This is a genomic window from Virgibacillus dokdonensis, assembly GCF_900166595.1.
GTDB classification, from domain to species: Bacteria; Bacillota; Bacilli; order Bacillales; family Amphibacillaceae; genus Virgibacillus; species Virgibacillus dokdonensis.
Window position 1 is genome coordinate 692,060 of sequence record NZ_LT745763.1, and the last position, 57,671, is coordinate 749,730.

Here is a 57,671-nt window from a genome sequence, read left to right on the forward strand (position 1 = left end):
TATTTCACAAGCATTAAAAAATAAGCATGATTCACGATTAATGAATCAGCTTCGTGATGAGGTCCAAAAAATAACTTCGAGGTTTACCTTATATGAGCGAAAAATTCGTTGAGAGGGGCAAATAAATGAATACAAAAAGAGTAGTTTCGTACTCGGAAGCATTATTCCAACAAGCAAAAAATGTAATTCCTGGGGGAGTGAATAGCCCAGTACGTGCGTTTTCGCTGGTTGGATCTTCTCCTGTTTTCATGAAAAAAGGTCAAGGATCTCACGTAGTTGATGTTGATGGGAAGAAATATATTGATTATATATGTTCATGGGGGCCTTTAATACTTGGCCATGCGCATCCAGCAGTGGAAAAAGAGATACAGAAAGCAGTATGCAATGGATCAAGCTTTGGGTTGTCTACTGAGATAGAAGTAAAAATGGCTAAATTAATATGTGAAATTGTTCCCTCTATTGAAATGGTACGTATGGTGAACTCTGGAACAGAAGCCGTAATGAGCGCATTACGTTTAGCGAGGGGATATACGAAGCGGCAAAAAATCATTAAATTTCAAGGGGGTTATCATGGACATGCTGATGCTTTGTTAATCAAAGCAGGTTCAGGTGTCGCCACATTAGGATTACCTGATAGCCCGGGCATCTCCAAAACAATCGCTGCTGACACTATTACATTACCTTATAATTGTATGGAAAGTATTCGTCATACTTTTGAACAATTTGGTGAACAAATTGCAGCCGTTATTGTTGAGCCAGTTGCAGGAAATATGGGAGTCGTGCCGCCAAATACTGGCTTTCTTCAAGGGTTACGTGCAATTACCGAACAGTACGGTAGCTTGCTTATCTTTGATGAAGTAATGACGGGTTTTCGCGTAAACTATCATGGGGCACAGAGTATGTACGGAGTCCATCCTGATATTACTTGTTTGGGAAAGATCATTGGAGGAGGATTGCCAGTAGGAGCTTATGGAGGCAAACATGAAATCATGGAACAGATCGCCCCTGCCGGACCAATTTATCAAGCGGGAACATTATCGGGGAATCCACTTGCCATGTCAGCCGGATATAAAACGCTTCAGTTATTGGAGAAAATCGAGATCTATGATGAATTGGAAAGAAAAGCTGCAAGGTTAGAAGAAGGTTTCAAACAAAACGCTGAAATGACAAATGTAGCATTAAAAATAAATAGGGTAGGTTCCATGCTTTCTGCTTTTTTTACAGAACAAGAGGTTGTTGATTATGAAACAGCGAAGAGTTCAGATATGCAAGTTTTTAAAAAGTATTATATGAGTATGCTGGATTTGGGGATTTTGACAGCCCCTACGCCTTATGAAGTGATGTTCCTATCTGCAGCACACTCCGATGAAGATATTGAAGAGACAATTGAGGCCCATTATCAGGCGCTTAGTAATGTCAAAAATGTAGAAGGAGTTTGTAATAAAATCAATTAAAATAGGGAAACAATTTTCGGTATTGAATGAAGAAAGTTGTGGGAAAATACCGGTTTGCTTGGATGGAGCAACATCAACATAGAAACAGCTTCAAGTCATTGAATTATTGCAATACTATAAACCACAAAGTAAAATATTAAGGAAATATAGATTTATAAAGAAGGGAGGACTTGAGCATATGTGGGTACCTAGAGCTTTATCAATTGCGGGCTCTGCTGCAAGGGGAGGTGCTGGGATTCAAGCTGATTTAAAAACTTTCCAGGAGTTAGGTGTGTTTGGTCTAAGTTCTGTTACTGGTATTGTTGCGTACCATCCAGATACGAATCAGAATGTATTCCCTTTAGACTTAAGTGCTATTAAAGCACAGGTATATACAGCGCTTCGTGACGTCGGGGTAGATGCAATAAAAACAGGCATGCTCTATACAAAGGAGAATATTTGCCATGTAGCCAAGTGGATGGAAGAGGCTGACACGCCCCATCTTGTTGTGGACCCGGTCATGGTCGGTAAAATGGATACACCTCTGTTAAAAGTCGATGCTATTAATACGCTTAAAACAAAACTAATACCTTTAGCAACAATTATTACACCAAATATGCCAGAAGCCGCATTATTACTAAAAGCGAATCAACCACTTACAACGGTTGATGACTTAAAACTAGCAGCAATAGAATTAAAAAAATTAGGTGCAAAATATGTCCTTGTCAAAGGAGGTCGCCTCAAAGGTCCAGCTGTTGATGTGCTATATGATGGTGATAAATTACATATGTTTGAAGTGCAGCGGATTGATACAATTCATACAAACGGAGCAGGATGTAGCTACTCTGCAGCAATTACAGCCCAGCTAGCAAAAGGTAAACCTGTCCAAGAAGCTGTAAAAGAAGCGAAAAAGTTTATTACTGCAGCTATTCGACATTCCATTGCATTTAAGCAAGGCGTAGGCCCTCCAGACTTTGCTGCATATCATAGGTTTGGTGGAGAAGCAGTCAAAGAAAAGATTGTAGAATATAAGAATGAAGAATACTAGATAAAAGAAATTTATATATAGTGGTTTAAAATTTTTCCAACCAAATGGCGGGATGAAGAGAACAAGTAAATTATTTATTGCGAGCAAGCGAAATAAGTTCTTGGCGTAATGCTTTAAATACAAGATGAACTTCTGGATTGTACGTTTTTAAAGGAAACGTATAGACGATAGATCAAGACAAAGTAAAGGAAGGTTTTCTTCCTTTACCTGCTTAAATACGCACATTAAAATGAGCATTAATCGATGGAACTGTAGCAATTATGATGGTATTAGTCCAAGGTGAGAATAAAATTTATCCAGCAGAGCAAGAATTGTACATGAACTATCTATCTCATTACTGATAATAAGCTCTAGTTAAATCGTCCATCTTTAACTGTTGTAATTAACTGATCCATAAAAACGCGACTAGCAGCACATAAATGTTTGTTCTTTCGATAGGCAATGCCAATCTGTGTGGTAATTACCGGATCTTGAATAGGGATCGTTTTAATATGTACATTATCAATATATTGTAAGTAAGCTTTTGGCAGTATCGTAACACCGACCCCCTTACTGACCATTTGAATGATAGATTCCATCGTCGTCATTTCAAGTACTGGCTTTGGGGAGAAATTCATTAAGCGGCACTGTTCGTTAACAACTTGTCGTAGAAAATAGGTTTCAGGTAATAAAATAGTTGGGGTCTTTTTTAAAACTTGAAGTGATACAGACGCTTCTTTGGCTATGATGTGATCTCTAGGTGCAGCAAAAGCAAGGTCTTCTTTATAGAGCGGAATAGCTTCTAGGTCTTCATGTTCCAATGGTAAAAAAACAATCCCCAAATCCAATTCATTTTTTAATAGCTTTTCGTAAATATCTCCAGTTCGTAAGCCTTGTACAGAAAGTTCTATATTAGGGTAAGCGTTGTGAAAGTCGATAACTGTTGGTGAAAGTAAGTAATTAACAACTGTGAGTAGGGCGCCTATGTTGAGCGTCCCTCTCCCTAATCCTTGAAGTTCACTAATTGCAGCACGTGCCTGAGAAATTTCATGAAATATATTGTAACTGTGATCTAGTAATGTTTTCCCTGCATCAGTAAGTATATTTTTTTTTTCAATACGATCAAACAAAGGCATCCCTACCTCATGCTCTAACAAGCGAATTTGTTGACTGAGAGAAGGTTGAGCAATACCTAATTTCTCAGCAGCTCGTGTAAAGTGAAGCTCTTGACATAATACAATAAAGTATTCCAATTGCTTTAGTTCCATCGCATTTCCCCCAAGCATGATATATTTAAAACAATGGTTTATAGCTATCATTTTATACTAAATCATTATAAATATCTTTTATTGGATAAACTTAACAGAGGGGAATGGTTTAAGTATTATACGATATTGTTTTAAAATGACAAAAAGGTGAAGTGTAAAATAAAATTAATTTATAAAAGCAAAATGAGGGTCTATGTAGAAGTAGCTCGAAAATGGAACTACGTCTGCCTTTTGTCGACCTTTTTAATCGAGAAATCATTGTATAGCGCAGGAGCAAACAAAGAACATCGATTGTCGATAAAAGTTTTAGTTAGTATTTCACAACCCTACAAGAGGTCGCTGTTTTTCACACCGATCGTGGTAAGAGTTCAATAATCAAGTCGTTGATGAATCATTAGTTGCATTTCAAATCGAACGTTCTCTTAGCTCAAAAAGGTTGCCCTTACGATAACGCTGTCACTGGATCTACGTTTAAATCATTTTAAACAGAGCTTGTGAATGGTAGAGCCTTTAAGCCGTATGCAGCAATTACAACTGGAGTTAGCTGATTATGTGCATTGGTTTAACCTAAACTATATAACACCTATTCAATTTAAAGAAAACACCTTAAAAAATGTCTAATTAAGTGTTGACGTACCAAAAGAATATGATAAAGTGTACTTAAATTAACGGGGCAGTTTCATGGTGCGAAATGTTCCTAGTTACCAACATCATTCTCTGGAATTGAAGGATTATATTGAAGAATCGAATAAAGACGTAACGCTTGAAGGGTTCTCTCTTAGTCTTAGTTAGTAAGAAAGACAGTGCTAAAAACTCGTGAAGAGGCGTAAGAATTTACCGTAACAGTGAAATTTACCTCTGACGAAAACCTACCCCACGGGGTGGTGTAGATTATGATCCTTGGGTTGAATGAATATGGTACGTTTGCAAACAAATCTAAAAGGAAAAGACTATGCTTTCGAACACAATGTCATAAACAAGCAATTTAATTTTAGAAGTAAGCAAAGTCAAATGTAACAATACATAGAATGGAATAAATTGGATTTTTTGGAACGCCATAGGAATGAAAGCTTCACGTACGATGTGAACAGGGGAAAAAGGAGAGATAACTTCAAACCCTTACCTATCTGTAAGAAATAGGGTTTACATTTTTTGTGTGGTTTGGCTATTTATAATCCTGAAGGAGGTAGTGATTATTGTGAAAGTAGCACTTATTCATATGGGTTATTTCATTGTCCTTATTACCCTCTCTTTCTTATCTTTTTTCACAATATTTGGTGCGGGATTTGTAGGAGGGATTGACTTACTTGCTTTATTTATTCCTTTTGTTTTTAGTGTGTTGTGGCTTTGTGACTACATATGGCGTATTTTTAGTATGAGTCCAAATAAGATACAATTAATTTATCCGACTAAAAATTGGACATTTATCAGTTTATTGCTTTCAGGAATATTTACAGTGTATAGTTTATTTCTAACAACGTGGATGCTCCCAGTAGCATCCGTCATCTCCGTCATATTGCTTCTTAGTTGGTACTTCCTACTTTATGGATACACAAATAAAAAAAGTAAGGATGCTCTAAGGGCTTTAGGTTCGATTCTGTTTCTTATTTCTTTAGTGTATGTTTATCTAATTTGCGCATATTATATTACAATGTAAGATTAATTACAAATAGCGAATTTACACCTGTACAGTGATGCTGTACCAATAATAAATAAAATGGTTCTAAGTGTGTTGGAAAAACAAAGCAAAGAATAAGAGCTAAAACAAAAACAATAGATAGTAGTCTGAAATTTCGTAATGATGTAAAATGTCAAATGCGTAATAAAAATACGAGGAGGTAATGAAATGGAACAGAGAATTAATTATTATAACGTTGCACCAGAAGCGCTTAATATTATGATGGAAATGGAGAAGTATACGAAAACTACAGGTATAGATCGTAAGCTTCGCGAACTGATTAAAATTCGAGCTTCTCAAATCAATGGCTGTGCCTATTGTATGAACATGCATACAGCAGATGCACGGAAAATGGGGGAAACAGAACAGCGTTTATATTGTATTAGTGCTTGGAAAGAGTGCACATTTTACACAGATGCGGAAAAAGTAGCTCTTGAGTTGACAGAGTACGTGACTTTAATTTCATCAAAACGGGTGCCAGATGAGCTTTATCACCGAGTACGTGAATATTTTGATGAAAGACAATATGTTAACCTTGTTCTAATAATAAATCAAATCAACAGTTGGAATAGGATTGCTATTGCAATGGGAAATACAGCAACTGAAAAATAATAACTGTAAGTGAACATCATCTAATAATTTTCGTTTGAATACATTGAATACTGTATAACGCAACTAGAAATTTAAATTTTATAGTATGATTCTGCAGTCAAAAATATAGACAGAGAAAAAATATAACCCCACTTTTAAAAAGTGAGGTTATATTTATATATTTTTCATGTACTAATTAACGAAGTAATTGAAGTACGCCTTGTGGTTGTTGGTTAGCTTGTGCAAGCATAGATTGAGCAGCTTGTGTAAGAATGTTGTCCTTCGTAAAGTTCATCATTTCTTTCGCCATATCCACATCACGGATTCGTGATTCAGCGGCTGTTAAGTTTTCAGCAGACGTACCTAGATTGTTAATGGTATGTTGCAAACGATTTTGTACTGCACCAATTTTCGAACGCTCAGCAGATACTGTATCAATCGCACTTTGGAGAGTAGTAATTGCTTTATCCGCAGCCGCTTGAGAAGAAATATCAATACCTCCATCAGGGGTAACGGTTTTATCAGTAGCATCTACTTCATCGGTCGCTACGTAAATTTCTGCTCCATCTTTTACTTGAATCTCAAAGGTTCCAGAATTATCTACAGCTTCCACATCACTTAACTTGTAAAATCCTTCAGCATCACCTGTACCAGCTTGTACTGCAACCACGTCATCAGCCTCATTTTTTAGAACTGTCTCGCCAGTGAAAGATTCACTACCTATCTCAACATCTGCGGTTTCTTCTGTAAGTGTTCCAGCGTTTACACCGAGACTTTCGGCATCCATTTTACTAATTTCAAGAGAAAGGTTTTGGCCTTCATTTGCTCCAACATGGAAAGTAGCTTTGAATGAACCATCAAGTAATTTTTTCGTGTTGAATTCGGTGTCTTCAGAAATATCATTTAGCGCATTCGCTAATTGATTGACCTCTTTTTGTAGCTCAGCACGGTCATTATCTGTATTCGTGTCGTTAGAAGATTGTACGGCTAATTCACGCATACGTTGAAGGATAGCATGCGTTTCATTCATTGCACCTTCAGCAGTTTGCGCTAAAGAGATACCATCTTGTGCGTTTTTTTGTGCCATTTCCAAACCGCGGATTTGACCACGCATTTTTTCAGAGATTGCTAGACCTGCAGCGTCATCTCCTGCTTTGTTAATTTTAAGACCTGAAGAAAGCTTCTCCAATGAGTTTTGTACAGCGCCGTTGTTGTTAGAAAGTTGACGATGAGTGTTCAACGCTGCAATGTTGTGATTAATAATCATAATTTTTCTACCTCCGTGTGTTTGATTTTTATACTAGCGGTCCTTATCCTTTTGAGTTGCTAGTATGTAATATATAATAATCTCCTAATAGTAGGAGTTATTATCCAAGTACCCTAATAGTTCGTGCCAATTTATATCATCTTTCTTGATGATCTATTATTTATATCGACCATTGTTTTTTAATGTGAAGAGAAAAAATGATTTTTAATAAAAAAATATTAGTTTGAATTAATCTTTTGGAAGTAATTTCATGAAGCAACTGCTCCTAAGTTACAATTCATGTGGGTTTATATCTTTTATAAATCTTAAGCCATAGGGGGATAATCAAGAGACTGTAATAAATGAACGAAATGTTTTTATTGATGCGCTTTCCATTTTGCACGAGTAATTTTGGAGTGAAGGTACTACACGGTTTCCTGATTTATTGTATAAAGGATAATTGTGTATTTAATGACATATAAATGCTGACTATGTTTAAAAACAAAAACTGTAAGCAATTGCACAAGGATCACGATACTACGCCTCGCAAATGGAATGTAAGAATCTAATTTGCGGGACCTTTTTCAACTCATAAATTTATCAACTATAGGAAACTATAAGATTTTTTGATCTAGTCATTTGCAACCTATCCACCATTCTAAGGAATGGTTCAAGAATGACACATGTTTCATTTTAAAATAAACGTCTTACACTTTCCATTTATCCCGATAAAAGTGTATAATAGTCGAGGTTTATTATCATTTGATACAACCAATAGAGCATGGTATAAGTGTAACAGAAGCAAGAGTGATTTCCCTGCTGCATACGGATGTTTTACAACGCTTGTAGCAACAAAATGCAGATTTAATCTCGGAATAAGATGCTGTAAGACTGCACTTCAATAATTAAAAAACTGCCAGCGCTGGGAAAGTCTAAGTGAGAGAAACAGTCAGTGGTCTTTAAGTCAACCCTTAGTTTTCCAACAATCAGTGAATAATGCAGAAAATGCACTTTTTCTACCAAAGCTAGCAGAACCGCTCGCTCAAAAAATACAGTATTTAAATTTTATTTTCTTAAAATAGTAAACGAGGGTTTGCCTCCGTTTCCCATAGTGAAAGGATTTGTTTAAATATGACAGATAATTTTTGGCGTGATTTACCAAAGCCGTTTTTCGTATTAGCACCAATGGAAGATGTAACGGATGTCGTATTTCGTCATGTCGTTAGTGAAGCTGGAAGACCCGATGTGTTTTTTACAGAATTTACAAACTCGGAGAGCTATTGCCATCCCGAGGGGAAATTTAGTGTGCGTGGACGCCTAACTTTCACAGAAGATGAACAGCCTATTGTAGCCCATATATGGGGAGATAAACCTGAAAACTTTCGCCAAATGAGTATTGGGATGGCGGAAGAAGGATTTAAAGGCGTTGATATTAATATGGGCTGCCCTGCACCTAATGTTGCAGCGAACGGAAAGGGATGTGGGCTTATTCGACGTCCAGAAGTTGCTGCAGAGCTGATTCAAGCAGCAAAAGCAGGCGGACTGCCCGTAAGTGTGAAGACAAGGCTTGGCTACACCCAAGTGGAAGAGTGGCGGGATTGGTTACGTCACATCCTACAACAAGACATTGCAAATCTTTCTATTCACTTACGTACAAAAAAAGAAATGAGTAAAGTAGCTGCCCATTGGGAGCTCATTCCAGAAATAAAGAAACTTCGTGATGAGGTAGCACCAAATACTTTATTAACCATTAATGGAGATATTCCTGATCGTCAGACTGGTTTGGAACTTGCCCATCAATATGGTGTAGATGGGATTATGATTGGTCGAGGTATATTTAAGAATCCATTTGCGTTTGAAAAAGAGCCGAAAGAACATAGCAGTGAGGAATTGCTTGACCTCCTAAGATTGCATCTGGATCTTTTCGATAAGTATGCTATGTTGGAGCCTCGTCCGTTTAAGCCGCTTCGTCGCTTTTTTAAGATATACGTCCGTGACTTTCACGGGGCGAGCGAGTTAAGGAATCAATTAATGAGTACAGAAACGACAGATGAAGTACGTACATTGCTGGATAACTTTGAGCATTGCTAACAACCAGATGCCCCCATTTAGGGGGGCTGGTTGTTTGTTACCTATTTCGTTTATGCGGCAAATTTATATGACTTTAACGAGCGTTATTTCTCGGGAAAAAGCTTAGACACTTCTGCAACAAGGCTTTGTCTATAATAGAATTCTCTGGGCACTCGCAGAACAACTTAAAAAAGCAATACCAAGCCATCCTATAGGAGTTGAATGAAAATGAAATATATAAAATCTGCGAAATACGATAAAGCGCTTATTAATGAAAACATGATGGCCCTAATAGTATGAAAATACTCGAGGAACTAATGCAAGATGTTCCATTAAAAGTGGTATGCGAGTATTAGACTTAGGTTGTGGGAATGGATTAACGTCTATATAGTAAGATTTGATGATAAGCCAAGCGTTTCTAAGATGTGCTACTACTTATATTTCTAAAAGCTTACATATATTACGTATACTTATTTTTTCTTTCATAAAGTAATGAATTCCTATGTTATTTAATAATTATTTATTGATATTCAATAAATGAGGGATTATAATAGAGATAACGATAAAAAGTGAGGTGTTCATATGAGACGTGTAGCAGTACAAATCTTGAAGATTGCTATTTTTGTAATTGGCATCGTTGTATTCGGCTTATGTATTTTCGCCTTGCCTCCGTTAGCAAGCAGTTCAGCAGAAATGTTTCCGGACTTTTCTTATTTACAATACACTATTTTATTAGGCTTGTATGTGACGACAATCCCTTTTTTCTATGCGTTATATCAAGCGTTTAAGTTGTTGACTTATATGGAGAAGCAGCTTGCTTTTTCAGCGTTTGCGGTACGGTCATTAGCGCGTATTAAGTACAGCGCGATTGTCATTAGTCTGCTTTATATGATCGGAATGATTTATCTTCTAACGCAAAGTGCGCTTCATCCTAGTATTGCAATTGTAGGATTAGCGATTCTTTTTTCTGCCATCGTTACCATGTTGTTTGCCGCTGTTCTGCAAGGACTGTTGAAAAATGCAATGAAGATCCAATCAGAAAATGAGTTGACCATTTGAGGTGAGTACATGGCAATTATAGTTCATATTGATGTAATGTTAGCAAAAAGGAAAATGAGTGTAACGGAGCTTTCGGAAAAAGTAGGTATCACGATGGCGAACTTATCTATTTTAAAAAATGGCAAGGCGAAAGCAGTTCGTTTTTCTACGTTAGAAGCCATCTGTAAAGCGTTAGATTGTCAGCCAGGGGATATTTTAGAATATCAAGCTGACTTGGAGACAGAAAATAAAGAAGAGAATCATCGGCAAGTGCAATAGAAATGACGTTGTACGGAGGTCGTGTTAAAGGCCGCTGCCTCCGCATATTTTATCAACTTATCCATCTCAGTTTTGTAGATGAATTGGTTGCGATGGAAGCATGGTCTTAGCAAAGTTAATGAACCGACATATTTGAAACCAAGACCACCTCATTCGTGATTTTAGTCATGATAGGCTCCATTGAATTGAAATAGTCCAAGCACTTCCTTTTCTAATTCCTCTTTAGAAATATTGGCATCCTCTGCTATGTGGAAAATGAAAGGGGATTCTTTGTTTTTTAAATTAACTTCTGCATTTACACGGTCATACTCGTTCTTGTCAAATATATATAAATTTATCAGCTCCATCGCATGCTGTAATCTTAGTTCTTGCTCATTGCTCCGTTTAATGCTAATGGAAAATGTATCGGAAAGGTCGTACGCTTCTAGTTTGTTTTCCATTGTTGTTACAAATTCATGTTGATTAATCTGCTCATCAATATCAAAGAAAACATCTGCACTATCGATATAAGTAGTGAAAATATTATAATTATCTCGAGCATAGTCCATCACTTTCCCTATTCGCTCCTCTTTACTGATTTCAGGCTCTTTTTCTTTTAGGATGTTTACACTGAACAGCAATCCAATAGATAAAACAATAACCAAAAATAGGACGATTTTTTTCATCTTCCCCCTCTTTTCTCTTTTCCTGCTTTTGTTTACCAGCGTACGCCAATTAACTTTACTATACTATGTCATAAATATTCGTTGCAATTTTTTCAAAATGGTCATAAAGTCACTCCGAATCAGAATGGTGGACAGAGGTAAAAATTCTATTTACGATAGAAATAGAAGAAACAATAAGGATGAAAGGATGGTTATTTTGAAAATTCTTGTTGTAGGAGCAAACGGACAAATTGGTAAACATCTGGTGAAACAAATTCAAGATAGTGGGAAACACACGGCAAGAGCAATGATTCGTAAACAAGAGCAAGCGAGCTATTTTAACGAATTAGGTGCAGAGACAGTCATTGTGGATCTTGAAGATGAGGTAGCAGCGATTACAAAAGCGGCTGATGATGTTGACGCTGTCGTGTTTACAGCTGGTTCAGGACCTAAAACTGGAAAAGACAAAACATTAATGGTGGATTTAGATGGTGCAGTCAAAACGATGGAAGCAACGAAAGCAGCTGGGGTAAATCGTTTTGTGATGGTAAGCTCATTTGACACAAGCCGGGAAGCCATCCAAAGAGCGTCATCTTCTTTTGCCCCATATGTTGTTGCTAAGCATTATGCAGATGAGTGGCTCAGAAGCACAAATTTAGATTATACGATTGTCCACCCTGGCTTATTAACAAATGATCCGGGAACGGGGAAAGTGCATGCAGCAACGAAAGTGGAGCGAGGAGAAATACCTCGAGAAGATGTGGCAAGCGTTATTTTCGGTTGTTTAGAAGACGACACAACCATTGGTAAAGATTTTCAAACCGTAACAGGTGAAACGGAAATGAAACAGGCATTACAGAAGTTATAAATAACTCTCCAATCAGTAAGGGAATCTGGGTACCCTTCGCTGATTGGAGTTTTTTTACATTATAGGAAAGTATAGAGTTTTAAAGATTATAGGATTAGAAAAACGACAGCGTTTTTCCGCTAGAAAGATTTGGCGGTAAGCCAAGTCTTTCTAACACTAGATGGTTTATAGTACAAGCAAACTGCGGCGACAGCCAACTTTTCCTACAAAAAATACAAATTTTCTCCCTTAAACTTGGCGATAAGCCAAGTTTTTAATCTACTAATATTCCATTTAGACGAGAAAAAAGCCCCCAATGAAGGAGACTACACCATATGTTTTTTAGCAAGAACAATTTAACGCTTTTATCGATAAAAGCATTCATCGATTTATTAATAAACTAAACAATGCGTCACCTCGTTAAATAACAAGATTTTATAAATGTTAAATAAACCCTTTTAAATCAACGTTAAATTATGTATTGACAAAACAAAAAAACAGGCGTAAACTTATGATTGCAAGTTAACTTGTGAGTGCTTTCACTAAACAGCAATAGATGAGATATCTTTTTTACGTACGATAAAAAATACGTATTGGAGAGGTATGATGGATAAACTTTAATTCACGTTTTGAATTATATGTGAAACATCAAACATTTGCTGTTTCCATGTGTAGTTGTTAGTCAGAGATCACGGGGAATGATTTTGTTCATCCGTTCTCTAAGTAGAAATTCTTTCATTTTTATATGAACTTCCTAGGTATACAGTCATATGAAAATGAGATGCATCTTTAAGTAACAAGTTGAAAAAGGAAAGAAGGAAAATTTATGGCTAAAACAAAAAGCCTAACACTTTTTGGGTTGATCGGTATTACGATGGCTTTTTTTGGTACGGTACGTAGTGTGCCAACACTTTCCATAACTGGATGGACACAAATTTTTTATATGTTAATTGCGGCAGTTCTATTTGCATTGCCAATCGCTTTGATGTCTGCTGAACTCTCTACAGGCTGGCCAGAGGAAGGCGGACCTACAGTTTGGGTGAAGAACGCATTAGGTGAGAAATGGGGATTTGTTACCTCATGGTTACTATGGGTTCAAATGTTTTTTGGTATGGTCATGGTTGCGTCTACAGTAGGTGTGTTATTTGGATACGTTGTTAATGCACCAGAGCTATCTTCAAACAATTACTTTATTTTTGCAGTTATTTTAATATCTTACTGGGGCGTGACGATATTAAATCTCAAATTTGATATGGTAAAAGTGGCTGGTAACTGGGGAGCTATTATCGGTGTTTATATTCCATTCGTTATCCTAGTTGTTCTAGGTGTTATCTATATGATTAAGAATGGTATTCAACCAAATAGCTATTTAGGAGATTTTAAACCGAGTGATCTTGTTCCGAATTTTAAAGACTTAGGTAGCTTAACTTACTTATCAGGAATTATCTTTATTTTTGCAGGTGTAGAAATCTCATCTGTGCATGCAAATAATATCGAAAATCCTAAACGTAATTATCCAATTGCTGTTATAGCATCTGTTCTTTTGTTGGTTTTCTTTAATATTGTCGCTGGTTTAACTGTTTCAAACGCAGTACCAGTAGGTGAATTGGAGTTAGCTAATATTACACAACCGTACATGATTTTTTCTGAAAACTTGGGTATCCCATCCATTTTCGTTAATATCATTTCCTTAATGATTTTAATTGGGGTGTTAGTCCAATTAAGTGCATGGGTACTTGGCCCAAGTAAAGCGATGATCAAAGTTGCGGATGAAGGTAACTTGCCTAAATTCTTTCAAAAAAGAACGGAAAAAGACATTCCGATAACCTTTGTACTAATTCAAGCAATTGTTATTTCTCTAGTATCTTTCTTGTACGTAGTTGTTCCTGATGTGAATAGTGCCTTTTTAATTATTACAATTACAACAACCATTTTATATTGTATTGTGTATGCATTGATTGCTATTTCAGCAATCCGCTTACGCTATAAAATGCCAGAAGTTGTACGTCCATTTAGATTAGGAAATAAAGGAAATGGATTAATGTGGTTTGTTTCCATTCTTTCTTTAATTAGTGTAGCAATTACACTTACTGTCAGTATTATACCACCATCTATTTTACAACCTAGTCAGTACACAGGTTATATTATTTATCAAATAGCAGCTACAGTAATAATGGTAGGTATAGCTCTTTTTATTCACAAATGTAAAAAACCAGAATGGAAGAAAGAAACAACAACTAATCATAAAAAATGTAGCTAAAGAGAAAACGATAGATTTCGTGATATTAATTGGAGGATTAGAAAATGAAAACTGAATTACAAGACCACAATTTAAAAGCTTTATTCTTAGGAAGTAAAGGTGAAAATGTAGATTTATTTAAAGAACTATTACTAAAAATGATTGATGAACATGTGGGGTGGCGTCAAAACTATCAGCCGCAAGACTTACCAGTAATTACGCCACAAGATAAAAGTTCAAAAAGTTTCCAAGAAACTGCTGATCATGTACGTAGTGTATTTAATGTTTTATCTTCTAAACTTCGTACGAACTCACTTCCATGGCATACAGCAGGTCGTTTTTGGGGACATATGAATTCTGAAACATTAATGCCATCTATCATTGCTTATACAACTGCCATGTTATGGAATGGGAATAACGTAGCATATGAATCCTCACCAGGCACTTCACAAATGGAAGAAGAGGTTGGTCATGAGTTTGCTGCTCTTATGGGATATAAAAAAGGAGAAAGCTGGGGACATATTTGTGCTGATGGCTCTATTGCCAACCTTGAAGGTCTTTGGTACGCAAGAAATATGAAATCTCTTCCTTTAGCTATTAAAGAAGTTGCTCCTGAATTTGTAGCAGGTAAAACGGAATGGGAATTACTTAACATGTCTACAGAAGAAATTCTAGATATTCTAGATCAAATTCCTGAAAAAATAGACGAAGTGAAAGAGCATTCTGCACGCAGTGGGAAAAACCTGCAAAAACTAGGTAAATGGTTAATTCCTCAAACCAAACATTATTCTTGGTTAAAAGCTGCTGATATTATCGGTGTAGGACTTGACTGTGTTGAAGCTATTGATGTGGATGATCATTATCGAATGGACATTGATAAATTAGAAGCAAAAATCCGCGAATTGGCAGCTGAAGAAATTCCAGTTCTTGGTGTGGTTGGGGTAATTGGAACAACCGAAGAAGGACAAGTCGATCGTATTGATAAAATGGTAGCATTACGAGACAAATTAGCTAAAGAAGGCATTTATTTCTATATACATGTAGACGCTGCTTACGGTGGCTATGCCCGTGCGATATTCTTGGATGAAAATAATAACTTTATAGATTACGCGAAAATGGAAGAAGTACATGAGAAATTTAACGTTTTCACAGAGAAAAACGAATGGCTTACCGAAGATATTTATCATTCTTTCAAAGCGATGAGTGAAGCGGAAACCATTACAATTGACCCGCATAAAATGGGGTATATTCCTTACTCTGCTGGTGGTATTGTTGTTAAAGATACGAGAATGCGTGACGTGATTTCTTATTTTGCCACATATGTATTTGAAAAAGGTGCAGATATTCCTGCTTTACTTGGTGCTTATATGCTAGAAGGATCGAAAGCAGGTGCTACTGCGGCTGCAGTATGGACAGCCCATCAGGTACTACCATTAAATGTAACAGGATATGGTAAATTAATCGGTGCAAGTATTGAAGGTGCTTATCGTTTCTATCATTTCTTACAAGGAAAACAATTCAAAGTTGGCGATAAAACCATTCATGTTTATCCATTAACAAAACCTGACTTTAATATGGTTGACTATGTATTTAATGAAGAAGGAAATACAGACTTAGAAAAAATGAATAAGCTTAATCATGATTTTTATGAACAAGCTTCTTACGTTAAAGGTGGATTATACAATAACGAGTTCATTACTTCACATACAGATTTTGCGATTCCAGACTATGGAAACAGTCCATTGTCATATGTTAACAGTTTAGGATTCAGTAAAGAAGAGTGGGATCGTGAAGGTAAGGTTACAATACTTCGTGCTTGTGCTTTATCACCGTATGCATATGACAAAGATGTCTTTGATGAATATGCTAGCAAGATAGAGCAAGCAATTCAAGAAAAACTTGAAAAAATTTATGCTGTTGTAAACTAATGAAGTCCTATTAAAGAATCAGTTTATTAATAGCCAATTGGTTGTTAAGGAGGCTAGAGGGGATGATTTTATCACGCTATTACAATCATCCCTCGGCTTCAATTGATTTGGAAATGTCCTTTTCTTACACTATAGGGAAATATAAAGTTATAAGGTTTATAGTATAAGAAAATCGACAGCGTTTTTCCGCCATAAAGATTTGGCGGTAATTCAATTTTTTTAATGATTATTGATGATTGTTAAAATGTAAATGTTTACCTTTAAAGTAAATGACAAGTACTAGACTACCTTCTGTAAACAAGGTAATCTCAATAATAGGAAATAATAATAGTAGTAAAAATAGTACTTATGTTCTTTGACAACCATTATATATAATTTTAATACTATACGTTTATAGTATAAGAAAAGATTGGTGAGAAGCCAAGTTTTTTCTTCAAGGAATAAGAAAGTATAAAATTTGTTGCTTTTGGATACCGATTTAACGGAATAGCCACGTCCGGCTCCATCGCCCAGCAACTAGGCGACTTCACTCCATTGCCCTAAGCTAAGTCATCATCGGTTCGTGCTAAATAGGAAGGTGGACTAAAGACGGGCTTGCCGGAGGGCGCCGTTATACTCCTGTTGCAGGAGCATGATTCCTAAAAATTTTGTTGATTCGTTCCACTATACGAAAGTATAAAAGTTTAAAGGTTTATAGTATAAGAAAAACTACAACTTTCGCCATAAGACTTGGCGACAAGCCAAGTTTTTCTAAATAGGTTGTTGAAAAGTATTGTAAATAAGCCTAGTTATGTGAATCTATTTGTGAATTATTTAACAATTACATGTAACGCGTTCTAGCATATAGTAATCTTCCATGAAAAGTTACAAGATACAATATGCAGAAAGCTGTTAAGGAAGTGAAAAAATGACAATTAAAAAAGTATTAACGGTTGCAGGTTCTGATTCAAGTGGTGGTGCAGGTTTGCAAGCCGATCTGAAAACATTTCAAGAATACGGAACTTTTGGCTGTACTGCTATCACGAATCTCGTCACGATGGATCCCAAAAATAATTGGAATCATCGAGTGTATCCCGTTGATGAGACGACAGTTCGGGAACAATTGGAAACAATCTTCTCTGGTAGTCCGCTAAATGCTATGAAAACGGGGATGTTAGGCTCTACAAATATCATAAAGATTGTAAGTGAAATGATTGATCAATATGAAATGAAGAATGTTGTAATTGATCCGGTGATGGTTTGTAAAGGAGAAGATGAGCCTTTGCACCCGGAAAATGGGGTTGCTATCCGCGATTATCTTTTACCGAAAGCAACTATCGTAACGCCTAATTTATTTGAAGCTGCTCAACTATCTAGTATGTCTGCAATCCGTACAGTTGCTGATATGAAAGAAGCAGCGAAAAAGCTGATAAACCTTGGCCCAGAATATGTTGTTATTAAAGGCGGAAAAAGTTTTGATGGCAATAAAGCAATTGATTTACTTTATGATGGGTCTGCTTTCACTTTTTACGAAGTAGAGAAAATCAATACGAATTATAATCACGGTGCTGGATGTACATTTGCAGCTGCTATCACAGCAGGATTGGCAAAAGGTTTCTCTGTAAAAGAATCGGTAGCAAAAGCAAAAACATTTACCACCGAAGGTATTAAGGCTGGATTTGCCTTTAATGCTTTCATTGGACCAGTTTGGCATGGAGCATATAATAGAGCAGTTCTATCTGATTAGTTCTATGATTTTACTGAGGATTTAGAATCGTAAAGAATTTCGTCTTGCTTACTAGACTATCTCTTTGTATATATCACGCTGTAGAACTGTTGTCTCTTAAGTTGAGGGTAAACGTTGCTTCCATCGGCTAAATATATGCGGAGTTGGAGGGAAATGTCCATTGACTGACACGTTGCATTATTGTCCTCTTTTGTTAGGCCATGTTCTATGAACATGGCATCTATCGTTCCGTATTAGGAAATTGTGAAATTTTAGAATTTACTTAAGTAATACTACAAATTTCGGAAGACGGGACTAGAAGCGCAGTTCTATCCTGCTTATGTGATATGGGCAGCTTCCAATAGTGTAGGGAATTACTCATGGCGTAAATTCAATACTTTTTACTTTAATCAATCAACGTGCCAATGTCTTTAAATGTAAAAGAAAACAGGATTGTGCTAGTACTAATTAAATTATTAAAGTAGTAATTCTCAGATCGTTTAGGTCGTAAGGAGTTTATCATATGAAAAGAGATATAACGTTAAAAGAAAGCATCTTTCTACTAGTATTATTATTATTGATTATAGGTATTAGTATAATAGGTTTGGATTTGCCTCCGCAAATTCCGATTTTATTCGCAGTAGGAATTGTTATCCTTTTTGCTAAGATGAAAGGTGCTTCATGGGAAGTTGTTCATAAGGGAATTGAAAATGGAATTATACCTGGTCTGATCCCCATCATTATCTTTATGCTTATTGGTGTCTTAATAAGTGTTTGGATTTCAGCAGGAACCATTCCAACTATCATGGTTTATGGGTTAGGGATTTTATCAGCGAAATTTTTCTTACCTTCTGTGTTTGTTATTTGTGCACTTGTTGGTATTTTAGTAGGTAGTTCGTTCACAACCATTTCAACTATAGGTATTGCGTTTTTAGGTATGGGACAAATGATGGAATTTAATATTGCGATGACTGCTGGCGCTATAGTGTCAGGAGCTTATGTCGGGAATAATATATCTCCTTTATCCGATACAGCCAATTTGGCTTCTGCTATAGCGGAAGTGGATTTATTTGAACATATTAAAAATATGTTGCGAAAAATTGTTCCTGCTTTTGTTATTTCACTTATCTTTTTTATTATAATTGGACAAACAAAAGCGGGAGCGACGGAAAGTAATATTAATGAATTAGTAGATACATTATATTCTAATTTCAATATTTCTATGGTGTCCCTAATACCAGCACTCATTTTATTTTTGTGTGCGTGGAAGAAGATACCTGCTATTCCAACACTTCTAATGAGTATTGCGGTTACCGTTGTTATTCAATATATATATTATCCACATACCAGCTTTTCTAAAATCGCTAGCCTTATGCAAGATGGATTTGTTTCGAATACAGGAACAGAAACGGTAGATGTTTTGCTTACCAGGGGTGGTATGCAAAGTATGATGTGGTCTGTTTCGCTAATTATCCTTGCTTTGACATTAGGAGGACTGTTAGTAGAATTAAAAATTGTTGAAACGTTAATATCAAAAGTTCAAGGTCTTGTTAGTACAAAAGGGAAATTAATTTTAATGGCTGGATTAAGTGCGGTAGGTATAAATATCGTTCTTGGAGAACAGTATTTATCCATTATTTTGCCAGGTAAAGCATTTAAATCGCAAGTGGAGGCAATAAATCTTGATCCCAAAAAACTCTCAGCTATTTTGGCAGATGCTGGGGCAGTAGTTAATTCACTAATTCCATGGGGAGTAAGTGGTGTGTTTATTACTGGAACATTGGGGGTTTCTACATTAGAGTATGCACCATTTGCTATCTTTTGTATAACTGCTCCAATTATAAATGTATTATTTGGTTTTTTTGAAAAAGAGAAGGGATTACCTCCTCTCTCTTAAATAGCTATGGGGCAGATTACTTACAATATTTATATTCTGCTCCATACTTAACCTATGATATCTCAAGCCCACATTTACTTCTCTCTTGTATGATAGAATGGCAAAAATGTTAGGTTTTATAGTAGAAGCAAAACAAAGGCTTTTGCCATGCCAAAAGTATCTTGAGGGGGCAAGGAGAATAAGTTTAATTCGTTAAGGTTAAATGAGAAATAAAATATAGAAAAAATTACCAGTGTGTTTTAATGCTTAAAATAAATCCAAATACCCTAAATGGTGTTATAATTAAATGTCGTTTTCTTTTATTAAATCATCATAATTGACTCTAATCTTACCTAATTAAAATGGGGGAATTTCTTTGGCTTTATTATAGGTAGCCATGATGGGTGATATGTAGTGAAATATTATTCATTTTGAAATGGTATTGTAAGCTGCTAAACTGTTGCTTTTAATCAATAGGCTGAAAGCGTGAAATGGTTTACACCATAGGAAAGAATAAACTGTTAAGCTTTATAAGTGAAACGAAGGTGTTTTTCGCCATAAAGAGTTTGACGATAAGGCAAGTTTTTTTGAAGTCATTCTTTAATCCTTTGATGTGTTAATGATATTGGTAAAGATATAAACGGAGGTAAAAAATATGCTTATAGATGAAATACGTGGAGAAGAATTAGATGATTTTTTTTGCGCGTTTTTAGAACTTCAAACAATAGAAGAATGTTATTGTTTTTTTGATGATTTATGTACAGTCAATGAAATAAAGGCAATGCTTCAACGATTTAGAGTAGCAAAAATGCTTTATAATGATAACACATATTGTCAAATTGAAGATGAAACAGGGGCAAGTACAGCAACCATCTCTCGTACGAAACGTTCATTATATCATGGGAATAATATGTATGATATTCTTTTCAGTCGGATGAAGAAAAGTATAGAGAGTTAATGAAAAGTATCCAGAATTAGCATTAAATGGTTGCCAAATGAAACGAAAATATAAATGATTATGGTATCATATTATAGACAAAGATAATTATTTATATTATGCTTAGAATGAGTTATGATGATATACTTACTTGTGAACGTATGAACAAATGTTTGTTTTTAGTTTGAAGGGTTATATTATTTGTTACTTTTTTAGGAAAGTACAAGCGTTTACACGTAAAAGTATAAGAAAAACGATAATCGGCAAGTCTTGGAGTCAAGTCCAATTTTTCTGATCAAATGTAGACAATAGCGAGGTCTCTTGTACGTATGAAACAAAAACAAAAACGTTGACAAATACATTTTTATTCACTATAATATTTTTAATCTTATACGACGCATACGATGAAGGAGCCTAGTAGCAAGCTTGTCACTGTTATTTAGAAAGCTAGGGGTGATGTGACCTAGTACAAACAATCTTGTGAATTACACTTTGGAGTATCTTAGCTTAACACTAAGCGGATTAGCAAACGATATAATTGCTGAGAGTGGTATCAATAGTTACGATTATTACTATTGATGCAATTTGGGTGGTAACACGGTTAGAATCGTCCCTATGTCTTTATGACATAGGGCGTTTTTTATTTTTTAAGCTTATATAAGAAACTATACTAAAGGAGTGGAAAAGCATGAATCTTATTGATGAGTTAGAATGGCGTGGAGCTATTAATCAACAAACAGATGCTGAAGGATTAAAAGATTTAATTGAAGAGAAAAAGATTTCTTTATATTGCGGTGTTGATCCAACTGGTGATAGTATGCATATTGGTCATTTAATTCCATTCATTATGATGAAACGCTTTCAATTACACGGTCATCAACCGGTTATTTTAATTGGAGGAGCGACAGGGACTATTGGTGATCCTAGTGGACGCCAAACAGAACGGCAATTACAAACATTAGAGAAGGTACAAAATAATGTTGATAAGCTAACGAAGCAAATGAAGAAATTATTCTTCGATGGTGATAGTGAACTTAGGATCGTGAACAACTACGATTGGACACATAACTTAAGTATATTGGATTTCTTACGTGATTACGGTAAAAATTTTAGTGTCAATAATATGTTGGCAAAAGATATTGTCGCTAGCCGATTAGATAGTGGGATTTCGTTCACGGAGTTCTCTTACCAAATTTTACAATCTATGGACTTTCATCACCTATTTAAAGAAGAAAATGTACAATTACAAATTGGTGGTAGCGATCAATGGGGCAATATTACAAGCGGATTAGACCTCATACGTAAAAAAGAGGGTCAGGATGCGAAAGTCTTTGGTCTAACCATTCCACTTTTATTAAAAGCAGATGGAACAAAGTTTGGTAAAACAGCTGGTGGAGCAATTTGGTTAGACGCAGAAAAAACGACACCATACGAATTTTACCAGTTTTGGATTAACGCAGATGATAAAGACGTGATAAAATACCTGAAATTCTTTACGTTCTTAACGAAAGAAGAAATTGATGAATTAGAGAATAAAGTGAAAACAGAACCGCATAAACGTGAAGCGCAAAAAGTGTTAGCAAAAGAAATGACAAAGTTTGTTCATGGTGAAAAAGCATTAACGCAAGCATTGAAAATTACGGAAGCACTTTTTAGTGGAAATGTTAAATCATTAACAGCAGATGAAATTGAACAAGGATTTAAAGACATGCCTACTTTTCAAGCTTCCAAAGAAACAAAAAATATTGTCGACTGGTTAGTTGAGTTAGGTATCGAACCATCTAAACGCCAAGCGAGAGAAGATATTAACAATGGAGCTATTTCCATGAATGGAGAACGAATAACCGATGTTAATACAGATGTAACAGCAGAAAACGCATTCGATGGAAAGTTTATTATTATTCGTAAAGGGAAGAAAAAATACAGCTTGGTAAAATTAGCTTAATGCATTTAGAGCCTACTTCTATTGTAAAGGAAGTTTGTTGGCTAATAAAATCACTGCATATATAGATAAAAGAAGAAACATCTTCCCAAAACTCTAAACAGGTTCTAGGGAAGATGTTTCTATATCATCGCTCAATAAAACGGAACATTTTGAAAGATGACAAACTTAATAGGATGATTTCATTTATTATATTTTGTTAAGTAAAGGAATTCAGATGGATGAAAGGGATGTTTCAGGATGCCTTCTTCTTGGAAAAGATCATTAGAACTAGCATATACAAATCATTACATTATTACGAAGGTGAATGAACAGAAACCAGTTAATTGGTTATTACTAGATGTAGGTTTAGAAAATGTGGCAGAAGAGCATATTAACCAATCCTTAGATAATTTGCTTATTGGATTTAATCGATTGTTTAAGTATAAAAGTGTAAAGCAAGCTACATTAGGTTATTTTCGTATGCTGGATATAGTTAAACAAAATGATAGGTTCCATCCAAAAATTCATGTCTTGCTGCCAACGATGAAAAGCTATTTTCAAGGAAGATACTATATTAAACGTGATAAATGGTTAGAAATGTGGGCTAAAGCTTTAGGGGTTACTAATGATCTATATGTAAATGTAAAAGTGATCCAACCTGAGGATAATAGTCATCGAATGGTAGAAAAAATGGAACAAGGTTTAGCAGTACTTTTGGATGTACCAGAAGCAAACAGACCTAAAAAAGATAAGAAAATTATTGAGACACGAAGGTTAATTGGGTACAGCAGGTTATTAAAAAAGGAAGCAGATCAACTACCTCCTGATTCAGACTTTTACCTAGATATAGCTCATTTACGTACAGACGATAGGATTGCAAATGTTGCTTTTGACAACATGCTCACTTGGCACCCTGGCTTAAGAACAGAAAAAGAAAATCCTTTTATCTGAAGGTAATGTCATAAGGGTAGCAGTTGCCTTCAATCTTGCTTGCGCTATGAAGAAGGCATGAAATTTTACGGTTTATTTTGGATATAAGGTGCTGTAAGACTAGTCACTTTTGGGAGATGCAAACTGTACAAGCCTTAGTGATAGATAACAGCACCTAAAACCTCGATTTGTTAACTTACAATTAGTGAAGAAAGAGTTGAAGTGGGTGAAATGACACCGCACTACCTTCCAACTTACTAAATCATCCTTCCATATTGGAACATAATGTACCCTTGAAAATAATAAATTAGTAAAGTATGAATACAACTAATAAAAGATTGGTAGGGCAATTCCCAATGTTTTAATGCCATCACCTAGGGATGGATAACTTTACCTATATACCTTGTATTACGATGTACTATGTGTTACATTATTTTAGAAAATAACAAAAAAGAGAAGGTGCTGAAAATGGATAAAGAAATAATGAAAGGAAGTATTGATATCCTGCTATTGTCTCTCCTCCAGAATCGTGATATGTACGGCTATGAGATGGTTAAGGCGTTAAAAAAAAATAGTAATGAACTGTATAACATGAGTGAGGGTACTTTGTATCCTGCTTTAAAGCGACTTGAAAATAAAGGCTGGGTCCAATCTTATTGGGGAGATTCGGAAAGTGGAGGCAGAAGGAAATATTATCAAATTACCCAGCAGGGAAAAAACGAGCTAGCTAACAAACTGCAAGAATGGAATCAAATTAGCCATTTAATTAAGGTATGTTCGGAGGGATTAGGTTGGAGTCAACAATCGAAGCCTACATTCACAAAATTGTAAGTGAGCTACACTGTGGGGAAGAAGAAAAAAAAGACATGACAGATGAAATGAAAGATCATTTGTATTTGTTGATACAAGAATATAAGGAAGATGGGTTTTCAAATGAAGTAGCCGTAAATAAAGCGTTAGAAACGTTTGGCGAACAAAAGCAATTAGCAAGCGGCTTACAAACATCTATTTCTCCTTTTCACAAATTATGCAAAATAACGACAGGCATTTTTTTCGGATTATATGTTCTTATCCTATTTTTTAAGTTCTTTTTGGAGCGCATGATTTTAACAGCGACTATAGTTAAAAGTGGTGACTTTTTTAACCCACATGTGGCTATTCCGGAAAATTTTACAGGTGCATTTGATGTTGAATACATTCATTTAAATGCCAATTTTTTGCCCTTTAAAACGACGCTACAATATATCTTAAATGCAGATTCATATAACGTATCCATTATTATTGAAAACACCGTAGGGAATGCCCTTGTATTTTTGCCGCTAGGAATCTTTCTGCCGCTATTATTCCCAAAGTGCCATTCACTATTAAAAGTTTCTATAACTGTAACGATCATTATCTCGGCGATTGAAAGCTTGCAATTGTTGTTATGCGTTGGTCAATTTGATGTGGATGACATTATCTTAGGAACGATTGGCAGTGGCATAGGATTTTTATGTTTCCTATTTTTCCAGCGCTTAAAGAATGAAATAACTGCAATACGACGTATAGAAAAAGAATTATAATATAAAGAATAGTGAGTTGTAGATGATGAAAGCCATTATAAAAATAGGTTTATTTCTAGTGTTATGTGTGTACGTACTCATATTATCAAAACTTGTCTTGTTTAAGTACCTTTCTTTGCATGAAATTTTAGCTCACTTTGCATTTCGTTATGAAGGGCCTACTTGGAATGAGCATAATTTAATTCCTTTTAAAACGATATTTTTCTATCTATTTTCTACAGATATCAATTTTTCTATAAGGGTTGAAAACTTGGTTGGTAATATCATTGGTTTTGCGCCTTTTGGCTTCCTTCTACCATCAATTTGGCGAAAATTTCAAAATCTAACCAACATTGTCCTTGCAACATTATGTTTAAGCTTTATGTTCGAGTTCGTGCAACTGAGTTTTAAATTTGGTAGCTTCGATGTAGATGATTTGCTGTTGAATACACTTGGAGGAGTAATTGGCTATCTACCTTTTTTACTATTTAATACGCTAATCAAGAATAAACAACAGCATAGGCTGGTGAACAGGAGAGGATTTAAATAAGACACTGAGATGCACTTTCAAAAGAGGAAAGTCCACAGTTCTTGTCGAATGATAAAAGTACTCCGTTTCTAAAAGTAATGAAGATGTCGATCTTGCTTCTGGTTAAAAGGAAATAAATAGGATAGATTAATATGCATCTGTACATCCATCATTTTTTCAACTTGTTTAAAAAAGATTATATGTTTATGCTAATGATTTTGGTAATCCTTCTATTTTCCTTCTTTATTTGGACAGGATTTCCGATTTTTGTTGTGGGAGTAGAAATAGCAAAGATAACGAGCAATGCAATATTCATTCACTTAGCTATCTGCTATCTCTGTATCAGCTGGATTATTAATCTTTTTAGTATATATGAAAAAATAAGGATAATAAAAGCAATCTTATTTATGGAAAGGAGATTCGACGTGGGTGCTGGGAATATGCGGTAGAAACTTGGACATTAGGGATCACTTCAGCTGATCGAGAGGAATCTGAAGATAAATTAAATGAATACGGAAAACAAGGTTGGGAATTAGTAAACGTTATTCCTCAGATTGGTGGGAGTATGGGGGATATTAGTGTGAACTTTAACCAAATCATTTTTAAAAGAAAAGCGATATAAAGAACGTAAAATATAAATAGATGTTCAAATCATATTTAAAGGAACTCCCCGTCACTGCTTTGATGGGGAGTTCCTCTCTAAATCAAAACTTGTCAGCGGATGATATTTTTAAAAATGCTTATCCAGCAACCCTCTAAGCCTTAGTTCGGTATTCTAAATTATGTTTTTTCAACGTTTTGTCAGTACCAAATAAAAAGTGTTTTTCCATATTTGGCGAGTATTTGGAATTAATCGTTTCTTTACCGACAGCTTCTGCAACAGCACGTAACATTGCAGGCGACGCGCCACAGCATAAGCCAATATAGTTCACACCGATGTCTTTTGCTTCTTTCGCCCAAGCGGCTAATTCGTAGCGGTTGTGATAAAGCGGATCAAGTGCCGTTGGGAATGTCGTTTCTGTAGGTAAATGGCAACTGCAACCTCCATCCGGCAAGTTGAAAAAGGTTGGGTGCGCCTCTGTTGTTCGATAAGGTATTGGTAGTGCCCCAACATAACCTTTGACTGTATCTCTTATTTTAGCTACAAAGGGCTGGATGGTATCAGGGCCACGGAAGCAATTCATTCCGACGACGAGCGCTCCTTTTTCAGATAATAATTGGCAAGCTTCCTCTACGGTATACCCGTCCCTTAGAATGTTTTCTCCCATAAGACCAAAAGTGATGACGGCTGGGAGTTCTTGTTTCGTAATTTCTTCTAAAGCGATTAGAGCTTCTTCATAATAATAAAATGTTTCTCCATTTACGAAATCAACACCTTCTTCTTTACACCATTGCACCATCTCGGCAAAAATGCTCCTTACTTGCTCTTTGGAAGCTGGGTCATTCGGATCGAAAATATTCGTGTTAGAAATGTTTCCAGCAACGAGTGCTTCTTCTACAGGATGTTCTTTGGCGACTTCTTTTGCTAGTTGAATGGCATTTCTGTTCAACGGCTCGAGCAATTCTTCCTTACCAATAATTCGCATCTTTTCTCTATTCCCATTGTAAGTAAACGCCAGTACGACGTCTGAGCCTGCATTCATAAAATCGCGATAAGCTTGTTTCAGAGCTTGTGGATTATCTAATGCGACTTCCGGTACAAAAGAACCTGCTTGTAAATACCCCCTGCGTTCTAATTCAAATAAATAACCTTCTCCCACAATAACCGTACCTTCCTGCAATCTTTGTTGTAAGCTGCGTTTCATCTTAAACTCCTCCTTTTATTTTGAAACCTTTGCTTTGTAAAAAATGTGGCACGAAGTATGTAGCAAGAGCTACGACTTCCGGATTTAATTCATGGAAAAATTACGCCCACCTTTCATTAAAAAATCGTTTTCTTAGTTGCTTCACCTATGTGAGCTTCCATCGTGAATTATTGGAACATAAAAACCCCCTTCTTATGAATAAGAAGAGGGTAGCTTCCAAATGTTGTCTCTTCTTATCTTCAAGCGTTACGCTTCTGGAATTAGCACAGTGCAAAAGATGCCTGTTGCTGGGGTATCATAGGGGCCAGTCCCTCCACCTCTCTGGATAAGATAAATCCTATAAAGTTGTGGAATAATAAAGATTTACAGTTGGCAATGTTTAAAAACGCCATTAAATTCACAGTGTGTAAAATCTTATCATTCAGAATATGAACTATACTATATACGAAAAAAATAAATGTCAACCTATTTCGAAAATATTTTATAGATTAGAAACTTCTGCGTCTAGTAGTGGATGAGAGCCAACATTTCATTTTCTATGATGTTTTTTTCATAAAAATACAACTTTTATTATAAAGTTCCGGCAAGCCCAAATTTAAAATGCCTGTAATGCGTTCTGCAAATCATGTTTTAAATCATTCACATGCTCTATTCCGACCGAAAAGCGTAATAAACAGTCATCAATGCCACGCTTGGTACGTTCATTAAGGGGAATATCCGCATGTGTTTGTGTCGCTGGATACGTGATAAAGCTTTCCACACCGCCTAGACTTTCGGCGAAGGTAATCAGTTGCATTTGCTGTAAAAAAGGGTCTACCCACTTGCTATCGTGTAAACGAAAAGATAACATACCACCTTTGCCAGGATAAAGCACCTCTTTTATTGCTTGGTGGTTGCTTAAAAAATGGGCTAATTCTCGGGCATTTGTTTCATGCTTTTCCATACGCAAGGAAAGCGTTTTTAACCCTCTAATTAACAGCCAACAATCAAATGGAGAAAGCACTGCCCCAGATGCATTATGCATCATAGCGAGTTGTTCACAAATCGGTTCATCGTTAGCAACTACTATGCCAGCCAATACATCATTGTGCCCGCCGATATACTTTGTTGCACTATGTAGAATAATATTAGCGCCAAGTTCTAAAGGGCGTTGCAAATATGGCGTAAGGAAGGTGTTGTCAACAATAAGTAATAGATTATATTTTTTAGTAAGGTGAGCGATGGAGGCAATATCTATTTCTTGCATTAAAGGGTTTGTCGGTGTTTCAATAAATATTGCTTTTGTTTTGTTAGATATGTTTGCTTCCGTTTCTTTGAAGTTGGTAAAAGGATCATAGCAGATCTTGAAATTGTATGCTTTGTTGTACTGTTCCAACAAACGATACGTTCCCCCGTAAATATCTGCTGAAACAATGATTTCATCACCAGCTTGAAAAAGGGAAAGTACAAGCTGGATAGCCGCCATGCCTGAACTACAAGCAAAGGCTTGCTTACCAGATTCTAAATGCGCAACACCTTCCTCTAACAGGCATCGGGTAGGGTTTTTTGTACGGCTATAATCATACCCGGTTGACTGCCCTATCCCATCATGTTTGAATGCAGTTGATAAATAAATAGGGGGATTAACTGCGCCAGTGCGAGCATCACTTCGATTTCCTAGTTGCACCATGTTTGTTTCACGCGTTTGTTGTAACATTTTATCATCTCCTTAAAAATGGTTACAAGGAGAGGATGCAAAAAACCTCTCCTTGAAATAAGAAGAGGTTTCCTAATATGTCGAAAAGGAGCTTCTTCTTATCTTCAAGCGCTATGCTTCTGGAATTGGCACAGTACCGCATGCGGTCTGTTGCCGAGGTATCAAAGGGCCAGTCCCTCCACCTCTCTGGATAAGAAAATGTCTATTGAATTTTAAAAGTTTGAATATTAGAATACAAGGAAAATGAATAAAAGTCAAGGGGATTTTTTAATCGATTTAGGCTTCCGATAAAATTTTTTTTTGCACTATAGGAAGGTATAAATTTTTTGGTTTATCGTATACGAAAAACAAAGGCTTTCGAAAGGCTTGGTGACAAGCCAAGTTTTCTAAGAACTACTATCAGTTAAATGTGGTTTCTACATAAATATTCCATGATGAACTCCGTGGTGTTCAAGGAGTTCATCATACTTACATGTTTTCCATTAACCGTTTAGCGATTTTTTGATAATCATCTTTATCAATGCCAGGTGCAAATTGTTCAGGAAGGTCTTCTAAATTAGGAACAGGGCCTCCTTTTGGTGTTCCTTCCTTGACGATTAGCTTCTCCCCATTCTCTGGATTGTCTCCTTTCCAAATTTGTCGGATATCGTTATAATCTCCCACATCATTCCACGTGTATAAAACATTTGCCAATCCTTGTTCTTCAAATTTTCGAGCATAATCAAACTTCGTGTTCGATAAATCAGGAATCGGGATAAGCTTTTTAACGTCAACGCCTGTTGCGATTTCTAATGCTTTCGCATAGGCTAGCACATGTGTACCTCCACGAACTAATAAGTAACCAATCATTTCTCTTGCTGTTTCATGTTCTGTCATTTCGTAAACGCGCATTTTATGTGTACGAGCGCCGACTTCAAGAAAGAAATTGTGTAGTAAATCTAAGACAAGATTGCCGCTACTAAAGACATTATCTCCTGTCCATGCTCGACCCATGGAGTCACCTACAAGTGCTGTTTGAGCAGTAGCGATAAATTGATACGTATTTCGACTGTCTTTTCCTTCGCGTAACGGGGTTACATCTGGGTTTCCCGTGTAAAAGGTGTTTCCTTTTGAAAGTAGATTAATTGTGTTCGTCACAAGTTCAACATGGCCGAACTCTTCAGCTGTTATACTTGCTACAAGATCGTAAAATGGTTTAAGCTTATCTTTTTGGCGGAAATTGAACGATTGAAACATATAATTATTTAATGTAGACATCTCGCCAAATTTCCCACCTAATAATTCTTGGACCGCTGCTGCAGCATTAGGATCGCCGTGTTCAGGAACAGGCAGTTCAATTAACATGCGGTTTTCACGCTTAAACATGAGAAGCCTCCTTCTTTAGCTTTTCGGAATCACCCAAACAATTTGTTGAATACGAATATAGAATGAAGATCCGCCCGATTCTAAAACGATATGGTCAGGCATTACTGTTTTTAAGCTACCTGTCACTGTTCCTTGTGTTGTTTGTACAATGAGCGTGGCACCTGTTATTGACTGTAAAGTTTGGTATACGTAAGGGTCAAAAGCACTTGTAAATGATGGGGTTTGTGCGTTCATTTTTCAGCCTCCCTTTATGATGGACTCACTACAACTAGGCTATGACGGCAAAAAGCAGGTTATTCGTTGGACAAGTTGAAAATAAATGCTTATCTCGTATTTTATAGAATTCTTCATAATTGAAAAGTCGCTGAAGTTCACAATTATCCACGAGTTGCTACACCCTAAGCCAATAAAAAAACAGTAGCGTTTTATAATTGCTACTGTTTTTTTATTGATTTGGTCTGCACTATAAGAAAGTATAAAATGAGGTGCTTGGATCGGCGTCTGGCTCCAGGGCTCAGCAACTAGGCGTCTTCACGAATCGCCCTACGATAAGTCATCATCGGTTCGTGGCTAAGAGGATGGACGACTAAAACAGGGCTTGCCGCTCGACATCGGCATACCCCTGTTTTAGTGGCATAATACCTTTATCACCGTTGCTAAACGGGCACTTGCTTCTTTGTTCCACTATAGGAAAGCATAGAATTACTATTGATTATAGTATAAGAAAAACTAAGTCTACCTCTAAAAGGATTGGCAGTAGGCCAAGTTTTTCTAAATGAACTTAATTTGTGAAATCTTTTGCCATAGTGACAAACTCACGTACGGCATACGGCAAATATTTATCTTTTTTCCAAATAAGTGCCAACTCCAGATGAAGCCTTGGTTGTTTGAAAGGAATAGCTTGAACATCGTGATGGAGCAGTTGTTTACAAATTTTACTAGGGAAAAGAGCGATGCCTAAGTTTGCCTCCACCATTTCTATCATAAAGTCTCGCTGCGAACTTTTACATACTGCATTTGGTGAAAAATCGTAATATTGACAGGCTTCTACAATCCGGTCATGTAAAGAGAAATCTTGCTGATATAAAATAAATGGTTCATCCTGTAAATCTGGCAATGCAACAGATTTTTCAGAAGCAAGAGGGTGATTGTTTTGGACAACGACCATTAAAGGGTCTTTTAACAGGTTTATTGTAGAAAAGTGGTGTTTTTCTACTGGTAGATTACAAATGAGGCCAACATCTAACTCTCCTTCTTTTACCCCATGTTGAATTAAATTACTACCCACTTCGTTTAGTTCAATATGAAAGGAGGGATGCGCTGCTTTGTATTGACTAATTAATTTTGAAAAAAAAGTAGCGCCAATAATGGGAGGGATGCCAATTTTTATTTGTCCTTTTTTTAATTGCACCACGTCATACATTTCCGTTGTTAGATTTTCATAAGCTTCGATAAATTGTTTGGCGTTCCCTAAAAACGCAGCGCCCGCATCTGTCAGTTCAATCTTTTTTCCACCTCGATAAAATAAAGTAACACCGAGCTGATTTTCTAAATTTTTAATTGCTTTACTTAAGGAAGGCTGGGAGATGTGAAGCGTGGAGGCAGCTTTGGTGAAATTTTGTTTATTGGCTACAGCAATGAAATACTCAACTTGACGAATGTCCATATAATCCGACCTTCCATTTGTTAAATTCCTGTTTTTCATTATTATACTAAAATCAATAGCTAAAAGGAATAACACTTATGCAAAACGGATATTTCAATTTTATGATTTTTAACATTACAATAGAGTAAATAAAGGATTACAGAGGGGGATAACATTGACAGCGTATATAACGAAAGGCAATCTGCAAATTGCTACAGAACTTTATGAATTTGTTAACAAGGAAGCATTACCAGGCACGGGATTGAATCAAGAGAAGTTTTGGCAAGATTTTGATGAACTCGTTACCGATTTGGCACCTAAGAACAAAGCATTATTGGTTGAAAGAGAGAAAATGCAACAAAGAATAAATGATTGGCTTCAAACAAATGATTTTGAAGATCAAGAAGCGTATACGTCATTTTTAAAGGAGATTGGCTATCTAGAGCCAGAAGTGGATGATTTTACGATTACAACCGAAAATGTGGATGATACGATTACAAAGCAAGCAGGGCCGCAATTAGTTGTCCCTATTGATAATGAACGTTATGCGCTAAATGCTGCCAATGCGAGATGGGGGTCGCTTTACGACGCATTGTACGGTTCAGATGTGATCTCTGAAGAAGATGGCGCGGAAAAGGGGGCGTCATATAATCCCATTCGTGGGCAATGGGTAATAGAATTTGGAAAAAAATTTTTAAACGATCATTTCCCACTGCAAACAGGGTCTCATGCCGAAGTGACTCGGTATTTTGTAAGTGATGGGAATTTGCATATTAGCTTAGAAAATGGTGCAACAACGGCATTAAAACATACGGCGCAATTTGTTGGTTATCAAGGTGATGTTGCATTACCAACAGCTATTCTTTTCGTTCATAACGGTTTACACGTTGAAGTGCAAATAGATCCGTCGCATCCAATAGGTAAAACGGATGTTGCTGGGGTAAAAGATATTGTATTAGAAGCAGCGACAACGACAATTATGGACTGTGAGGATTCTGTAGCTGCTGTGGATGCAGAAGATAAAACGCTTGTTTACCGAAATTGGTTAGGGTTAAATAAAGGTAACTTATCCGCTACATTCACCAAAGATGAAAAAGAAATCACCAGAACGTTGCATGCTGATCGTACGTATAAAGGTCCAAATGGAGAAGCGATTACATTGTCTGGACGAGTGCTGATGTTTGTGCGAAATGTAGGGCACTTAATGACAACGAATGTGATTCTCACGAAAAACGGAGAGGAAATTCCTGAGGGGATCATGGATGGTGTGTTCACTTCACTTATGGCAAAACACGATTTATTAGGAAGCGGGCGTTATCGAAATTCACAAGAAGGCTCGATTTATATTGTAAAGCCAAAAATGCATGGCTCAAAAGAAGTTGCATTTGCGAATGAATTGTTTCATCGAATTGAAGATATGTTAGATTTAGAACGATATACGATTAAAATCGGGGTTATGGATGAAGAACGAAGAACATCATTAAATTTAAAAAACTGTATTTATCAAGTAAAAGAACGCGTCGTATTTATTAATACGGGATTTTTAGATCGAACAGGTGATGAAATTCATACATCTATGGAAGCCGGTCCAATGATTCGTAAAGGGGAAATGAAGACATCGGCTTGGTTACAGGCATACGAAAAAAATAATGTGCAAACAGGGCTGCAAGCAGGGTTACAAGGGAAGGCGCAAATTGGTAAAGGAATGTGGGCGATGCCAGATTTAATGGCTGATATGCTTAAACAAAAAATTAGTCACCTTACAGCAGGTGGGAATACGGCTTGGGTACCGTCGCCAACAGCAGCGACATTACATGCATTGCATTATCATGAAGTGGACGTAAAAGCAGTTCAAGATCAGCTTGCCAAAGAGAAGCAAAGTTATCAGACTGATATGTTGCAAGTGCCAATTGCTAAGCAACCAAATTGGTCGCATGAGGAAATACAAAATGAGTTAGATAATAGCTGTCAAACATTGCTTGGCTATGTCGTTCGTTGGGTGGACCAAGGCGTAGGATGCTCGAAAGTTCCTGATATTCACCATATTGGTTTAATGGAGGATCGAGCAACGTTACGAATTTCCAGTCAAATGTTAGCTAATTGGTTGTATCATGGTGTTTGCACAGAAGAACAAATGATGGATTCCTTAAAAAGAATGGCAAAAATGGTAGATAAACAAAACGAAGGTGATAAAAATTATCGTTCGATGGCCCAGAATTTCGATCGTTCGATTGCCTTTCAAGCAGCTTGTGACCTTATATTTAAAGGAAAAGAACAGCCTAATGGATACACCGAGCCTATTTTGCACCGCAGACGTCTTGAAGTGAAACAAAACGAATTACTATCAAAACAATAAAGAAAAGGTTTTCATAAAGGGAGGAAAGGTGAATTTTTATCTTTCCTTTTTTCATGGTCTAGGAAATTATAAAATTTTGCAGCTGTGGATAAACTTACTAAGTTATTTAGCCACGTCCGGCTCCAGCGCCCAGCAACTAGGCGACTTCACGAATCGCCCTACGATAAGTCATCATTGGTTCGTGCAACACCGTCTCACCATGATTCCTAAAACTTTAGTTGCTTCGTTCCACTCGCTACGTTGCTAACCGGGCGCCCCGAGCCTTTGTTCCTATTTTAAACGGTTTATCGTATAAGTAAAAGCATCCCCTTTTCTAACTATAGAAAATTGGCTGGGAATGAAAGAACTGCATCTACGTATTTTTTCTTGCAGGAATTTTTTCGTAGCCTTGAATATGGAATAACCAATAAGAGGCAAAGAATAGAAATAGAAAGATAAAAAAGTCATAAAATGTGGACCAGTTTTTTGGATTGTAAAAATCTAATGCGTTGAAAAGGTTCATTCCTCCAAAAGCCGCAATAGCCGCAAAGATACTCCCTTTAATAAGGGCATTCGCTTTTGGTTTGATTTGCAACACAAACATAACAGCAACAGGAGCTAAAGCTAAATGATAAGGGAGAAAAAGAATCGGTGAGACGGGTGAAAATTTCATAGGATAAGACCATAATCCATAAGATAATGAGACTAAATCAATTATTAAAGATAGCGCAATGGTTAGAAAGGCGCAACCTAATAAACGTCCTGTGCTATGTTTAGTTCTAAATATAACCCAAAGTATCCAGGGAACGACAAATAAAATAATGCCTAGCCACCACTGCCATGAGAATAGAAAAGCTTGGAACACGGCATCTGTAATTATTCGATTAATTTCAATTAATTTTGCTGCTGCTGCATCTGATTGTACTAAACCCTCTTTGACTGTCATAGAATGCTCCTTATCATTTAAGCTGTTTTTATTATTTGCTTATAGAAAAAAAATATGTATGGGGAAGGAGAAGAGTCTCTTTTAATCAAGACTCCCAACTATCTCCAGCTGATTAAAGATTCGTTTTATCCGCTTTCTGCAATAATAGCTTCTTCTCCACGAATAAAAAACCATACAAAAAAAACCAACAAAAAACTAACGATACCCATGGTTATATAACTGAAATGAATATAGTGGCGCATTGCTAAAGATATAACTGGGGGACCTAAAGCGACACCGATAAAACGTGAAGAACTATAGAAAGCCGTGATCGTTCCTCGTTCTTCTTTATCAATTCCTTGGGTAATCAGTGCGTCTAATGTAGGCAGTACAGCGCCAATAGCAATTCCTAAAATAGAAGAAACACTTAACAATAGATACAAGTTATTACTTGAAAAGCCAATGAACACGACAGTTACTGCGACAATAGGCAAACTAATTAATAACACACGTTTCATCGTTGCTAAATCACCCTTTATTTTCCGACCAGTAATAAACGATGCGAGGCAAAGTCCAAACAATGGAATAGCTAATACCAACCCTTTTGTCACTCCAAATAGCTGATGCTGTTTTTCAAAGATATCAGAGAGAAAAAACAAAACACCGAATAGTATAAGCATGAAATGAATTCCAATTAAAAAAACGGTATATAGCCATTTACCTTCTGTTTTAAAGGTGTTTTTTGTTCTCTGGATAAATTTTCGCAGAGGTTCTACTTCGTCTGCTTGTTTTGGTACTTTAATAAAAAAATAAATGAGCACAGTAGAAATAATACTAAAAACAGAAATAGAGAAAAAAGGTATATACCATAAAAAAGCGGCAAATAGTGCGCCGAGTATAGGGCTTAGTACTTTTCCGAGCGTGTTAGATGTTTCAACAATACCTAAGCAAGCGCTTGTTTTCTCATCATCGCCTTTAAATAAATCTCCTACTAAAGGCAGTACAATAGGGAAGGCCCCGGCTGCTCCTATGCCTTGGAGAATACGACCAATAATAATCCATGTGAAAGGTTCTGTTAGTTTCCACGAGGCAAAACCGGCAATTAAACCACCAATAAAAGCGAAAATTAAGCTGATTAAAATAACGATTTTTCTACTGTAGCGATCCGATAAATAGCCTGCTACTGGAATAAGAAAAATGGCAGCTATCGAGTAGCTTGTTATGACCATACTTGATTGAAAGGAGGTAATACCTACTTCTTTTTCAAAAATTGGCAGTACAGGGATAAGCATTGAATTTCCTAGTGTCATTACAAGTGGTATGGAGGCAATGCTAATAATACTCCATGTTTTAGGTTGGTTTGTCATGATTACATGCTCCATTCATTGCACTTTTTCTCTTATCATGCCAAAAGCAAATTTTCTTATACAGAAAATACGTTGGAGCATATAGGTTATAAATCTTTCTAGAAATTGTTTCTAAAGTTGATGAAGTATAGAGAAGAGGGAGGAGAGTAAATAATTGTAGAGGCTTTTATCCCAAAAACAATGAATGGAATAAAAGCCTGTTGTCTAGAAAATTAGAAAAAAGTCACTTCCGGCCCCATTATCCAGCAACTAGGCGGAATCACGAAATCGCTCTACGATAAGTCATCATCGGTTCGTCGCTAAGAGGAAGGCTGACTAAAAACGGGCTTTCCCCCTGATGTCGGCATCCCCCTATTTTAGTGGCATGATTCCATTAAATTCGTTGATTCGTTCCAGTCGCTACGTTGCTAAACGGGCTCCCTGTGCCCTTTGTTCATACTTAGCTTATGCTCGAATAGCTAAAGGGAATCAGTTATATTTTTCAAAGCAGATTGATAAACACGAAAGTCAGCTTCGGAAAAGAGAACCATTTTAACTTGACCAAATGTAGCTGTCTGCAAATAGTTCGTAATTGCTCTTATAGCTATTTCTGCTGCTGCTTTAATAGGAAAACGATATACACCAGTAGAAATAGATGGAAATGCAATGCTTGATAGATCAAGTTCTTTAGCAAGTTTGAGTGCTTGCCGGTAGCAGCTTGCTAACTGCTTGTCTTGATTTGGATGATGGGCATTCCAAATGGGTCCTACCGTATGGATTACATAGCTTGCAGGTAAATTATACCCAGCAGTTATGACAGCTTCTCCAGTTCCTAAAGGCTCGCCTTTTAGCTGTTCTTTACGGATCTTTCGACAAGCTTGCAATAATTCTGGTCCTGCTGCTTGATGAATTGCTCCATCAACACCACCGCCACCCATCAGCGAGCCATTTGCTGCATTAACGATTGCTTCTGTTTCTTCTTTCGTTATATCTCCAATGGTTAGCTCCAACCTATTTTCACCGATTATGATGTGCAACCCAACTCCCTCCTTTAAATAGAGAACTTCCACTTTTATTTTGGTTGAAAAAGACGGTATTGTCACCTAAGTGATCGCTTCATTTACATGATAAGTAAGTATAAGTAGATGAAGGCGTTTCATCGCCATAGCGACTTCGCGATGGCCATAGTTTTTCAAATTATAAAGCGTTGACAATAAACTATTACACGAAAATGTTTAATAGTAAGATGAAGATAAGACCACTTATAGAGATAACAGTTTCTAACATCGTCCACGTTAAAAATGTTTCTTTTATTGTTAAACCAAAGGACTCTTTAATAATCCAAAAGCCAGTATCATTGACATGTGATGCGATAAGACTACCAGCTCCTGTAGCTAATACCATTAGTGCCAAATTAACATCTGACCCTGCCATTAAAGGAATAACTAGCCCTGCTGTCGTTAATGCTGCGACGGTAGCTGACCCCTGAGCAATTCTTAAGACTGCTGCAATTAACCAAGCTAAAATAATAGGCGAGATGGAACTACCGTCAAATAAAACAGCAACATAATCGCCAACGCCACCATCAATTAAAACTTGTTTTAGAGCTCCACCTGCACCAATAATTAATAGCATCATCGCAATAGAGCGTATAGAACTTTCTGCAGCGCTCATTAGCTCTTTCATGGGAATATTACGTGCTAATCCCATCGTATAGATGGCTAATAAGACAGACAAAAGCATCACGGTCGTCGGCGAACCAAGCATTGAGAAAAAATCAAATATAAAACCTGATTTATCGCCTTGAAATAAAGAGATTATGGTAGATAGCATCATTAATAAAACTGGAAATAAAGCTGTAAATGCGCTAATACCAAACCCTGGTGTTTCTTCTAATTTAAATTGCTTCGCTTCTCCAATTTCTGCTAGGCTACCGCTTTCTAATTTATCAAAAGCAGAAGGAGCCCATTTTTTTGCAAATCTAGCAAAAAACGGTCCGGAAATGAATGTAGTTGGTATAGCGACAATGATTCCATAAAGTAAAACCATGCCTATATTTGCATTATATTCTTGTGCAATGACGGTTGGTCCCGGATGTGGTGGTAAAAAACCATGTGTGACAGACAATGCTGCCACCATTGGTAGACCAAGAGATAAGAAAGAAACCTTTGTTTGCTTGGCAATTTGATACACAATCGGAATAAGCAATACTAATCCCACTTCGAAAAATAATGCTATACCAAGAATGAAAGAAGCAATAACGACTGCCCATTGAATTTGTTTTTCGCCAAATTTTTCAATGAGTGTAATAGCAATCCGTTGGGCACCGCCTGCATTGGCTATTAACTTACCAAGTATTGCGCCTAATCCAAATACAAATGCGATACTTCCTAGCGTTCCTCCCATCCCGCTTTCAATAGATGCAACAATGTTTTTAAGAGGCATTCCTAGAGATAAGGCAATCAAAAAAGCAACGATAATTAAAGAGATAAAGGTATGTATATTCCATTTCATAATCAGTATCAGTAGTACGATAATTCCTAAAGCGACAATAAATAATGGCATAGATTTCTCCTTCTTTCTAGTTTAGTATAGGTATCTTCAAGTTTGCAGGAGATTAATGATGATGTTTTCTTTCTTTTTCAAGCATATGGTGCGTGTTAAAATTGTTTTCAATGGCTTTGGAAATAGAAACTTTATCCTTATCTTGAATCGATTTCAGCATGAGTTTATGATTTTGCACAATTCTATCAGCATCCTTTGGGGCGTCTTTAAACCTTCGCCTCATTGACAATAAAATAAAGCTTTCCATAGTTGGACGCATTTTTGACCACATTAGTAATATTCTCTTATGATTGATACATCGAACGATTGTTTCATGGAAATCCAAATCGTGAGCAGTTAAACTTTCAGCATCTTTAAATTTAACTGCAATATACATCATGTCGATAATTTTAATTAACTGTTGTTGGAGAGCATCCGTATCCAACTGAATGATGCGTTCAAGCACAAATTGTTCCATCATTTTTCTTATATCATAAAGCTCTTCAATGTCTTTATCTGAAAAGTCTAAGATGACAGCCCCCATCTTTTCAAGTTGAATGAAACCTTCAGAAGCGAGAATTTTTAGAGCTTCTCGTACAGGAGACCGGCTCGTATCAAATTGTTTAGCAAGCTTATTTTCAGAAATTATGGTATCGCTTTCAATTTTCTTGGAAATAATTTGCATGCGAACTTCGGCGGCTATTTTCTCTCCCGTTGACAAGTTATGTAACCATTGCTCTGGATAAAGCGCATTCATTTTCATCCTCCTTATACGCGTTTGATAGTATACTTGTATACAAGTATACTATCAAACGTGCTCTGTATATGTAAAGGCTTTAATATCGTATTCTTAAAGAGACAGGATCATTTGTAACGATTAATCAATTCCAACACAAAAAAGTAATCCCCCCTGCCGGCCAAGTAGGAAGTAGATTACTTTTTACTTCACACTATAAAAAAGTACAGAATTTTTAGGGTTTATATAGTGTCTCATCGCTGTGTGGGGTTTTGCATGCAAAATCCACTTTGTATCTAAAATGTTTTTAAAGCTTTCACACGTTCTAATTCTAAATCATGTTCTTTGTGTTTTTAACCCCCGATTCAACTAGTTTCTATAATGCTTTCACATCAAGTGTTTCAATAAACTGGACGAATGCTTTTACAATGTTGAGCTTTAACGTTTCTTCATGATAGTACATCCAAGTTTTTCTGGTCACGGATTCACCCGACGGTAAATGAATTGGTTTAATGAATAAATCGGTGTGCGGACGAACGACAAGATTGGCTATAACGGCATAACCAAGTCCATTAATGACCATCTCTTTACATGTTTCAACTTGATTGACTTGAATATTAATATTTGGATTTTGTTTATAGGTGCTATACCACCATTGATCGACAATACTTCTCATTTTCTCATCTGTATGGTAATCAATACGAGGTAAATGAGGAAGGTCCTCCCATTGGAAATCCCACGGAGAAGCAATACAAATCTCTTCTTCATATAGTAAATGTTTATTTTCATTCCAAATATAATCACCTTTGATAAATCCAATATGTACATCATGATTTAAAATAAGGCGGTGCATTTCACTACTCCATCCTGTGACTACCTGAAATTCTACATCTGGGTAACTTTGCTTAAATAAACGTAATAATTTCGGCATTTTATTCAATGCGAAAAAATTTGATACGCCGACTCGAATCGTGCCAGCAAACTGATCTTTCATATTATGAAGCTGTTCTTCAATCCTTCTTTGTTCATACAGCATTTTTTGTGCGTGAAGAGCCAACTGTTCTCCTTCTGGTGTAAACGTAATCCCTCTCTGTTTACGTATGATAAGCTGGACATCATAATATGTTTCCATTTTTTTTAAACGAGATGTTAAGGTTGGTTGAGATAAAAACAGCCGTTGTGCAGCTTGTGTAATATTTTCCGTCCGATATAATTCCGCCAACATTTCCCAATCTTCCGTTCTCATTAAAAAACACCCCGTTTTCTTGTGTTTTGATATTGAAAAAATTTATGTCTAGTAATTAAAATTATATATTTTCCTAATCTTCAATTCAATTCTATAATATAAATAGAGAAAATAAAGAAAATTAACGAATAATTTTAAGGAGGATGTTTATGAGTACGAATCAGCAGTTTGTCCCTGGTTTAGATGGCGTTATTGCAGCAGAGACGGCTATATCATTTCTTGACACAGAACAAGAAAAAATCATTATTCGCGGGCATGAATTAATCGATTTGTCGCAAAATAATGACTATATTGATGTTGTGCATCTTTTGTTAGATGGTAAATTACCAACTGCTTCTAAAAAAACGGCTCTTGAAAAGAAGTTAACCTCTAATTACGATATACCAGATCAAGTGATGCAAATTTTATCTCTATTGCCAAAGCAAACACACCCGATGGATGGATTGCGGACAGGATTGTCAGCGCTTTCTGGATATGATGGAGATATAGATAATCGCTCTTTAGAAGCGAATAAAAGTAGAGCATATAAGCTATTAGGCAAGTTGCCAGCTATTACGGTAAATAGCTTTCGTCTAATTAATGGGCAAGAGGTTGTCAAACCGGATCCAACACTTTCTTACAGTGCAAATTTTTTATACATGATTACAGGGGAGAAACCAACAGCGTTTGAAGCGGAAATATTTGATCGTACATTACTACTTTATAGTGAGCACGAAATGCCAAATTCAACATTTACTGCTAGAGTTATCGCTTCGACAAATTCCGACCTTTATGGAGCCTTGACAGGGGGAGTTGCCTCCTTAAAAGGAAATTTACATGGTGGTGCGAATGAAGCGGTAATGTATATGTTAAATGAAGTGAAAACTGCCGCTGCTTTTGAAGAATTAATTCAAAGAAAGCTTATCAATAAAGAAAAAGTAATGGGCTTTGGGCACAGAGTGTACATGAAGAAGATGGATCCAAGAGCGTTAGTGCTGAAAGACGCTTTAAAGCAACTATGTGAGAAAAAAGGGGACTACACATTATTAGAAATGTGTGAAGCTGGAGAAAAAGTAATGCGAGAGGAAAAAGGTTTATATCCTAATCTCGATTATTATGCAGCACCTGTGTATTGGATGCTTGGCATTCCAATCGGTCTTTATACGCCGATTTTCTTTAGTGCACGTACAGCGGGATTAGTTGCACACGTCATAGAACAGCATAACAACAATCGCATTTTCCGTCCGCGTGTTCATTACATTGGAGAAAGTTATTAATCTAGATTGAAGGAGTGATCATGAATGGTACAAGTGAAAGATGAAAGAAAGACAGATCAACTATTAGAAGAAATAGCAGACTATGTATTAAATAAAGAAGTTACTAGTGAAGAAGCTTTTTCCACCGCACATTATGTGTTAATCGATACATTAGGTTGTGGGATATTAGCTCTTAATTATCCAGAATGTACGAAACATCTTGGGCCGATTGTACCCGGAACAGTAGTACCAAATGGCGTGCGCGTTCCTGGGACTTCCCATGTACTAGACCCTGTGCAAGGAGCGTTTAGTATTGGAGCGATGATTCGTTGGCTCGATTATAATGATACATGGCTTGCTGCAGAGTGGGGGCATCCATCTGATAATCTTGGGTCTATTTTAGCAGTGGCTGATTTTATTAGCCGCCGGAATATAGCGAACGGAAAAGAGCCGCTTAAGGTGAAAGATGTATTAGAGATGACAATTAAGGCACATGAAATTCAAGGAATTCTTGCTTTAGAGAACAGCTTGAATCGTGTCGGACTTGATCATGTTTTATTTGTGAAAATCGCCTCGACGGCTGTCGTAACGAAAATGCTTGGTGGTACGAAAGAAGAGATTATTCATGCATTATCCAATGCTTGGATTGATAATTCTAGTTTACGAACGTATCGTCATGCACCGAATACAGGATCTCGTAAATCTTGGGCTGCTGGTGATGCAACGAGCCGAGCTGTTCGATTAGCGTTAATGGCTTTAAAAGGGGAAATGGGTTACGCGACGGCGTTAAGTGCTCCAGGTTGGGGTTTTCAAGATGTGTTATTTAATAAACAAGAGCTTGTATTAAAACAGCCTTTAGATAGTTATGTCATGGAAAATGTACTTTTTAAAGTATCTTATCCTGCTGAATTCCATGCCCAAACAGCAGCAGAAGCGGCGATCGAGCTTCATCCTGAGATAAAGGACCGCTTAGATGAAATTGATCACATTACGATTTCTACCCATGAATCAGCAATTCGCATTATTGATAAAAAAGGACCGTTGTATAATCCAGCTGACCGTGATCATTGTTTGCAATATATAACAGCTATCGGTTTATTAAAAGGAAATATTGTGGCAGAAGATTATGAGGATGATGTTGCTGCTGACCCAAGAGTGGATATGTTGCGGGATAAAATGGTTGTTACAGAAAATAAAGCATACACAGAGGATTATTTAGATCCAAATAAACGTTCCATTGCAAATGCCGTTCAAGTTCATTTCAAAGATGGCACGCAAACAGCAGCAATTGAACGTGAATATCCATTAGGGCATCGTTTTCGCAGAGAAGAAGCAATTCCAAAGATATTAGACAAGTACGCAGCTAATTTGGCGACACAATTTGCTAGCAAACAGTTGCAGGAAATTGAAGCCATTAGTTATGATTATGGTAAGTTAGCGGAGATGGATGTAAACGAATTTATGGAATTATTTGCGAAGTAACGAGGAGGACATCAAAAGATGGCATGGATTGTCGATGAACCGAAAACACAAAAAGAGTTAGCAGAACAATTCAAAGAGCTCATATACGCAGAGGTGATTTTACAAATTCCTGGAGCCCATGACGCAATGGCAGCGCTCGTTGCTAAACAAACAGGTTTCCATGCGCTGTATCTATCTGGGGGGGCGTATACTGCTAGTAAAGGCTTACCAGATTTAGGAATGGTAACATCAACAGAAGTAGCTGACAGGGCTAGAGACTTAGTTCGGGCTACGAACTTACCAGCTTTAGTAGATATTGACACGGGTTTTGGCGGTGTGTTAAATGTAGCTCGGACAGCCCAGGAGATGTTTGAAGCGAATGTTGCTGCTGTACAAATAGAAGATCAGCAGCTACCAAAGAAATGCGGTCATTTGAACGGGAAACAGCTCGTCACAAAAGATGAGATGGAACAAAAGATTCAAGCAATTAAAAAAGTAGCTCCTTCGCTAGTAGTCGTTGCTCGGACGGATGCCCGAGCGAATGAAGGGTTAGACGCTGCCATTGAACGAGCGAATGCGTATGTAGCTGCTGGAGCAGAAGCGATTTTTCCCGAAGCGTTACAAACGGATGAAGAGTTCCAAGTGTTTGCTCAGAAGGTCAATGCGCCACTTTTAGCAAATATGACTGAATTTGGAAAAACACCCTATATCACTGCTGAAGAATTTCAGCGTATGGGCTTTAAAATGGTGATTTATCCAGTAACTTCTTTACGTGTTGCAGCTAAAGCATATGAACGAATCTTCAAGCTGATTAAAGAAGAAGGTACACAAAAAAATGGTGTTACAGATATGCAAACGAGAAAAGAACTGTATGAAACCATTTCATATGATGACTTTGAAGCGTTAGATAAAAATATTGCGAAAACTGTGCTAGGAGAATAATTGAGAACAGGCTTTACTGTGTTAACAGTAGAGTCTGTTTTAGTGTGAGAAGATTCTAAAAACGGTCAAGGCAGATAAACGATGGGAAAGGATACAATTGATTTTTAACAGAAGAAGTAATGTTTACCTGCCTCATCTATATAGGGTAAAGAAACAATAGTGTCACCTTTTTGTTTCACAATTCGTGATATGGAATCATCCATTCACAGAAAAATTCACCAATACAATGAGTGGTTATTCATTCATTGTATGCATTAAGCTAGAAAATAAAAAAAAGTAAAGCTAGCCACATAAAAAGGTCTTAAACTATTGTGTAAGTTTAATAGCTTGTCAAGCTGTTGACTGCATTTTACAGTCCTTCGATCAGTTAACCCGTACTTTAAACCTAATGTAATCATTTCTTTCTTCTTGTCATGAATACTTGCAGCCAATCTAGATGGATTTGGGTCAATCACTTTCATGGTTACAAATCTTCCTTTCTAATTTGAAAATTTTTAGGTGTTATGTCGGAAACACACAAAAATAAGTATGCCATTTATTTGTTAAATTGCAAGAGTTTCCACAAAGGTTGTCAAAACATCTGAAAATATGACAAAATTATTTATAAAAACGTTCACTTATCGCCCAATCTATATACGATACCAATAGTTTTTAATACCTGAATTTTTCCTAGTAGTAATTTTTCAATAAGCTAACGAGGCTCATTTTTCAAGTTGTGTCCTCGTTTATTATGCATCTAGTAAATAAAAAAAGAACCCAGTTCTGATAGATTAAATCACCACAAAATACCTGACTCCTTTTCCGCAGCGGTCACATTTGATTTTTGATAAATAGTCCTGCCTCCTTCTACTTTTTTTAATGTTGAAAGACCAAGGGGCTCGTATACTAAAAATAACTAAAAATAGACAACGTTTTCTAAGGAGTGGAGTCATCTATTGCGAAAAAACTCACATGCCTTCTATTTTGTAATTTATTTTACATGCATTCATAATGGATTTTGATTGTTGGCTACTGAAAATGCCTTACAGCCTCTAAGAGCAAAGGGTATCTATGTAATTATTTGTGTAAGCTGTTACAATAAAAGAGTGTAAAGATAAATGTAAATGAGGTTTCGATAATGAGTAAAATAAACGAAGTAAAAGCGGTGCTACGTACAGAATCAGGCAAACGGGAAGGGGTAACAGCGAAAGGTGTCAGCGGGCTTTTGCATATTGATCGTTCTACGGCGAGTCGCTACTTAAATGAGTTAGTAAAGCAAAAGGATGCCGTAAAAGTACCAGGAAAACCAGTGAAATATATCGCAAATATTCACGCGGAAGAGACAGACTTAAACTATGCAGAAGGTATTGGCAAAAGTTTGCGTCCTATTTTAGAACAAGGGATGGCAGCTTTATTATATCCTTCGCGAAATATCCCGATTTTACTTACGGGGGAAACAGGTACGGGGAAAACGTATCTTGCAGAAACTTTATGCAAATTAGCTAGAAAACGGATGAGCGATCAAGGGGATGTCCCATTTGTAACTTTTAACTGTGCAGATTACGCTCAAAATGCAGAGTTGTTAGTAGGACAAATTTTCGGGGTGAAAGAAGGCGCTTTTACGGGTGCAAATGAAGATCGAGCTGGTCTTGTAGAGAAAGCTGATGGAGGTATTCTATTTTTAGATGAAATCCACCGCTTACCTCCTTCTGGTCAAGAGATGTTGTTTTATTTAATGGATAAAGGTGTTTATCGTGTGCTAGGAGAAGCGACGAAAGATCGGTATGCTACGATTACAATTATCGGAGCGACCACCGAAGATCCGCATAAGGCATTACTTCCTGCTTTAGTTCGGCGGTTTTCGATTAAATTGATATTACCGTCGTTAAAAGAGAGAACTCGGGAGGAAAGAGAAGAGCTTGTCAATTATTTCTTGCGCCAAGAAGCAAACAAAATGGATACGAGCTTAGCTATAACAGATCAAAGCCGTGAAGCGCTGCTCTTATATCCTTGTCCGGGAAATATAGGTCAATTAAAAGGTGACATTCAAATTGCCTGTGCACATGCTTATTTACGTTACTTAAATAAACAGGAGGAAAAAGTAACAATTCAAATAGCAGATTTACCAGATAATATTGCTAGCTTCGGTAGCTCTTCTTCTTTAGAACAACGGGAAGTAACTTCTACCATTGAAGGGGAAAAAGCGATTAGTGAGCATCTCCCTAATATTTATCAAAAAATAGCTAAACAAGCGGATCATCAATCGATTCATATAACGATTCAAAAATATATTGCTGATTTATCAAAGAAATATCGTCAGCCCGACTTTGTGCAGCAAGGGTGGCAACAATTAATTGATGAGGATTTGTTTCATGCTTTATTAGACGCTAAAAATCGACTATCTTATTTGCCCGTACATTTTAATAATAATCAATTGTATGTGATCGGTTTACATTTACAAAATTATCGCAACCATCAACATGAAGCAAGGGAAGAACTCCCCATTGTTGTGCATCATAACCCAGCGTACCGAGAAGCGGCGCAACAGTTAGCTACCCATTTACATACAACGATAGGATTAGCTTTACCAGAAGAAGAAATTGCCTTATTGGCTCACTTTTTAACGGCTAATGAAAGCAATGTGCTTCACGCTGAGCAATCGATCGCGGTTATTTTAGTTACACACGGGGCAACTACTGCTTCCTCCATGGCCGAAGTGACAAATACGTTATTAGGAAATGAAGTCATTCAAGCGATTGATATGCCATTACATGTTTCAGCTACAGAAATATATCAGCAGGTAAAGCAAAAGATAAGTACGATGACACATATAAAAGGTGCGCTCTTACTTGTAGATATTGGCTCCTTGATCACGATGGGAGATGCGATAAAGCATGATTTGGATGTGCAAGTAAAAACCTTATCGAGTGTTAATTTACCGATGGTATTAGAAGCTGGTAGAAAGTCACTTACTTCCAATGTGAGTTTAGAAGAAATTTATCAAGCTACGAAAAAAGCAATGACTATTTTTGTGAAGGAGAAAACAAATTATTCCCCAGTAGAAAAAAAGCGTATGATTACTACCGTTTGTTTTACAGGAGAAGGGGCTGCGCAATTACTAGAATCGTGGATTGAGGATCAATTAGCAGAAGTAGATGAGGATGTTCTCATTCGTTCAGTGCGCATTGATCCGACTACAAAAGATGCCTCCATGTTGGAGGAGTTAAAACAACATTATGATATTGTCGCTATTATTGGAACAGTTCCTGTTACGATAGAAGGAGTGCCTTATATTCCTGCTTGGGAGCTTTTACAAGAAGAAGGCATTGCGAGAATGACTAAATTACTAGAAGTGACGCGAAAATCTCCGAAATTACGAGAGGGAGAAGTAAAGCAGAATGAAGTCTTTCCACTTGTGTCTAAAGGGCTTGCGGAAATTGTCACATTTATTAATCCGCAATCATTAGTAGCAATTTTAAATGATTATATGGAACCTATTGCAACCTACTATCATTGGGATGTAAATAGAAAATTAGGGATGTGGATGCATCTTGGTAGTTTAATGGATCGTTTAGTAGGTGCAAAATTGCAAAATAATATGGAACAGTTGCTTGCATCTGTGCCAATCGATCGGCAATTCACAGTAGCGGCAGGAGAAAAGGAAATTTGGGAGCCGTTGTTTGCCAAGTTAGAAGCAAAATACCATCTCCCAATTTATGAACCAATTCGAAACGCATTACAAAAATTATCGCGTTAATGTGTGCAGAAATCTTGCACACATTTTTTTTATTGGCTGAAACCCTTGATTTTAAAGGGTTTATTTGTGTTGGCATTATTTTTGCATAATAGTAAGTGGGAGGACACAAATCAGAGAGGAGGGAGGATAGTGAAGAAGTTTTTAACGATGTATGCCGTACTATTTACAGCGATATGGGTTGGGTATGGTATATATGCACTGTGGACGAATCAAGAATCTGCACACCTCATTTTAGGACTTGGGGTCGCTTTTTCAATCGTCATTTGTTTAGCTTCATGGTTTTCTTATTGGCTTATGCGTCACTATAAAAGAGTGGATAGCATGGCGAAGAACATTTTAAGTAATTCGAAAAACAAAACGAAATAATAGATGGGAGAAATGGAAAATGGAAAACAACCAAGAAATCAAATTAATTATTTTATGTAGTTGGGGAGCAACTTCCAGTCAATTAGCGAAAAAAGTGCAAGATGCAGCGAAAAAAAGAGGTCTGTCTGTAACTGTTGATGCAGGAGGTACAGGAGAATTTAAACAGAAAGCGAGCAATTACAATGTAGCTTTACTAGAACCGCAAGTTCGTCATTTGAAAAAAGAAGTGACTAAAACAGCAGAGCAATTTGATATCCCAGTTGATTTAGTGGATCAACGTGCTTTTGCATTGATGGATGGCGATAAAGTATTGGATCAAGCTTTAAAATTAATAAATAAATAAGAGGAGGCGTGAACAATGATTGAATGGTTAGAAGATCATTTGATGGAACCTTTGGGTAAAATTGCGCAAAACAAATATTTACAATCAATTCGTGATGCCTTTGTTATTTTTGCTTTACCGGTTATTATAACAGGAGCTATTTTCCTGATTATTGCCAATCCACCATCAGCTATTGATTGGGGACCGATTCAAGCATGGGAAAGAGCAGTGGCCCCCATCCAAGCCGAATTGTTATTTCCATTTAATTTAACATTTGGTTTAATGGCTTTAACGGTATCATTTGGTATTGGCTATAGTTTAGCAACAAGACATGATATGGATGCGGTGATGGCAGGTATACTATCTATGTTGGCCTTTTTCATGACCGCTTTTCCTGTAACGGACATTACGAAAGTTCCCTTTGGTGATATTTTAAATTATTTAGGTGGACAAGGATTGTTCGTTGCGATCATTTTAGGGATTGCTACAACAGAACTCATGCGGTTTTTAATTAAGAAAGGATTTACGTTTGAAATGCCAGCGGGAGTACCCCCATATGTGATGCGAACATTCCGAGCACTAATTCCATTTATGATTATTTTACCGCTTGTTTGGATTATCTCTTGGATCGTCTGGGCGAACTATGAAGTAACACTTCCGCAATTAGTACTTGATTTATTCAGTCCATTAGTTAGTGCGTCGAATTCGTATTGGGCAGCAATTGGTATGAATCTTTTAATGCTTATTTTATGGTCCATTGGTATTCATGGAATGAACGTTGTTTCTTCTGTTGCCTATCCATTTTGGATGACACAGCTAGCGGAGAATGCGGATGCTGTGAAAGCAGGTACAGAAGCAACTGGTATCGTTACAGAGCCATTCTTCCATATGTTTACACATATTGGTGGATCTGGTGCTACGCTCGGGCTCGTCATTTTTATGTTGTTCTCCGCTTCAGCACAATTAAAACAAGTGGGGAAAACAGCGATTATCCCATCACTGTTTAATATTAACGAGCCAGTTATTTTTGGAGTGCCAATCGTGCTGAATCCAATTTTAATTATTCCATTTGTTTTAGGACCAGCAATTATTGTTACTGTAAACTACATTTTATTTGCGACTGGCATATTACCACCGGTCATTATTCAACCACCATTTACAGTACCTATTTTCCTTGGCGGATTTATTGCCACAGGTGGATCATGGTTAGCGGGATTAGTGCAAATTATGAACGCCGTCATTGCAACGGTAATTTACTACCCATTCTTTAAGAAATATGAAAAACAATTAACTATGCAGGAAAAAGAGGAAGAACCAGCAGCAGTAGGCAACTAAGAGGAGTGTTAGAAATGAACGGAGAAGAGATTATGATGCAGCTCATACTGCACGGCGGAAATGCCCGCGGTGCAGCTTATGAAGCATTAGATGCCGCGGAAGAATATGATTTTACGGAAGCAGAAAAGAAACTGGAAGAAGCACATGAAGAATTTGTTAAAGGCCATAAATATCAAACAGAATTGATTCAAGGGCAAACTGAAAGTGCGACGCCAAGTTTTTTCATGATCCATGCGCAAGATCATATTATGACAGCTCAAGCGGAAATTCAGTTAATTAAGCGTATGGTTACGCAGTTGCGAAAAACAGAGAGTATAGAGAAACGATTGGAAAAGTTAGAGAAGAATTAAAAAAGTTTACTACTTTATCCCATAGATCCAAAAGGTCTATGGGATAGTTTTTTTGACTTAAATCCACGTTAGGTCTATAGGATGATAGCGTAGTTAAATGAGGCATAGTAAAAAATACTAAACGTAATGCGTTTGCTCTTTCTTCCCTCCATTCATATTTTGCTATCTTCCAATGATTACAGTATGCTACCTTATAACCAGCTTTTCATGAAACAATTAACTCATCACCCGTTTATAAACCCGATGAAATAAGCCATAACATAGTCCAATAAATATCCAAAAACTAATTAAATAGGTGATTGTATAGGCGTTAATTTCCCCTTGAAGCCAAAATAAGAAAAGGGAGGCAGGGAACAAAACGAAAGGGATAATATACTTGAAAGCACGTAATGTTTGCACTTCTAATTTTCGCCACTCTTTTTTTAAGAATAGATGAATAATAGAAATAGCTACCCCAAGCATACCTGCAGTTAACTTGCCAAGATCATAAATATCTAGAAATTGCGCAAGTAAAGTCCCACTTGCCGCACTCCATAAGCCAATAATAAAAACAGATACAGTAAGTTGATCGAAATTATTTGTGCTGGAAGAGGTTACATAGGATTCTGCTAAAACATTAGGAGAATGGAAGGTTTGAAGTATAAAACGTTCGGCGTCTTCTTTGCTAGTTCCTTGTTTCGTTTGTTCCATGATGGCATTGGAGAAATGATCCTCAATTTCAGCTACGATGGCTATTCGTTCCTCTTTCGGTAACTCCATCAGCTCTTCTTCTAATTTTCTTAAATAGGTATCAGTGCTTTTGATCTTCATCATCCATGACCTCCTTCTGTAATTTCCATAACAAATCCATGGATTCTTGAAACAAATTTAAACGTTCTGTTAAAACTTGGGCGCCTTTTGTAGATAGTTGGTAGTACTTTCTGCGTAAGCCCGTAACTGGGTTATCCCAATACGTATCTACTAGCTCGTTCGCTTCTAATCTTTTTAAAAGTGGATAAATAGATCCATCCGAAAGCTCAAACATGGGATTGGATTTTAATGCTTTTGTAAGTTGATATCCATACACAGCACTGTCTTTCATTAGGATCATAACAGCGAGTTCAGCAAGGCCTTTTCGAATTTGAATAAACCACCTATCATGATTGGTCAATGTTTCTACCTCCTTCCTTATATAGGGAACTCCATTGAAATTTGTGAATCTTGTATGGGGAAAAGAGTTTGTATTCTTTATTCTAAAAAAATCGGTAAAATGGAGTGGTTCACTATGAAATATTATTACAACAAAAATAGGTGTTAATACTACATATATATCTTTGGCATCTATTATAACATAAATCATTCGAAATTTACAGAAAATTTCTGGAGTTTATAGGAGGAGTCCTTGATGTACAATTAATTATTTGAAGTTCCTAATTTGTTAGCTTTTAGAGTCGCACTACAACTTTTTAATAAACGTACACATATGGTTCGTTGGATTATGATATAATTCCCTATAATTAGAAAAAGTCGAAAAAATCAAGCTAGTGAAAGGAGTATCTCGATGCGAACGGAACAGGAAATGATGCAGCTTATTATGCAAACAGCGCATCATTTTGTTTATTTGATGCAATTTAAGGATGGAAATCGGCTTGATTTAACATTGATTCCGGAAGAAAAGCTTGCTTCGTTTCAACCATTTGATAGTTTAAGCGTGTTATTGATGGATAAAGATCAGTTAATTGGCGAATTACCTCCACCTAGTGAACGAGATTATTATATTCAAAGACCAACAGAGCAAGCATATGCAGATAAGTGCAATGAGTTTTGGTGGATTTGTTTGAATATTAGTAAAGGATTATGGCGGGAAGAGATAACGTACACGATGTTTATGTACGAACAAATTAACCGCAATGTACTTATGCAAATGATCGATTGGTATATTGGTGTGAAAACGAATTTCTTAGTTAGTGCAGGAAAGCTTGGCAAGTACTATCCCAACTATTTAGATGAAGAGGACTGGGAGAAATACAGGAAGACATATAGCTGCGGCAAGGATGTTGATCGGATTTGGGAAGCATTATTTACGATGTGTGACTTATTTACGAAGTTATCCAAACATGTGGCGCATACGCTTGATTTTGCGTTCCAGCAAGAAGATGTAACGAATGTCATGATGTATATGAGGCGCATAAGAAAACTTGAAAATTACGGATAAAGGGGTATAGAAAGGTAGTGAGAAACATGTTGATGAAACCAAATAAGCTGCAAAAAGGGGATCGTGTGGCAACAGTGAGCCCAAGTTGGGGTGGGGCAGGTGAAACGGAACTTCGCAATCGTTATGAAATTGGTGTAAGGCGGTTAGAAGAGGTGTTTGGGCTGGAAGTTGTGCCAATGCCTAACAGTTTAAAAGGTGCCGCATATGTCTATGAAAACCCACAAGCTCGTGCGGAGGATTTGATGCAAGCCTTTCAAGATCCAACCATTAAAGCGATTATTGCCAACATTGGCGGGGAAGATAGTATTCGACTCTTACCATACATTGATTTTTCTGTCATTCGTAATCATCCGAAGATCTTCATGGGCTATTCTGATGCAACAATGGTGCATTTGTTCTGTTACAAAGCAGGTCTATCCTCTTTCTACGGTCCAGCCATATTAACCGATTTTGCTGAGAATGTGGAGATGCATGAATATACCATTGATTTTATCGAGCGAACGCTTTTTTCTCAGAAACCGATTGGCAAAGTGGAAGCAGCCAAGGAATGGACGAGTGAGTTTTTGGATTGGTTCGTCCCTGCAAACAGCCAGATAAAAAGGAGTATGCAACCGAATAACGGATACGAGTTGCTACAAGGAAAAGGCATTGTTTCGGGGCACTTAATCGGTGGATGTATGGAAGTATTGGAATTTGCCAAAGGGACAGAGCTTTGGCCGAAAATGGATCATTGGAAGGATGGCATGTTATTTTTTGAAACATCAGAAGAAAAACCATCACCAGACCATGTGAAACGTTGGTTAAGAAATTATGCTGCCCAAGGCATTTTGCACGTAGTAAACGGTATGATTTTTGCAAAACCGCAGCAAGAGCAGTATTATGAAGAATATAAAACTATAATTGGGACAGTGTTACAAGAGTATGATTTAGAACATTTGCCAGTCCTGTTTAATTTGAACTTTGGCCATACAGAACCGAAATTTATTTTGCCTTACGGAGCAATGGCGGAAATGAATTGTGAGGCAAAGACATTTTCAATACTAGAAAGCGGTGTGCAATAACCTTGTCTTGTTTGTGTGTTATTTCATGCCGTATATTTTAGAAATGAGATTGAAATACTACAAAAGGAAGCTCAGCTGAAGTTCATGGGGAGCTTCGTGTTCGTTACGGTATATTTCATTTAATTTTGTCGAAGAATTATCGGCTATCACCATGATTCGCTTTGGGAGAGAAAACAGTTGCAGACAAGTATGACTTTCTATTAGATATACGATCGCTTTCTCCATAAAAACAGGATACTTTTAGGAAGGAAGGAATGAGGATGTATGTACATGACGATTCCTGAAACAGCAGAATATTTGTCTATGAATGAAAAGCAATTACATGCACTTGTGTTGCAAGGGAGAATTAGAACTGTGCATGATGGTGAACAATTTCTAATTAACAGTGAACAATTTCAAACCCATTTTGAGCAGGTGGAAAAATATCGGGCGATGATTCAAGACTACCTCAATGAACCGATTCCTGAAGATTTGGACGTGAAAGATGAAGATTAAATAAAGACTCGTGTTAAATAGTCTTGGTCTATTCGATGCAAAGCACAATTTGATATGCTAATCTTTGATGGAGAAAGCCTGTTTGGTTTATCTGTTGTTATAACACCTAATGAAGCCGCATAATAGTAAGTTATTATGCGGCTTCGTCATTTAATAAATCTTAACTGAACAATGGGAAACGCTTTGAAGAAACGTTCTGGGAATTGTGCCATAGAACAATAAAGGCAGCTACTTTGAAGCTATGCTAAGTGTCGATTGTTCATGAAGATAACCCCATAATCGCTTTTACTTCGAGGTACTCCTCAATACCGTAGTCGCCCCATTCTCTACCAATACCCGATTGTTTATAGCCACCAAACGGAGCAAAGAAATCGGTCTTTCCGTCATTCACCGTAATTTGTCCGGCTTTTATATTGTTGGCTACGTGAGCAAGTGTCCGCTTATCTTTGCCGACAACGTAACCTGCCAGACCATAAATCGTATCATTAGCGATCTCTAGCGCTTCATCTAAATCATTATAGGTGATGACAGAGAGGACAGGTCCAAAAATTTCTTCTTGAGCAATGACCATATCATTGGTTACATCTGTAAACACGGTTGGCTTTACATAATAGCCTGTCTCTAAGCCTTCTGGTTTTCCAGTGCCACCGAGGAGTAAAGTTGCTCCTTCATGAATCCCCTTTTCAATATAGGATTGTACCGTATCCCATTGATCTTTAGATATAAGCGGCCCTGTTTTTGTTTCTGTTTGTTTTGGGTCTCCATATTCAAAAGAGGAAACAGCTTGTTTGACTGCTTTTTCAAATGCCTCTTTTTTCGAAGTTGGAATAATTGCTCTTGTTGCTGCAGAGCAAACTTGACCTGTGTTCATCATAATATTCCAAGCCGCAGTTTTCGCGGCTTTTTCCATGTCTGCATCTTCTAATACGACAAGTGGTGATTTCCCTCCAAGTTCAAGAGCTACTTTTTTAATTGTTTCTGCTCCATTTTTCATGATTTTTTCGCCTACTTTTCCTGAACCTGTGAAGGAGACAAAATCAATATCTGGATGTTTGCTAATGCCATTTCCAATCGTTGAACCAGAACCGTTTACTAAATTAAACACACCTTTTGGAACACCAGCCGTTGCCAAGATATCAGCTAGCATCATGGCTGCAAAAGGTGTCATCGAAGCTGGTTTTAATACCATGGGACTACCGGCTGCAATCGCTCCCGCTATTTTTGTCGAGGTCTGATTAGTTGGGAAGTTCCAAGGTGTAATTAACCCACTTACACCAATTGATTCTTTGCGAATTTTATGATTTCCTCGATTTTCTTCAAAAGAAAAGTCTTTTAATGCTTCGGCTGCATGCTTGAAATGGTTATATCCCATGGTGTAGTGAACATTTTGGGAAATAGATACTGGAGATCCTAGTTCTTCTGTAATTACGTCAATCAGTTCGTCTTTTTTATTTTCATACTCATTGGCGATGGCTTCCAACAATTGGATTCGTTCTTCTTTTGACGTTTTTGAAAAAGATGGGAAAGCTGCTTTTGCTGCAGCCACTGCCTTATTGAGGTCTTCTTCGGTTCCAGAACTAATCTCACCAATCACTTCTTCGGTCGCAGGATTGCATACTTGGATCGTTTCGGAACCAGTTGAGCCGATCCATTCACCGTTAATAAAATAATGGTTTAGATTTGTTCGCATAGTGATCCTCACTCCTTCGTAAATGTGGTTGTAGAGGAGGTGTTCCCTGTGGAATATCTCGTTAAACTTTTGTTAGATAAAACATCGCTCATTATGCAATGAGGCTCGTGCATTTTTAAAGTGGTGTGATCCTACCTGTTAGCATAATGAGATGAGTATTCTCTTGTGAATGCATTCTGTTTCTATAAAGGGGCCTTTGTTACAATTCGTCCCTTTCTTCCTTCTGTCGTCTCTGCCATTTGTAAAGAGCGGATAACCGATTCTTCAATAATTTCAACGACCGCTTGGAACAGCTGGTTCATTAACGGATGATCATCCCGTAAATAATCAACGGTTTGTGTGTAGGAATCGGAAGCGTGTGGGACTTTATTCGCAGTTGAAAAAACAATGGCAATGTCACCGCTGCCGTTCGCTAATTGACTACCAGTGCGCCCAAGACCCGCAGCACAACGTTTAGCAAGTCGTTGTAATTGTCTCTCGAGTAGTGGTGCATCTGTTGCTAAGATCATCATGATGGAACCATCAGGGGTATCTTGTTGGACTGGCTCCCAACGAGCAAAGAGCGCATCACCTCTTTTGCCGAAGTTACTTAATACGATCCCGCCAATTTGATAGTTTATGGATTTATGTGAAACGATACGTGAAGCTGTTCCGATTCCCCCTTTATAACCAAAGCATACCATCCCTTTTCCCGCACCGACTGAGCCTTCAGCTACAGGCGAGGTGCTAGCTGATTTAATCGCTTTGACAGCATGTTCTGGCTTGATTGCAGGGTAGCGCGCTGTATTTAAATAACTGTCATTACATTCCCCGACAACAATATTAATGGAACTTGTCGTGTCGCCAATTTCTTCTGTTGTATCGAGCATATAGTCGAGCGTTCCTTGCCAAACAGAACCAACGCTAAATGTATTTGTCAGCATAATTGGTGATTCCACAAGTCCAAGTTCATTTATTTGAACTAATCCTGCTGTTTTGCCAAATCCATTTAACACAGCACTCCCGGCATGGACTTTATGACGAAATAGGTTGCCTTTATGCGGCAATATGGCCGTTACTCCAGTGCAAATAGTTTGTTCCTCATCTAATTTTTCATATAACGTGACATGTC

General features: G+C 37.0%; 52 protein-coding genes, 2 riboswitches and 1 other annotated feature (2 of these 55 running past the window's edge). Of the genes, 33 read left to right on the forward strand and 19 right to left on the reverse strand.

Annotated elements, in window-relative coordinates:
• The 3 genes from glyA to thiD form a co-directional block, all read left to right on the forward strand.
• Nucleotides 1-112: the 3' portion of a serine hydroxymethyltransferase gene (gene glyA / locus B2C77_RS04975; protein WP_077702636.1), read on the forward strand. The gene continues 1,136 nt to the left of window position 1, outside the view; 112 of the gene's 1,248 nt are visible here — the last part of the coding sequence; its start codon lies beyond the left edge, outside the window; the stop codon is at nt 110-112.
• A 13-nt stretch (nt 113-125) separates the two neighbouring features.
• Nucleotides 126-1,454 carry a glutamate-1-semialdehyde 2,1-aminomutase gene (gene hemL / locus B2C77_RS04980; protein WP_077702637.1) on the forward strand — a complete coding sequence of 443 codons (1,329 nt, stop codon included), beginning with the start codon at nt 126-128 and terminating at the stop codon, nt 1,452-1,454.
• A 178-nt stretch (nt 1,455-1,632) separates the two neighbouring features.
• Nucleotides 1,633-2,481 carry a bifunctional hydroxymethylpyrimidine kinase/phosphomethylpyrimidine kinase gene (thiD, locus tag B2C77_RS04985; protein WP_077702638.1) on the forward strand — a complete coding sequence of 283 codons (849 nt, stop codon included), beginning with the start codon at nt 1,633-1,635 and terminating at the stop codon, nt 2,479-2,481.
• A 350-nt stretch (nt 2,482-2,831) separates the two neighbouring features.
• On the opposite strand, the gene B2C77_RS04990 is transcribed toward thiD, so the two are convergent.
• Entirely contained in the window at nt 2,832-3,728 is an 897-nt protein-coding gene (locus B2C77_RS04990) for a LysR family transcriptional regulator (protein WP_077702639.1), read from the reverse strand.
• Nucleotides 3,729-4,226: 498 nt separating this feature from the next.
• Here B2C77_RS04990 and B2C77_RS04995 point away from each other — a divergent pair, with 498 nt between their 5' ends.
• The 3 genes from B2C77_RS04995 to B2C77_RS05005 all read left to right on the forward strand — a co-directional run bounded on the left by B2C77_RS04995 (nt 4,227) and on the right by B2C77_RS05005 (nt 6,018).
• Nucleotides 4,227-4,349, forward strand: a complete 123-nt coding sequence (locus tag B2C77_RS04995) for an IS3 family transposase (RefSeq protein WP_077702640.1) — start codon at nt 4,227-4,229, stop codon at nt 4,347-4,349.
• 577 nt (nt 4,350-4,926) lie between these two features.
• The gene (locus tag B2C77_RS05000) at nt 4,927-5,385 is read left to right on the forward strand and encodes a hypothetical protein (RefSeq protein ID WP_077702641.1); all 459 of its coding nucleotides are present in this window, start codon (nt 4,927-4,929) and stop codon (nt 5,383-5,385) included.
• A 189-nt stretch (nt 5,386-5,574) separates the two neighbouring features.
• The gene (locus B2C77_RS05005; RefSeq protein WP_077702642.1) at nt 5,575-6,018 is read left to right on the forward strand and encodes a carboxymuconolactone decarboxylase family protein; all 444 of its coding nucleotides are present in this window, start codon (nt 5,575-5,577) and stop codon (nt 6,016-6,018) included.
• Between the two features lie 175 nt (nt 6,019-6,193).
• Here B2C77_RS05005 and B2C77_RS05010 read toward each other — a convergent pair whose 3' ends face one another.
• Nucleotides 6,194-7,264 (reverse strand): flagellin N-terminal helical domain-containing protein, encoded by a 1,071-nt coding sequence (locus B2C77_RS05010; protein ID WP_077702643.1) that lies wholly within the window; start codon nt 7,262-7,264, stop codon nt 6,194-6,196.
• 1,110 nt (nt 7,265-8,374) lie between these two features.
• Here B2C77_RS05010 and B2C77_RS05015 point away from each other — a divergent pair.
• From B2C77_RS05015 to B2C77_RS05025, 3 genes are all read left to right on the forward strand, one after another.
• Entirely contained in the window at nt 8,375-9,334 is a 960-nt protein-coding gene (locus B2C77_RS05015; protein WP_077702644.1) for a tRNA dihydrouridine synthase, read from the forward strand.
• A 561-nt stretch (nt 9,335-9,895) separates the two neighbouring features.
• A complete protein-coding gene (locus B2C77_RS05020; protein WP_077702645.1) occupies nt 9,896-10,372 on the forward strand; it encodes a DUF2975 domain-containing protein in 477 nt (158 codons plus the stop codon).
• Between the two features lie 9 nt (nt 10,373-10,381).
• Complete coding sequence (locus B2C77_RS05025; protein WP_077702646.1) at nt 10,382-10,630, forward strand: helix-turn-helix domain-containing protein; 249 nt, start codon at nt 10,382-10,384, stop codon at nt 10,628-10,630.
• 161 nt (nt 10,631-10,791) lie between these two features.
• Here B2C77_RS05025 and B2C77_RS05030 read toward each other — a convergent pair whose 3' ends face one another.
• Nucleotides 10,792-11,295, reverse strand: coding sequence for a YolC/YozM family protein (locus B2C77_RS05030; RefSeq protein ID WP_077702647.1), 504 nt, complete (start codon nt 11,293-11,295; stop codon nt 10,792-10,794).
• A 187-nt stretch (nt 11,296-11,482) separates the two neighbouring features.
• Between B2C77_RS05030 and B2C77_RS05035 the strand changes: the two genes are divergently transcribed.
• The 12 genes from B2C77_RS05035 (at nt 11,483) to B2C77_RS22470 (ending at nt 26,352) form a co-directional block, all read left to right on the forward strand.
• Nucleotides 11,483-12,142 (forward strand): SDR family oxidoreductase, encoded by a 660-nt coding sequence (locus B2C77_RS05035; protein ID WP_077702648.1) that lies wholly within the window; start codon nt 11,483-11,485, stop codon nt 12,140-12,142.
• A gap of 805 nt (nt 12,143-12,947) precedes the next feature.
• A complete protein-coding gene (tyrP, locus tag B2C77_RS05040) occupies nt 12,948-14,381 on the forward strand; it encodes a tyrosine-tyramine antiporter (RefSeq protein ID WP_077702649.1) in 1,434 nt (477 codons plus the stop codon).
• Nucleotides 14,382-14,425: 44 nt separating this feature from the next.
• Complete coding sequence (gene tdc, locus B2C77_RS05045) at nt 14,426-16,288, forward strand: tyrosine decarboxylase (protein ID WP_077702650.1); 1,863 nt, start codon at nt 14,426-14,428, stop codon at nt 16,286-16,288.
• A 907-nt stretch (nt 16,289-17,195) separates the two neighbouring features.
• Complete coding sequence (gene pdxK, locus B2C77_RS05050) at nt 17,196-18,014, forward strand: pyridoxine/pyridoxal/pyridoxamine kinase (protein ID WP_077702651.1); 819 nt, start codon at nt 17,196-17,198, stop codon at nt 18,012-18,014.
• Nucleotides 18,015-18,516: 502 nt separating this feature from the next.
• A complete protein-coding gene (gene nhaC / locus B2C77_RS05055; RefSeq protein ID WP_077702652.1) occupies nt 18,517-19,890 on the forward strand; it encodes a Na+/H+ antiporter NhaC in 1,374 nt (457 codons plus the stop codon).
• A gap of 634 nt (nt 19,891-20,524) precedes the next feature.
• Nucleotides 20,525-20,827: a YerC/YecD family TrpR-related protein gene (locus tag B2C77_RS05060; RefSeq protein ID WP_077702653.1), complete on the forward strand. Its 303-nt coding sequence runs from the start codon at nt 20,525-20,527 to the stop codon at nt 20,825-20,827.
• A 374-nt stretch (nt 20,828-21,201) separates the two neighbouring features.
• Nucleotides 21,202-21,424, forward strand: a binding site (T-box leader).
• 70 nt (nt 21,425-21,494) lie between these two features.
• Entirely contained in the window at nt 21,495-22,751 is a 1,257-nt protein-coding gene (gene tyrS, locus B2C77_RS05065) for a tyrosine--tRNA ligase (protein WP_077702654.1), read from the forward strand.
• A gap of 237 nt (nt 22,752-22,988) precedes the next feature.
• Nucleotides 22,989-23,681, forward strand: a complete 693-nt coding sequence (locus B2C77_RS05070) for a protein rep (protein WP_077702655.1) — start codon at nt 22,989-22,991, stop codon at nt 23,679-23,681.
• Nucleotides 23,682-24,128: 447 nt separating this feature from the next.
• Nucleotides 24,129-24,491, forward strand: a complete 363-nt coding sequence (locus tag B2C77_RS05075; protein WP_077702656.1) for a PadR family transcriptional regulator — start codon at nt 24,129-24,131, stop codon at nt 24,489-24,491.
• Nucleotides 24,452-25,222: a VanZ family protein gene (locus B2C77_RS05080; RefSeq protein ID WP_176087277.1), complete on the forward strand. Its 771-nt coding sequence runs from the start codon at nt 24,452-24,454 to the stop codon at nt 25,220-25,222. Before B2C77_RS05075 ends, B2C77_RS05080 begins: the two co-directional genes overlap by 40 nt.
• Before the next feature lie 22 nt (nt 25,223-25,244).
• Entirely contained in the window at nt 25,245-25,751 is a 507-nt protein-coding gene (locus B2C77_RS05085) for a VanZ family protein (protein WP_254843937.1), read from the forward strand.
• Between the two features lie 397 nt (nt 25,752-26,148).
• Nucleotides 26,149-26,352, forward strand: a complete 204-nt coding sequence (locus B2C77_RS22470) for a DUF4177 domain-containing protein (protein WP_367946658.1) — start codon at nt 26,149-26,151, stop codon at nt 26,350-26,352.
• A gap of 133 nt (nt 26,353-26,485) precedes the next feature.
• Here B2C77_RS22470 and B2C77_RS05100 read toward each other — a convergent pair whose 3' ends face one another.
• The 5 genes from B2C77_RS05100 to B2C77_RS05120 form a co-directional block, all read right to left on the reverse strand.
• A complete protein-coding gene (locus B2C77_RS05100; protein ID WP_077702659.1) occupies nt 26,486-27,535 on the reverse strand; it encodes a homocysteine S-methyltransferase family protein in 1,050 nt (349 codons plus the stop codon).
• 230 nt (nt 27,536-27,765) lie between these two features.
• A riboswitch (SAM riboswitch) is annotated at nt 27,766-27,867 on the reverse strand.
• Nucleotides 27,868-28,130: 263 nt separating this feature from the next.
• Nucleotides 28,131-29,231 (reverse strand): methionine biosynthesis PLP-dependent protein, encoded by a 1,101-nt coding sequence (locus tag B2C77_RS05105; protein WP_077702660.1) that lies wholly within the window; start codon nt 29,229-29,231, stop codon nt 28,131-28,133.
• Nucleotides 29,232-29,326: 95 nt separating this feature from the next.
• Nucleotides 29,327-29,428: riboswitch (SAM riboswitch) on the reverse strand.
• A 271-nt stretch (nt 29,429-29,699) separates the two neighbouring features.
• The gene (locus B2C77_RS05110) at nt 29,700-30,596 is read right to left on the reverse strand and encodes a manganese catalase family protein (protein WP_077702661.1); all 897 of its coding nucleotides are present in this window, start codon (nt 30,594-30,596) and stop codon (nt 29,700-29,702) included.
• A 15-nt stretch (nt 30,597-30,611) separates the two neighbouring features.
• Entirely contained in the window at nt 30,612-30,830 is a 219-nt protein-coding gene (locus tag B2C77_RS05115; RefSeq protein ID WP_073012803.1) for a YuzF family protein, read from the reverse strand.
• Between the two features lie 547 nt (nt 30,831-31,377).
• Nucleotides 31,378-32,262, reverse strand: coding sequence for a LysR family transcriptional regulator (locus B2C77_RS05120; RefSeq protein ID WP_077702662.1), 885 nt, complete (start codon nt 32,260-32,262; stop codon nt 31,378-31,380).
• Nucleotides 32,263-32,416: 154 nt separating this feature from the next.
• On the opposite strand from B2C77_RS05120, the gene B2C77_RS05125 reads away from it, so the two are divergent.
• Entirely contained in the window at nt 32,417-34,597 is a 2,181-nt protein-coding gene (locus tag B2C77_RS05125) for a malate synthase G (RefSeq protein ID WP_101933504.1), read from the forward strand.
• Between the two features lie 352 nt (nt 34,598-34,949).
• Here the strand turns inward: B2C77_RS05125 and B2C77_RS05130 are convergent, their stop codons facing one another.
• The 6 genes from B2C77_RS05130 to B2C77_RS05155 all read right to left on the reverse strand — a co-directional run bounded on the left by B2C77_RS05130 (nt 34,950) and on the right by B2C77_RS05155 (nt 41,373).
• Nucleotides 34,950-35,522: a CBO0543 family protein gene (locus B2C77_RS05130; protein WP_077702664.1), complete on the reverse strand. Its 573-nt coding sequence runs from the start codon at nt 35,520-35,522 to the stop codon at nt 34,950-34,952.
• A gap of 125 nt (nt 35,523-35,647) precedes the next feature.
• Nucleotides 35,648-36,868: an MFS transporter gene (locus B2C77_RS05135; RefSeq protein WP_077702665.1), complete on the reverse strand. Its 1,221-nt coding sequence runs from the start codon at nt 36,866-36,868 to the stop codon at nt 35,648-35,650.
• 458 nt (nt 36,869-37,326) lie between these two features.
• Nucleotides 37,327-37,884, reverse strand: coding sequence for an O-acetyl-ADP-ribose deacetylase (locus B2C77_RS05140; protein ID WP_077702666.1), 558 nt, complete (start codon nt 37,882-37,884; stop codon nt 37,327-37,329).
• Nucleotides 37,885-38,068: 184 nt separating this feature from the next.
• A complete protein-coding gene (locus tag B2C77_RS05145) occupies nt 38,069-39,412 on the reverse strand; it encodes a gluconate:H+ symporter (protein ID WP_077702667.1) in 1,344 nt (447 codons plus the stop codon).
• A 52-nt stretch (nt 39,413-39,464) separates the two neighbouring features.
• The gene (locus B2C77_RS05150) at nt 39,465-40,148 is read right to left on the reverse strand and encodes a GntR family transcriptional regulator (protein ID WP_176087278.1); all 684 of its coding nucleotides are present in this window, start codon (nt 40,146-40,148) and stop codon (nt 39,465-39,467) included.
• A gap of 355 nt (nt 40,149-40,503) precedes the next feature.
• Nucleotides 40,504-41,373, reverse strand: coding sequence for a LysR family transcriptional regulator (locus B2C77_RS05155; RefSeq protein ID WP_077702669.1), 870 nt, complete (start codon nt 41,371-41,373; stop codon nt 40,504-40,506).
• 149 nt (nt 41,374-41,522) lie between these two features.
• Here B2C77_RS05155 and mmgD point away from each other — a divergent pair, with 149 nt between their 5' ends.
• The 3 genes from mmgD to prpB are packed head-to-tail and all read left to right on the forward strand — an operon-like array spanning nt 41,523 to nt 45,011.
• Nucleotides 41,523-42,629 (forward strand): citrate synthase, encoded by a 1,107-nt coding sequence (gene mmgD / locus B2C77_RS05160; RefSeq protein WP_077702670.1) that lies wholly within the window; start codon nt 41,523-41,525, stop codon nt 42,627-42,629.
• Between the two features lie 24 nt (nt 42,630-42,653).
• Complete coding sequence (locus B2C77_RS05165) at nt 42,654-44,090, forward strand: bifunctional 2-methylcitrate dehydratase/aconitate hydratase (protein ID WP_077702671.1); 1,437 nt, start codon at nt 42,654-42,656, stop codon at nt 44,088-44,090.
• A gap of 18 nt (nt 44,091-44,108) precedes the next feature.
• Nucleotides 44,109-45,011 carry a methylisocitrate lyase gene (gene prpB / locus B2C77_RS05170; protein ID WP_077702672.1) on the forward strand — a complete coding sequence of 301 codons (903 nt, stop codon included), beginning with the start codon at nt 44,109-44,111 and terminating at the stop codon, nt 45,009-45,011.
• Nucleotides 45,012-45,265: 254 nt separating this feature from the next.
• Here the strand turns inward: prpB and B2C77_RS05175 are convergent, their stop codons facing one another.
• A complete protein-coding gene (locus B2C77_RS05175; RefSeq protein WP_077702673.1) occupies nt 45,266-45,472 on the reverse strand; it encodes an aspartyl-phosphate phosphatase Spo0E family protein in 207 nt (68 codons plus the stop codon).
• Between the two features lie 656 nt (nt 45,473-46,128).
• On the opposite strand from B2C77_RS05175, the gene B2C77_RS05180 reads away from it, so the two are divergent.
• The 5 genes from B2C77_RS05180 (at nt 46,129) to B2C77_RS05200 (ending at nt 51,120) form a co-directional block, all read left to right on the forward strand.
• Nucleotides 46,129-48,747 carry a sigma 54-interacting transcriptional regulator gene (locus B2C77_RS05180; protein WP_077702674.1) on the forward strand — a complete coding sequence of 873 codons (2,619 nt, stop codon included), beginning with the start codon at nt 46,129-46,131 and terminating at the stop codon, nt 48,745-48,747.
• 129 nt (nt 48,748-48,876) lie between these two features.
• The gene (locus tag B2C77_RS05185; RefSeq protein ID WP_077702675.1) at nt 48,877-49,113 is read left to right on the forward strand and encodes a hypothetical protein; all 237 of its coding nucleotides are present in this window, start codon (nt 48,877-48,879) and stop codon (nt 49,111-49,113) included.
• A 19-nt stretch (nt 49,114-49,132) separates the two neighbouring features.
• Complete coding sequence (locus B2C77_RS05190; RefSeq protein WP_077702676.1) at nt 49,133-49,456, forward strand: PTS sugar transporter subunit IIB; 324 nt, start codon at nt 49,133-49,135, stop codon at nt 49,454-49,456.
• Between the two features lie 15 nt (nt 49,457-49,471).
• A complete protein-coding gene (locus B2C77_RS05195) occupies nt 49,472-50,770 on the forward strand; it encodes a PTS sugar transporter subunit IIC (protein WP_077702677.1) in 1,299 nt (432 codons plus the stop codon).
• Between the two features lie 14 nt (nt 50,771-50,784).
• Nucleotides 50,785-51,120, forward strand: a complete 336-nt coding sequence (locus B2C77_RS05200) for a PTS sugar transporter subunit IIA (protein WP_077702678.1) — start codon at nt 50,785-50,787, stop codon at nt 51,118-51,120.
• A 216-nt stretch (nt 51,121-51,336) separates the two neighbouring features.
• On the opposite strand, the gene B2C77_RS05205 is transcribed toward B2C77_RS05200, so the two are convergent.
• Both B2C77_RS05205 and B2C77_RS05210 read right to left on the reverse strand, forming a co-directional pair.
• The gene (locus B2C77_RS05205) at nt 51,337-51,933 is read right to left on the reverse strand and encodes an HAAS signaling domain-containing protein (RefSeq protein ID WP_077702679.1); all 597 of its coding nucleotides are present in this window, start codon (nt 51,931-51,933) and stop codon (nt 51,337-51,339) included.
• Entirely contained in the window at nt 51,911-52,270 is a 360-nt protein-coding gene (locus B2C77_RS05210; RefSeq protein ID WP_237342700.1) for a PadR family transcriptional regulator, read from the reverse strand. The genes B2C77_RS05205 and B2C77_RS05210 overlap by 23 nt, the downstream gene beginning before the upstream one ends.
• A 390-nt stretch (nt 52,271-52,660) precedes the next feature.
• Here B2C77_RS05210 and B2C77_RS05215 point away from each other — a divergent pair, with 390 nt between their 5' ends.
• The 3 genes from B2C77_RS05215 to B2C77_RS05225 all read left to right on the forward strand — a co-directional run bounded on the left by B2C77_RS05215 (nt 52,661) and on the right by B2C77_RS05225 (nt 54,870).
• Nucleotides 52,661-53,314: an aminoglycoside 6-adenylyltransferase gene (locus B2C77_RS05215; protein ID WP_077702680.1), complete on the forward strand. Its 654-nt coding sequence runs from the start codon at nt 52,661-52,663 to the stop codon at nt 53,312-53,314.
• Nucleotides 53,315-53,340: 26 nt separating this feature from the next.
• Entirely contained in the window at nt 53,341-54,375 is a 1,035-nt protein-coding gene (locus tag B2C77_RS05220) for a S66 family peptidase (RefSeq protein WP_077702681.1), read from the forward strand.
• A 264-nt stretch (nt 54,376-54,639) separates the two neighbouring features.
• Nucleotides 54,640-54,870, forward strand: coding sequence for an excisionase family DNA-binding protein (locus tag B2C77_RS05225; RefSeq protein ID WP_077702682.1), 231 nt, complete (start codon nt 54,640-54,642; stop codon nt 54,868-54,870).
• A gap of 259 nt (nt 54,871-55,129) precedes the next feature.
• On the opposite strand, the gene B2C77_RS05230 is transcribed toward B2C77_RS05225, so the two are convergent.
• Together B2C77_RS05230 and B2C77_RS05235 are read right to left on the reverse strand one after the other, a co-directional pair.
• Nucleotides 55,130-56,560 (reverse strand): aldehyde dehydrogenase family protein, encoded by a 1,431-nt coding sequence (locus tag B2C77_RS05230; RefSeq protein WP_077702683.1) that lies wholly within the window; start codon nt 56,558-56,560, stop codon nt 55,130-55,132.
• Between the two features lie 182 nt (nt 56,561-56,742).
• A protein-coding gene (locus B2C77_RS05235; protein WP_077702684.1) for a DmpA family aminopeptidase crosses the window boundary here: on the reverse strand, nt 56,743-57,671 show its 3' portion. The gene runs 58 nt beyond the window's last position; 929 of the gene's 987 nt are visible here — the last part of the coding sequence; its start codon lies off the right edge, out of view; the stop codon is at nt 56,743-56,745.

Excerpts from the sequence above, each read along its gene's own strand:
- B2C77_RS05115 (WP_073012803.1), bottom strand. The coding sequence starts at position 30,830 with ATGAACGCACAAACCCCATCATTTACAAGTGCTTTTGACCCTTACGTA.
- B2C77_RS05220 (WP_077702681.1), top strand. The coding sequence starts at position 53,341 with ATGTTGATGAAACCAAATAAGCTGCAAAAAGGGGATCGTGTGGCAACA.
- B2C77_RS05195 (WP_077702677.1), top strand. The coding sequence starts at position 49,472 with ATGATTGAATGGTTAGAAGATCATTTGATGGAACCTTTGGGTAAAATT.
- B2C77_RS05030 (WP_077702647.1), bottom strand. The coding sequence starts at position 11,295 with ATGAAAAAAATCGTCCTATTTTTGGTTATTGTTTTATCTATTGGATTG.
- B2C77_RS05165 (WP_077702671.1), top strand. The coding sequence starts at position 42,654 with ATGGTACAAGTGAAAGATGAAAGAAAGACAGATCAACTATTAGAAGAA.
- tyrS (WP_077702654.1), top strand. The coding sequence starts at position 21,495 with ATGAATCTTATTGATGAGTTAGAATGGCGTGGAGCTATTAATCAACAA.
- B2C77_RS05130 (WP_077702664.1), bottom strand. The coding sequence starts at position 35,522 with ATGACAGTCAAAGAGGGTTTAGTACAATCAGATGCAGCAGCAGCAAAA.
- tyrP (WP_077702649.1), top strand. The coding sequence starts at position 12,948 with ATGGCTAAAACAAAAAGCCTAACACTTTTTGGGTTGATCGGTATTACG.
- B2C77_RS05150 (WP_176087278.1), bottom strand. The coding sequence starts at position 40,148 with ATGAATGCGCTTTATCCAGAGCAATGGTTACATAACTTGTCAACGGGA.
- B2C77_RS05180 (WP_077702674.1), top strand. The coding sequence starts at position 46,129 with ATGAGTAAAATAAACGAAGTAAAAGCGGTGCTACGTACAGAATCAGGC.
- B2C77_RS05175 (WP_077702673.1), bottom strand. The coding sequence starts at position 45,472 with ATGAAAGTGATTGACCCAAATCCATCTAGATTGGCTGCAAGTATTCAT.
- nhaC (WP_077702652.1), top strand. The coding sequence starts at position 18,517 with ATGAAAAGAGATATAACGTTAAAAGAAAGCATCTTTCTACTAGTATTA.
- B2C77_RS05015 (WP_077702644.1), top strand. The coding sequence starts at position 8,375 with ATGACAGATAATTTTTGGCGTGATTTACCAAAGCCGTTTTTCGTATTA.
- B2C77_RS05075 (WP_077702656.1), top strand. The coding sequence starts at position 24,129 with ATGGATAAAGAAATAATGAAAGGAAGTATTGATATCCTGCTATTGTCT.
- B2C77_RS05145 (WP_077702667.1), bottom strand. The coding sequence starts at position 39,412 with ATGCCATTATTTATTGTCGCTTTAGGAATTATCGTACTACTGATACTG.
- pdxK (WP_077702651.1), top strand. The coding sequence starts at position 17,196 with ATGACAATTAAAAAAGTATTAACGGTTGCAGGTTCTGATTCAAGTGGT.
- B2C77_RS05105 (WP_077702660.1), bottom strand. The coding sequence starts at position 29,231 with ATGTTACAACAAACGCGTGAAACAAACATGGTGCAACTAGGAAATCGA.
- prpB (WP_077702672.1), top strand. The coding sequence starts at position 44,109 with ATGGCATGGATTGTCGATGAACCGAAAACACAAAAAGAGTTAGCAGAA.
- B2C77_RS04990 (WP_077702639.1), bottom strand. The coding sequence starts at position 3,728 with ATGGAACTAAAGCAATTGGAATACTTTATTGTATTATGTCAAGAGCTT.
- B2C77_RS05110 (WP_077702661.1), bottom strand. The coding sequence starts at position 30,596 with ATGTTTAAGCGTGAAAACCGCATGTTAATTGAACTGCCTGTTCCTGAA.
- B2C77_RS05155 (WP_077702669.1), bottom strand. The coding sequence starts at position 41,373 with ATGAGAACGGAAGATTGGGAAATGTTGGCGGAATTATATCGGACGGAA.
- B2C77_RS05230 (WP_077702683.1), bottom strand. The coding sequence starts at position 56,560 with ATGCGAACAAATCTAAACCATTATTTTATTAACGGTGAATGGATCGGC.
- B2C77_RS04995 (WP_077702640.1), top strand. The coding sequence starts at position 4,227 with ATGGTAGAGCCTTTAAGCCGTATGCAGCAATTACAACTGGAGTTAGCT.
- B2C77_RS05200 (WP_077702678.1), top strand. The coding sequence starts at position 50,785 with ATGAACGGAGAAGAGATTATGATGCAGCTCATACTGCACGGCGGAAAT.
- B2C77_RS05190 (WP_077702676.1), top strand. The coding sequence starts at position 49,133 with ATGGAAAACAACCAAGAAATCAAATTAATTATTTTATGTAGTTGGGGA.
- mmgD (WP_077702670.1), top strand. The coding sequence starts at position 41,523 with ATGAGTACGAATCAGCAGTTTGTCCCTGGTTTAGATGGCGTTATTGCA.
- B2C77_RS05010 (WP_077702643.1), bottom strand. The coding sequence starts at position 7,264 with ATGATTATTAATCACAACATTGCAGCGTTGAACACTCATCGTCAACTT.
- B2C77_RS05020 (WP_077702645.1), top strand. The coding sequence starts at position 9,896 with ATGAGACGTGTAGCAGTACAAATCTTGAAGATTGCTATTTTTGTAATT.
- hemL (WP_077702637.1), top strand. The coding sequence starts at position 126 with ATGAATACAAAAAGAGTAGTTTCGTACTCGGAAGCATTATTCCAACAA.
- B2C77_RS05120 (WP_077702662.1), bottom strand. The coding sequence starts at position 32,262 with ATGGACATTCGTCAAGTTGAGTATTTCATTGCTGTAGCCAATAAACAA.
- thiD (WP_077702638.1), top strand. The coding sequence starts at position 1,633 with ATGTGGGTACCTAGAGCTTTATCAATTGCGGGCTCTGCTGCAAGGGGA.
- B2C77_RS05205 (WP_077702679.1), bottom strand. The coding sequence starts at position 51,933 with ATGATGAAGATCAAAAGCACTGATACCTATTTAAGAAAATTAGAAGAA.
- B2C77_RS05070 (WP_077702655.1), top strand. The coding sequence starts at position 22,989 with ATGCCTTCTTCTTGGAAAAGATCATTAGAACTAGCATATACAAATCAT.
- B2C77_RS05025 (WP_077702646.1), top strand. The coding sequence starts at position 10,382 with ATGGCAATTATAGTTCATATTGATGTAATGTTAGCAAAAAGGAAAATG.
- B2C77_RS05085 (WP_254843937.1), top strand. The coding sequence starts at position 25,245 with ATGATGAAAGCCATTATAAAAATAGGTTTATTTCTAGTGTTATGTGTG.
- B2C77_RS05215 (WP_077702680.1), top strand. The coding sequence starts at position 52,661 with ATGCGAACGGAACAGGAAATGATGCAGCTTATTATGCAAACAGCGCAT.
- B2C77_RS05100 (WP_077702659.1), bottom strand. The coding sequence starts at position 27,535 with ATGAAACGCAGCTTACAACAAAGATTGCAGGAAGGTACGGTTATTGTG.
- B2C77_RS05005 (WP_077702642.1), top strand. The coding sequence starts at position 5,575 with ATGGAACAGAGAATTAATTATTATAACGTTGCACCAGAAGCGCTTAAT.
- B2C77_RS05225 (WP_077702682.1), top strand. The coding sequence starts at position 54,640 with ATGTACATGACGATTCCTGAAACAGCAGAATATTTGTCTATGAATGAA.
- tdc (WP_077702650.1), top strand. The coding sequence starts at position 14,426 with ATGAAAACTGAATTACAAGACCACAATTTAAAAGCTTTATTCTTAGGA.
- B2C77_RS05060 (WP_077702653.1), top strand. The coding sequence starts at position 20,525 with ATGCTTATAGATGAAATACGTGGAGAAGAATTAGATGATTTTTTTTGC.
- B2C77_RS05135 (WP_077702665.1), bottom strand. The coding sequence starts at position 36,868 with ATGACAAACCAACCTAAAACATGGAGTATTATTAGCATTGCCTCCATA.
- B2C77_RS05035 (WP_077702648.1), top strand. The coding sequence starts at position 11,483 with ATGGTTATTTTGAAAATTCTTGTTGTAGGAGCAAACGGACAAATTGGT.